Here is a 50,748-nt window from a genome sequence, read left to right on the forward strand (position 1 = left end):
TATTGAAAAATATAGCCTTGAACATCGCCAGAAAATGTAGCTTCCACTCTATGAAGGATGCGATCACAGCTTTTGCCAACAAAATAACACTGATGGCTAAATACATTAGAACTTAACGACCCTGCCCCTTTGAAGGGGGTAGGGGGATGAACAACGGTACCTATAGCACTTATATTTCTCCCGGTGGTCGTAATGACAATTTATAAACAATGATGAGAAAAATCCCCATCCTGAGACAAGAAGGGTTAAGGGTAGTTGGATGAAACGAAATATAACTCCAGCCTAATCCAACAATCCATCAAATCTTAAAAATCTTAGTCCTACTTACTCACAATCTCCGGTACACTCACCAACACATTCTGAATAAGCTGCACCAAACCCGTTGGATAAACACCCACATAAACCAGCAGCAGCGCCAGCACAGCTAATGTTCCGGCACTGGCTACGTAAACAGATGGTCGTAACCGGATAGCTGGTTCGCGTTCTGTTTCAGGTTGCTGGAACATAACGGCGATGATCTTGATGTAGTAGTACAGACCTATGACACTGTTAAGTACTAGCATCACTACCAGTAACCAAAGTTGGTCGTTTATACCTGCAGCGATGATGTAGAACTTACCAACAAAACCGGCTGTGAGCGGAATTCCGGCGAGTGAAAGCAACATCGCAGAGAATACAGCAGCTGTCCAGGGGCGACGCCAAAGCAGGCCTTTGTAGTCTTCCAATAGCTCCGCATCACTGTTCTTATCCGAAAGCATCGCCACTACACCAAAAGCCCCAACGCTGGTAATAAAATAAGCCACCAGGTAAAAAGTCACAGCTTCTACGCCCATCTGATTACCGGCCATAAAAGCCACTAAAATATAACCAAGGTGCGAGATAGATGAGTAAGCAAGGATACGTTTTACGTTCTTCTGCATAAGCGCCAGCAGGTTACCTGCGAACATGGACGCAATAGCAACTATAGTTAAGATCGTAACCAGCACCGGGTAACGGAATCCATCCACTTCCATGAAGAATCGAATCAGCAAGCCCAGTACACCACCCTTGGAAACAGTGGCAATAAAAGCTGTAACCGGAGCAGGTGCACCTTCATACACATCCGGCGTCCACATATGGAAAGGCACAACACCCAGCTTGAAACCAACCCCGATCAGCATCATGCCTATTCCTGTAAGTAACAACAGTGGCAATTCCTGCATGCCGGCTATACTTGCAGCCAGTCCAGAGAAAACCATGGTGCCTGTACTAAAGTAAACCAGCGCCATCCCGAACAGCATAAAAGCAGATGAGAAAGCTGCTAGGATCAGGTATTTAATACCGGCTTCGTCGGAGCGGGGACGGGTGCGTAGGTAAGGAATAAGCGCGTAAAGAGAAATACTCAAAATTTCCAGGCCCAGGAACAGCGATGCAAAGTGTGTACTGATGACGAGCACGCAGGCACCCAGCGTGGCAAGCACCAACAGCAGGTAGTATTCCTCTTTCCGCTCTTCGCGCTGCTCAAAATAGGCATACGACAGCATACTCACGAGTAGCGACGTCAGCAGGATCAACCCAATATAGAACACCCCAAATCCATCAATCACAAACATTGGCTCGATGATATAAGCCGTTGTGGTGCGCAGCTCGTATAGCGAACCAAATGCTGCAATAAACGACAGCGCCGTAATCACATAAATGATTTTATGGTTGCGCCACGCAGCGATTACCAGCATCGAAACAAGTACCGCAAAGGTGAGAATCAGCAGCGGCATCAGGTATATGAAATCAGTCTGGCTCATATCTTTTAATTTGATGATTGGAAGATCTGGAGATTTGAAAATGCTCGCTGATTTATAGCTAGTTGGTTGATGTCTATAGTTGCATCAGGTTGCCGGTGAAATGCAGTTTTAGGCTCGGCTATAGTTGGCTCTGGTGCTGTATAAGCCTGTAGCTGTTCGTTTATAGATGGTTTAGCTGTATTCAGGATAGGTTGCGGATACAGACCTAACCAGAGCAGGCCAAGTACCATCGGTACAGCGATCAGCATTTCCCTGAAGTTTAGGTCACGGAAGGATTCGTGCTGTGGGCCGGGCTCGTAAAATACTTTCTGCATGATTCGGAGTGAATAAGCCGTTGCCATTACGATTCCTATAGTTGCAAAAACAGTCAGCCAGTTGTTGGCCTGCCAGGAACCGACCAGTGTCAGGAACTCCGCTATAAAATTACCCAGACCCGGAAGCCCCAGCGATGCCATCACAAACACCAGCGCGATAACACCCATCTTCGGAGCTTTGGCCCAGAAGCCACCCATTTGGGTAATATCGCGGGTATGGATGCGCTCGTACAGGAAGCCGGCAAGTATAAATAGAGCACCAGTGCTCAAGCCATGCGCGATCATTTGCATCACCACACCCTGCAGTGCCCATTCGTTAAAGGCAAAAACACCCAGAATTACAAAGCCCATGTGGCTCACCGAAGTATAGGCAACCAGCCGTTTCAGGTCGGTTTGGGAGTACGCAACTACAGCCCCGTAAATGATACCGATCACACCCAGCAGCATCGCCCATGGCGCAAACTCTACAGTGGCAGTCGGGAAGAGCGGCAGCACAAAGCGCAGTAAACCATAAGCGCCGGTTTTAAGGAGCAATCCGGCAAGTATAAGACTACCAGCAGTGGGTGCCTGCGAGTGCGCATCGGGCAGCCACGAATGAAACGGCACGACCGGCAACTTTACCAGGAATGCAGCCAGGAAACCGAACATGAGCAAGCGTGCTGCAGCAGGGGCAAGCGGCGTGTTTAGTAAATCAAAATAGTTAAAAGTATAAGTGCCTGTTTCGGAGCCGTAGATGAAGTATAAACCAAGTATAGCCAGTAACATCAGCAGTCCGCTTGCCTGTGTGAACAGGAAGAATTTATAAGCTGCATAGGTCCGGTTCTCATGGCCCCAAACCCCGATCAGGAAATACATTGGTATCAGCATCACTTCCCAGAAAAAGTAGAACAGGAACAGGTCCATGGTCAGGAACACGCCGGTAATACCAGCCAATACCCAAAGCAAATTAAAATGGAAGAAGCCGGTTTTGTTTTTTATCTCTTTCCAGGAGATGAGCACGGCTAGCAAGCCCAGGAAGAAAGTCAGCACCAGCATCAGTAAACTCAATCCGTCCAGTGCCAGGCTAAAGCTTACGCCCCATTGCGGAATCCAGGGCACTTCGTAGCGCAGCAGCCAGGCTGAATCAGCAGGGGCTTTTAAAGTTATCCAAACATAAACTATAAGTATCAGGTCAAGCAACACAGCGGCCAGTGCCACCCAGCGGGGCAGTTCCGGGTTTAGTTTTTTGGAGAGCCAGGCCAGCAGTCCGCCAGCCATCAGTATCACAATCAGCCAGACGAGTATCATAGGAACAGGCTTATAGTTAGAATCATGATCGCACCGACCACAATGCCGGCCACATAGTTGCGAAGCACACCGTTCTGAGTTTCTGAGAACATCACATGGAAGCCTTCGGCCAGGCGGGCAAGTCCGGTGTAGAAGCTGTCGATAAAGTCACGTTTGTTGAGCTTGGAGATGAACACGTAAGGCTGCACGATCAGGGCATCATATAGTGTATCGAAGCCCCAGCCTGAGTGCCAGAAGCGGTGCAGTGCCATCGCAAAACCAGAGCGTTCTATACTTGCCAAAAGCTGCGGACTCTTGATGTAAAACAGGTACGCCACAAGCACACCACCCAATGAAACTACAGCCGCAATCAACTGGAACATCCATTCGTTTGCAGCCAGTCCTTCGTTGGCAGAGATACCCGGCAGCACTGGTGCCAGCAGGTCAGAGAATAAGGTAACGTGCCCAAAGTTGTGCGGTAACTCAATAAATCCACCGACCAGCGAAAGTATAGCCAAAATAATAAGCGGTATAGTTATGACCTTGCCAGGTGGATGCTCCAGGTGCGTTTTGCTTTCCCCGAAGAAGGTGATGAATACCATCCGGAACGTATAAATAGAAGTGATAAAAGCTCCGAACAGACCAGCCAGGTATAGCCACAAGTTGCCATTCTCGCCAGCCAGTGCATACCACAAAATCTGATCTTTGCTGTAGAAACCTGCGGTGATAAGTGGCAGTGCCGCCAGCGATGCTGCGCCGATCAGGAAGGTCCAGTACACGACGGGCATTTTGTGCCGCAGGCCGCCCATTTTGCGCATGTCCTGCTCGTGGTGCAGTGCCATAATAATAGCCCCGGCACACAAGAAGAGCAGCGCTTTAAAGAACCCGTGAATCATAAAGTGGAAGATACCAGCCGACCAGGCACCCACGCCAAGCGCCAAAAACATGTAGCCAATCTGGCTGATGGTGGAGTAGGCGAGTACTCGTTTCAGGTCGTATTGGGTAAGGGCAGAGAAGCCGGCTAGCAGCAAAGTAACAGCACCAACTATAGCCACTATAGTTTGTGCCATCGGAGCCAGTTCAAAGATCACATACATCCGCGCGATCAGGTACACGCCTGCTGTAACCATAGTAGCCGCGTGTATCAAAGCAGAAACAGGTGTAGGACCAGCCATGGCATCGGGTAGCCAGGTTTGCAACGGCAACTGACCGGATTTACCCACCGCACCACCCAGCAATAACAACGCAACTATAATAGCCATTTGTGAGCCAACACTCCAGACCTCAGGGGCTTCTGAAAGTATAGTTTGAATGTGCAGCGTACCGAAAGTCTGGAACAGCATGAACAAGCCAATGGCCATAGCAGTATCGCCGACGCGGGTAATAATGAAGGCCTTTCGGGCAGCGTAACCATTCTCTGGCTCTTTGTACCAGAACCCGATGAGCAGGTAAGAGCAAAGCCCAACACCTTCCCAGCCTAAGTATAAAAGCAGGAGGTTGTCAGCCATTACCAGCATCAGCATAGAGCCTACAAACAGGTTCATGCACGCAAAGAAGCGGGAATAATTCTGGTCGTCGGCCATGTAGGCGGTGGCGTAAAAATGAATGAGCGCTCCTACAAACGTGATCACGAAAACAAAAACTATAGACAATGCATCTACATGGAAAGCGATAGAAGGAGAGAAGCCCGCCACATTAAACCACTGCCATACTTCCTGGTGGTAAAACTCCGGTCGGTTACTCAGAAATTCTATACCTAACAGTATGGTTATGAACGCAGAAACCGCCACACTTCCCACACCAAGTATAGCCACCAGTGCACGCGACAGGCGGGTGCCAAAAAGGATCAGCAACAAGGCTCCCAGAAACGGTAGCGCAGGTATAAGCCAGAGTAGATTTTCCATAGTCGGTTATCCTTTCATTAAGTTAGCGGCATCACTGTCCAGGGTTTTGAGCTGGTGGTAGATCTGAAGTATAAGCGCAAGCCCCACCGATACTTCGGCGGCAGCCATAGTGAGTATAAAAATGAACATCACCTGCCCGTCGGGTTGCACCCACTTGGAGCCGGCAACTATAAAAGCGAGCCCGGCAGCGTTCAGCATGATCTCGACTGAAATGAGCATGAAAATGATGTTGCGACGAATGAGTACGCTGATCAGGCCCAGCATAAAAAGTACGCCAGCCAGCATAAGTGCAGCTTCCATGTGTGCGGGTGTCATATGGCTGCGCTCCTTTCTTCTTTTGGTTGTAAGAACCGGTGCACCACTTTTTTCTTCTGCCGGCCCAGGTGGTAAGCGCCAACTATACCAGCCATTAAAAGTATACCGCATAGCTGTACGCCCAGCATATAAGGTCCGTACAACGACATGCCCACTAATCTAGCATCCACGGCTACCAAAGCTTCTGTTGGTTGGGTATCAGGAGCTAAAATGATGTATGCCAGTTCAGCCAGCAACACCAACGAAAGTATAGCCGGACCAACCCAAACCTTTGGCGTAAGCCATTCTTTTTCTTTATCCACATCTTCGTGCGTCAGGTTCAGCATCATGATCACGAAAATGATAAGCACAACTATAGCCCCGGCGTATATGATAACTTCTAAAGCAGCCATAAATGGAGCACCCAGTGTGAAGAATACCACCGCCACAGCCAGGAAAGAAACCACCAGGTACAGCAGTGCATGGATGATGTTGTAGCGGGTTATCGTCATGATGGTAGCGAGTGTGGCAACTGCTGCCGCGAAGTAAAATGTCAGTTCCATGGCCTTAGGGGATTAAACTTTTAACATCTACAGGCGGAAGCTCATTTTCTGCTTCGCCTTTGTCTTTTCCGCCGATGGCCATGCCTGCCACTTTGTAGTAGTTGTAGCCGTGGTACTTGCCCTGGCCGTTTATCAGCAGGTCTTTTTTCTCATACACCAGGTTCTGGCGGTTGTATTCACCCATCTCAAAATCAGGGACAAGCTGGATGGCATAGGTAGGGCAGGCGTCTTCGCAGTAACCACAAAATATGCAGCGCGAAAAGTTGATGCGGAAGAACTCCGGGTAACGGCGTCCATGCTCATCTTCGGTGGCTTGCAGCGAAATACAGTCTACAGGGCAGGCCGCAGCGCACAGGTTGCAGGCAACGCAGCGTTCGCCACCGTCCGGATCGCGGGACAGCACAATGCGGCCGCGCCAACGGGTCGGAAGTATAGCTTTCTGCTCGGGGTACTGTATGGTGTCCCGCTTATGGAACGCATGCAGAAATGTGAGCCACATACTGCGCAACAAACTAAACATAGCTGCTCCTTTCTTTTAAGTGCTTTTCAAACTGTCCCCTTGAGGGGACCACAGGGGTGTTTACACCTGCGGATAATTACTTTTGGCAAAGACATTGGGGCTTCCTTTACACCCCTATAGTCCCCTCAAGGGGACAGTTTCTGCTTTTCTTCATTTTTGTCATCTCGACGAAAGGAGAGATTTATCTCAAATTCTAAATAGATTTCTCACTTTGTTCGAAATGACATTATTGAAATCATTACTCATTATTCATTACAAATCACCCTTCCAGCCACAGCACCACCGCAGCAGTTATCATCAGATTCACCAAAGTCAGTGGTAGTAAGATCTTCCAGCCGAACTCCATTAACTGGTCATATCTTGGTCTTGGCATGGATGCACGCAATAGGATGAAGATCATCAGGAAGGCGACTACTTTGATGATGAACCACACGATAGGCGGCAGGAAATCAGGGCCGAGCCAACCGCCAAAGTATAGCGTTACCAACATGCAGGAAATGAGCGTGATACCCATGTATTCCCCGATAAAGAACATCCCGAACTTCATGCCCGAATACTCCGAGTGGAAGCCCGCTATCAGCTCACTTTCTGCTTCCGGAATATCAAAAGGCAGGCGGTGTGTTTCGGCGATGCCGGCGATAAAGAAGATGACAAAACCCAGGATCTGCGGAATGAAAAACCACAAGCCACGCTGTGCTTCCACGATCTCGCGCAGGTTAAAGGAACCGGCCATCAACACCACACCCATCAACGCCAGACCCATAAAAACTTCGTAGGAGATCATCTGCGCCGCGCCGCGCATGGCACCCAGCAAACTATACTTGTTATTTGATGCCCATCCTCCCAGAATGATACTATAAGCACCCATCGACGACATGGCCAGGAAAAACAGCAAGCCGATATTCAGGTCTGCAACTATAATTCCGGGTGCAAACGGTATAACTACAAAGCTGAGCAATACACTTACTACAACTATAGCTGGCGCCAGCACAAACACCGGTTTATCCGAGAATGGAGGTACCCAATCCTGCTTGAAAAACAGTTTAATAGAGTCGGCAGCAACTATAAGCAGCCCAAACGGACCAGCACGGTTTGGGCCGTAGCGGTCCTGCCAGAGTGCCAGCATGCGGCGTTCCACCCAGATGAGGGCGGCTGCCACGTTCAGCATCACGAACAGTACGCCGCCGATGATCAGTAAGTAGTTTGGTGCTGCGGTTTCCATTGCAGTTCTCTGTTAAGTATGGCCCAGGCAGGTAATTCGGCAAAAGGTACTCCAGGCAAGCCAACAGGTAAGCCGGCGGTGCCGCTGGCTATAGTTGTACTTAGCTTTACTGGCAACTGGTAGAGTTGTCCGTCAATGGCAAATGGCATCAGCTGGCCTTCATCCAGTTTCATGCGCAATGCATCGTCGGTGTTAACAGCAATATATGGTTCTGGTATGCGCTCCTGTATCGGTGGCGACTGGTTACTTAATTCTTCAGACCCGAAAATGTGGTGCAACGGAAGTATAAATAGGTGGCCATCCATCGGTTCAAACTTCTCAGGAACAGCTACAGAGAACGACACTTTGTGTTCCGGATCAGGCTCAATCAATCTGATGCCAGGGTCTCCGCCTTTCAGGTGTCCGCCTACTTCTTCCTGGTATTTATTTACTGCCTGGTTCGAGTTCCAGCCCGGGGCCCAGAAGAACGGGATCATGGCCGATGGTGGTTGGCCGCGGTAACCTTCCATGGTATAAGATAGCGGTGAATCCGGGTCTTCGGTGGGTTTTGGTTCGCTTACGTTAATGTTGGCGCGCATGGCAGTTCGCCCGCTAAAACGATGCGGGGCACGTGGTATCTTTTGTCCTGCAATCCGGAAATCAGATGGTGGTGTTACCATTTTTATTCCTTCCATTTCCGGATGTTCTTTCACTATAGCACTCAGGATATCGTCGTAGCCATGCCACCAACTGATCTGGTCGTGGGCAACTATAGTTCCGAGCTCACCCAGCCAGCGCCAGCTTTCCTGTATGTCTTCTATAGTTGGGTGCACCTGGTAAAAGCGCTGCGCCCGTCCTTCGTTGTTGATGAGTGTTCCATCTGCTTCAGAGAATGCTCCGGCAGCCAGCAATACATCGGCATGTTCGGTAGTCTGGTTATGCAGGTAATCCAGCACGATCACTTTTTTGCAGGACTTCAGGAAGTTGGTTACAGTTCCTTCACCAGCCTGACGATATAGGTCGTTTTCAAGTATAATTACCGTATCAGCGTAACCGTTCTCAATGGCTTCGAAAGCAGACTGTAACCTGTGCCCACCAAGCATGGCTAAGCCCATGCTGTTGCTGGTTGGCAGTGTGAACACTATACCTGCGGTTTTCTCTTTAGCTACCAAGGCATTCGCAATATTGGCTGCGGCCTTCAATATAGCTTCGCTACCAGCAGATGTTCCTGAGATGATAACCGGATTTTTGGCTTTCATCAGCGCATCGGCTATCTGCTGCGCTAGGTGCATATCTTCGTTCTTCAGCCCCCTTACACCTGGTGATTCAGGGTAAATGATGTTGGCTACCGCAAAACCTAATCGTGCAATGGCATCCGGGTCTGCGAAGTATGTTTGTGTAGCCAGTTCATCTAGTTTGGTTATAGTTGGAATGGCCATGAAAAGTGGCCCCGTGTCTGATTGAACTAACTCACGTACAGCCGCATCCTGCCAAACCGGAATGTTGGCTTTGGAAACCTGCTCCAGTAATGGTTCCTGTCGTACTGCCTGCCGCACGGCCAGTGCCAGCATCGGTGCAGTGTTAGTCAGGTCTTCACCAAGTATAAATACAGCATCGGCTTTCTCTACTTCCCGCATACTTGGTGTTCGGGCACTGCTTTCCTTTAATATCTTCAGCGAAAGTTCAATCAGGTCATGCTCTGCATCCGAAACTCCGTGGTGGAAATTATCTTCTCCCACCAAGGTCTTTAGCATATAGTTAGACTCCAGCGATGCACGTGCGGAACCGATGCCAATTACCCTGCCTTGTCGCATAGCCTGTGCTGCTGCCTGCAAAGCGGTATACTTGTCGGTTGCTTCGGGTAGGTTGCTTCGGACTAAGGATTTGCGGATGCGGCTTACGCTGTTCACATGCTCATAACCAAATCGACCACGGTCACACAAAAAGTAACCATTCACTTCCCCGTTATATCGATTGGTGATGTTGCGAAGAGTACCATAGCGTTCACCTGCCGAAATGTTACAGCCCAGGCTGCAATGATGACACACCGATGGCGCCATCGTCAGGTCCCATTTGCGGGTATAGTGTTGCTTTAAGGTCTTATCTGTGAAAACTCCTGTAGGGCAAACTTCTGCCAGGTTTCCACTGAACTCGCTTTCCAGAACCCCATCTTCCGCACGGCCAAAGTATAAATGGTTGTGCGCTGCAAATACGTCCAGGTCCTTGCCGCCGGCATAATCTTTATAGTAGCGCACACAGCGGTAGCACTGTATGCAGCGGTTCATTTCGTGGTTCAGAAACGGCCCCAGGTATTGGTTTTTGTAGGTGCGTTTATCAAAAGTATAACTTCTATAATTGTGGCCGGTCATTACGGTCATATCCTGCAAATGGCAGGAGCCGCCTTCGTCGCACACAGCACAATCGTGGGGGTGGTTGGTCATGAGCCAGCCGATAATATGTGCCCTGAACTCTTTGGCTTCGGGGTCTACAATAGAAATGCGCATACCATCGCGTACCTGCTCCATACACGACATAAAGAGCTTGCCCTTGGTATCGTTCTCATCTTTATACACCTTTACCGCGCATTGCCGACAAGCCCCAATAGAGCCCATGGCTGGGTGCCAGCAGAAGTAGGGCACATCCTGGCCCAGCGTCAGGCAAGTCTCCAATAGGTTCTTTCCGGTCGGTACTTCGAAGGGGGTGTTATCTATATAGATGGTTGCCATGCTTTTGCTTTGCTCCAGGGACAGTGGTGTTCGTGAATGTGCCGTTCAAAATCTTCTCTGAAGTATTTCAGAGCGCTCTGCAGGGGTTCCATGGCGCCTGGTGCCAGTGCACAGAATGTGTTGCCGGGGCCAAGGTATTTGGTATGAAAATCAAGTGTTAGCAGGTGTTCGGGTTTGCCTTCGCCTTTATCTATAGCCAGTAAAATCTTCTCTACCCAAGGCAATCCTTCGCGGCAAGGCGTACAGAAACCACACGACTCCTGTGCAAAGAAATGCTGCAGGTTCAGGGTAAAGCCAACCGGGCAGGTCTGGTCATCCATAATGATCATGGTACCAGTACCCATACGACTACCTGCCGCCTGAATAGAAGGATAATCCATGGGCAGGTCCAGATGTTCTTCCACTAAAAAGTCGGTGGATGCGCCGCCCGGTAAAAGCCCCCGGAATAAGTAACCGTCCTGCATGCCGCCGGCATAATCTTCTAGTATCTCACGTATAGTTGTGCCCATCGGTAATTCCCAGCAACCCGGGGTTTTAACTCTTCCACTAACCCCAAAAAGTTTGGTACCAGCATCAACAGTTAAGCCTAGTTTTTTAAACCATTCAGCTCCGTTGTTTACAATGTGGGGCAGGCAGCAAAGGGTCTCGACGTTGTTAACTATGGTTGGCTTCCCAAACAAACCACTTACCTGCGGGAAAGGCGGCTTTGCTCTTGGGTTGGCCCGTTTGCCTTCCAGCGCATTTAATAAAGCAGTTTCTTCGCCACACATATAGCGACCAACCCCGGTGTGCAGGTGCATATCAAGGTTAAAGCCAGAGCCAAGTATATTCTGCCCTAAATAGCCTGCGTCGTAAGCTTCCTGTATGGCTTTGGTAATTTCCCGTGCTGCTACTTTATAAGCCCAGCGCAGGAACACGTAGCTTATACTTGCCTGTATGGCATAGGCCGCTAGGATCATGCCTTCTATCAGCTGGTGCGGATTTCCTTCCAGTAACACGCGGTCTTTAAAGGTGCCGGGCTCCATTTCGTCGGCGTTGGCTACCAGGTATTTTGGTGTGGCAGCATCCGGGCCCATCGGCACAAAGCTCCACTTCAGGCCAGTGTTAAAACCAGCTCCGCCACGGCCTTTCAGGTCCGATTCCTTTACCAGTGCCTGTACTTCCTGTGGCGTCATCTCCTTCAGAATTTTGCGCACAGACTGGTATCCGCCCACCTTCTCATACTCTTTTAAGCTGAGCGGTGCGCGACCGGGTACAATGTGTTGGGTAAGCGGCTTCTCCATAGGCCCGCTTGTTTGGGTTAAGTATACTTGTTCAGAATCTCATCCAGTTGTTCCACCGTCAGGTTACGGTACAGGTCGTTGTCGATCATAAGGGCAGGGGCACAGTCGCAGGTGCCAAGGCAGCAGTTCGGTAACAGGGTAAAGCGGCCATCTGCTGTGGTCTGGCCATACTGTATGTTTAGTTTTTTGTGAAGCGCTTCTTTTATTCCTTCATAACCCATTATATAACAGCTGATACTGTCGCAGAGCAGGATCACGTGTCGGCCCACCGGCCTGCGGAAGATCAGGTTATAAAAAGTAGCCACGCTATCAAGTTCCGCCGGAGACATTCCTACATAGTCGGCCACATCTTTCAGGCTTTCATCTGATATCCAGCCATGGTTGTGCTGCACGATCTTCAGCGCTTCGATACAGGCATTTTTAGGCGCCGGTACCAGGCTTATTTCATGGTCTATCTGATGTTTCTCTTCAGCGGTAAGCATGGGTTTAATTGTTGAATGGTTGATTGTTAAATTGTTTTATCTGCAACTGTAAACACCCCTATAGTCCCCTCAAGGGGACAGTTTATACTTGCAGCCTTTTACTTTTCTAACTTCCAAACTTTCTAACTTGTAACTTCTTAAACTTTCTAACTCTCTAACTCTTACCTGTCAATGTCTGCCAGCACGTAATCCATGGCTCCGAGTATAGAGAGCAGATCGGCTACGGTGTAGCCTTTGCTGATGTAAGGGAGCATCTGCATGTGCGGGAACGATGGAGTGCGGATGCGCACCCGATAAGGCGATGTGTTGCCATCGCTGGTCAGATAGTAGCCGTTGGCTCCTTTGGTTGCTTCTATGCAGCTCATCGCTTCGCCGGCAGGTATAACCGGTCCCCAAGTAACACCTAAAAAGTGCGTGATCAGCGTCTCGATATCGTGCATGGTGTTTTTCTTGACAGGTGGTGTGGTGAGCGGATGATCTGATTTGAACGGGCCATCCGGCATGTTTTTCAGACACTGCTCTACAATGCGAAGGCTCTGGCGCATCTCGGCTACGCGGACTACAGCGCGGTCGTAGCAGTCGCCGTTGCTGGCAGTTGGTATGTCAAAATCAAACATTTCGTAGCCGGAGTAAGGTCGCTTCTTTCGGAAGTCCCAGTCCATGCCGCAGGCGCGCAGGTTTGGCCCCGTCACACCCCATTCTATCGCTTCTTCGGCAGTAAAAATGCCTATGCCAACGGTGCGTGCTTTGAAGATGCTGTTCTTCATCACCATGGCATCGTATTCCTTCAGGCGTTTCGGGAAGTAATCTATAAAGCTTTGCACCAATGCTTCCCAGCCTTTTGGCAGATCCTGCGCTACACCGCCAATCCTGAACCAGTTCGGGTGCATGCGTCCGCCACAGATTCCTTCTATGATATCAAAAATTTTTTCACGGTCTGAGAACATGTAGAAAACGGGAGAGAGTTGGCCTACGTCCTGGGCAAAAGTGCCGTACCATACCAGGTGGCTGGCAATTCTAAAGAGTTCGCAGAGCATGACACGGATATATTTGACACGTTCCGGCACTTCTATACCTGCCAGTTTTTCAACCCCCTGTAAATAAGCGAGGTTGTTCATCACGCCGCCCAGGTAATCTACGCGGTCGGTATAAGGGATATAGGTGTGCCACGACTGCCGCTCGCCCATTTTTTCAGCGCCACGGTGATGGAAACCGATATCAGGAATAGCATCTACTATGTCTTCTCCGTCTAACTGAAGTATAATTCTTAAAACTCCGTGTGTGCCGGGGTGCTGCGGACCAATGTTCAGAAACATAAAGTCACTGTCGTCGCTCTGGCGTTGCAGTCCCCATTCTTCCGGGTTGAATTTTAGCGCTGCCTGCTCCAGGTCAACTTTATCGTCATACAGTTGGAAAGGTCCCATTTCGGTAGCGCGGGCAGGGTGCTCTTTGCGGAGCGGATGACCTACCCAGGTGCGTGGCATGAGGATGCGCGACAGGTGCGGATGCCCAGAGAAACGGATGCCAAACATGTCGTATACTTCACGTTCGTACCAGTTTGCGTTGGCCCACAGGCTGCTTATACTTGGTGCCGTCGGGAAGTCGCCTATTAAGGCTACTTTTAAGCGGATAAATTCGTTGCGAGGAAAGGAAAACAGGTGATAAACCAGCGTGAAACTGGATTTTGGAACATGGTTGGCACCACGGTTTTTGGTACGCTCATCTATAGCGGTCAGGTCGAATAGCAGCTTAAAAGGCTCTGCCACTTCTTTTTTCAGGAAGGTTAGCACATCCACAATTTTGTCCATCGGCGTCCAAAGCGTGAGCATTTCGTCTTTGGTAGCCTGTTGCGTAAAGGCATCTTCGCCGAAGCGTGCCTGTAGCTGTAATAATGTGCTGCTGTTGTTTTCCATGGCCAGGTTCTTTAATTGAGGGGACCAGTAAATTGTTAACTCATGCTAAATCTATAGTTGTTTTATTATGGTAAGTATGTTTTGTGTTTGTTAGACACTCACAGGTCTGAAAGACACTGTGAGGTCACTACTCTTTAACTTCTAAACTCTCTAACTCTTTAACTATCTACAGTTCATCAGGCGACCGGAACTCTGTCATTTCATCCCAGCGTTCGCGTTTGCGTGCTTTTACTTCTATCTTATCTGGTTTTATGACGCCTTGTTCACCAATAGTCCAGCTAAGTGGTCTTCGTTCTTTACCTACACTCTCGGCAAGCAACATCAGGCCTTCCATAAACGCATCGGGGCGGGGAGGACAACCGGGTACATACACATCTACTGGTAAAAATTTATCGACTCCCTGCACCACACTATAGATGTCGTACATGCCGCCGGAGTTGGCGCAGGATCCCATCGAGATCACCCATTTTGGTTCCATCATCTGCTCGTGCAGGCGTTTGATGATCGGGGCCATTTTGATAAAAACGGTGCCAGCAATGATCATGATATCTGCTTCGCGCGGAGTACCACGGATTACTTCTGCACCAAAACGGGCTACATCGTACTTCGGCGTCATGGAAGTAGCCATCTCTACAAAACAGCAACTCAAACCAAAGTGGAAGGGCCACATAGAGTTTTTGCGTCCCCAGGCAACCAGATCCTGCACGGTGGTGAGCATGATACTTTGTTGCACGGTTTCTTCGTAAGAGCTGGTGCCCTTTACAGCGTTGGCAGGTTCTTCCGGTTTACTTAACCACCATTTCATAGGCGTAGAGGTTTGGTGTTATGTATGTCGTATTTCGTCAGTGCATCAGGGTAGGGTGAGTGTCGTTATTCGTTGCGCGTTGTTCGTTAATCGAACTATAGATCTTATGTCTTTATCAAGTTGTCCTTTGTCAGGCAATCAGATAGCAGGCTTTTGCATGCGCTTGTAAGCTGCCAGTATTTTCTTTCCATCCGGGCCAAAGTCCAGTGCGCCCATGCGCCATTCGTAAATCAGTACCACTACCAGCATCACCATAAACACAGCCACACCAGCGTAGCCATACCAACCCAACTCACGGAAAGCAATGGCCCAGGAAAGTATAAAAACCGTCTCCACATCAAATATTACAAAAAGCATAGCCACCATGTAAAACTGCGAGGAGAAACGGATACGGGCAGAACCTTCGCTAACTATACCGCCTTCGTAGGGCTCAGTCATGGCGCGGCCTTTGCCACGTTGGCCCAGCACATACGACAAGCCAAGTATAACTCCTACCAGGCTCAGCACAATGCCGCCATAAACCAACAGGGGCCACAGGGGCACGGTATTTACTTCTGAAGCGTCCATAGCGTTTCCGGTTTAAACTATAGCAACTATAAAGGCAGTTATCTTACTCCTGGTGGCCGGTAATGTAATGTTCCAGCTCTTCTATTATAAATTTCTGCTCTTCTATCATGTACCTTACAATATCTCCGATAGAGACGATGCCAACAAGATTTTGATTATCGAAAACCGGTAAGTGCCGGATATATTTGCTTGTCATGAGGGCCATGCATTGCTCCATGGTCGTGTCGGGAGTAACGGTAACAGGGTGTTCGCTCATAATTTCCCGTACAAGCGTTTCTTTAGATGCCTTGCCCTTCAGGATCACTTTGCGGGCGTAGTCACGTTCTGTTAAAATGCCAACAAAACGGCCTTTATCTAAAACTAACAGCGAACCGATGTGGTGCTCTTCCATTTTCTCAAGCGCGCTGTAAACAGTGGTTTCCGGACTTACAGAAATCACGTCGCCACGTTTTTTCTGCAGAATGCATCTAACAGTTCCCATACTTCCCCCTTCTGTAAATAAGTTAATCTGAATATTTAAAACTATATACGATCTTAATTAAAAAAGGTAAAATAATTATGTGATAGTTTATGTTTTATACAATAAATGCAAAAGCAACTATAAGCTGCTGATTCATAATGTAAGTGGCTGACAGCGAAGGTGTAAAGCAAAATTATAGTTAAAAAATCAGCTATAATATCTCAAAAATGAATGTTTAGATTGGAGAGTGCAAAAAAACGGATAAAGGATAAGACTTATTATAAAGTATAGGTGTATTCTAAAAATTATATTTTAAAGAACCAGGTTTTCTAAAAGTTTTTATGATTGACAGGACAAAGTAGACTTAACTATTTGCCTGTTAAAAAGTATAATAGGTGCACTGGAAAACACAGCCGGATACGCCGGGACTAAAAAATATAAACTATAGTTATATGAGTATTCCAATATATCCGGGCAACCCGTATCCGCTGGGCGCCACCTGGGATGGAGAAGGAGTTAACTTTGCACTTTATGCCGACAATGCCACAGGCGTAGAGCTTTGTTTGTTTGATGATATCACCAGCGAGCAGGAATCGGTAAAGATAAAACTGGTAGAGCGCACACACCAGATATGGCATACCTATTTGCCCGAGGTAAAGCCTGGCCAATTATACGGTTACAGGGTGCAGGGCCCTTACGAACCAGAAAACGGGCACCGGTTTAATCAAAACAAATTATTGCTTGACCCCTATGCAAAAGCTATTTCGGGACCGGTAGAGTGGCATGACTCGCTGTTCGGTTACAAAGTAGGTGATTCTGCCGAAGACCTGAGCTTTAGTGAAACCGATAGTGCCCCCTTTATTCCGAAAGCGGTAGTTATTGACCCGAATTTTGACTGGCAGGGAGACAAGCCACCAAAAATACCTTATCACAAATCTGTTATTTACGAAGCACACGTAAAAGGCTTCACTTACCTTCACCCTGATATTCCGGAAGAAATTAGAGGTACCTATGCCGGCCTGGCACACCCGGTAACTATAGCTTATCTGCAGCAACTGGGTATAACAGCCATAGAGCTTATGCCGGTGCACCATTTTATAAGAGACCGTCACTTAGCAGAAAAAGGGCTTACAAACTACTGGGGTTATAACTCGATCGGATTTTTTGCGCCGGATGTACGCTATAGCAGCAGTGGTACCCTAGGGGAGCAGGTTGTAGAGTTTAAAAATATGGTGAAGGCTTTCCATAAAGCAGGCATAGAGGTGATACTGGATGTAGTGTACAACCATACCGCCGAAGGTAACCACATGGGCCCGACGCTCTCCTTTAAAGGCGTGGATAATGCATCGTATTACCGGCTTACCGAAGAGAACAAGCGCTATTACATGGACTATACCGGTACTGGCAATACCCTGAATTCGAGTTTGCCAAGCGTGTTGCGCCTGATCATGGACAGCCTGCGTTACTGGATTTTGGAAATGCACGTGGACGGCTTCCGTTTTGACCTGGCTTCTACACTGGCCCGGGAGCTGCATGGCGTTGATAAGCTGGGCTCTTTCTTTGATATCATTCACCAGGACCCGGTCATCTCGCAGGTTAAATTAATTGCTGAACCCTGGGATGTAGGGGAGGGCGGCTACCAGGTTGGGAACTTCCCGGCTGGCTGGACAGAGTGGAACGGAAAGTACCGCGACTGCATGCGCGATTACTGGCGTGGCGAACATAGTATGCTGGCAGAATTTGCCGAGCGCTTTACGGGTAGTTCTGATCTGTACCGGGATGATTACCGTCGCCCGACTGCCAGTATCAATTTTATTACGGCCCACGACGGTTTTACCTTACACGACCTGGTATCTTATAACGAAAAGCACAACGAAGCCAACGGCGAAAACAACCAGGATGGCGAAAGCCATAACCGATCCTGGAACTGTGGCGCCGAAGGTCCGACTGATGACCAGGCTATAGTTGCGCTACGGAATCAACAAAAACGCAATTTCCTGACTACGCTTTTCCTGTCGCAGGGGGTGCCGATGCTGGTGGCCGGCGACGAGATGAGCCGTACCCAAAATGGTAACAATAACGCATATTGCCAGGACAATGAAATATCGTGGCTGAACTGGGAGAAGGCCGATAAACAGCTGCTTGACTTTACCCAAAAACTGATAGCGTTACGAAAACAACACCCTGTTTTCTGTCGCCGCCGCTGGTTCCAGGGTACGCCAATTAAAGGGTTAGGAGTGGAAGATATTGCCTGGTTTTTGCCTGATGGTACCGAAATGACAGATGAGCACTGGAGCCACGACTTTGCCAAATCGCTGGCGGTTTATATGAACGGGCACGGATTACGTAGCGTAGGGCCTAAAGGAGAGCAAATGATAGATGATGACTTTTTCGTGATATTCAACGCGCACCACGAGCCCCTGAAATTTAGGCTACCGGCTGAAAAGTATGGCACCAAATGGAGCAAGGTGATTGATACCACCACCGGGCAGGTAGGTGTAAACGGAAAAGTATACAGTGCTGGAAAACTGTTGGAAGTCGGCGCCCGCGCAGTTGTGTTGCTACATTCCCAGACCCAGAAAAAACCGAAAGTGGCAGAACTAGCTCATAAAGCAAGCGAACCGATCTAAACGCATGGTTAAAAATTAGTCCTGCGCTTAAAAAAGCTGAGAACTAAACCTGAGTTTATGATTTTTGAGCTTTGTAGTGCTATCATGGATTAGAAAAGGGATGTCGTGAGAATTATTTCCGGATGATTATCTTTCTGCTGATTCGAATAGTGAACTGGCTCTACAACTATAGTTATGGCCGAAATTTCTGATTGTCGGGAGTAATCACCAATTTTGCTGCATGTACACACGCGAACAGGCTTCACAAATACGGCAGGCTTTCTGGACAGCTTTTGGACAGTACATTGCGCCGCAACTTTCGGCAGAAGGCTACCGCACCAACTGGTCTAACTATAAAACCGGTTATAAGCACGTATACTTCCGTATGCGCGCCGAAAAGAAGTCTGCCACGATTAGCATCGAGCTTACACACCCCGACCCCGACATTCAGGAACTATACTTTGAGCAGTTTGAAGAACTTAAAACCTTGCTGCACGAAACCTTAGGCGAAGAATGGGAGTGGGAACTGCATGGCGAAGATGAAGAAGGCCGCACCATAAGCAGAATTTATAAAGAGCTACCGTCTGTAAACGTGTTCAACAAAGAAGACTGGCCACAACTGATCTCGTTTTTCAAACCCCGTATCATAGCCCTGGATGAGTTCTGGAGTGATGCCAAATATAGTTTCGAAGCGCTGAAATAATTTCTATTCGTTATTTAGAAAAGCGGTCATCCTATAGTTAGGTCTATATTTTTCTTTGTTATTCCAAATTCAGTAGAAATATGGGTACTTTAGACCTCGTAGTGTGCGCAGCTCTTACGAGCGCTGCTATGCTATAGTTCTTACTCTGTCATTTCGAACACCGTGAGAAATCTAGTTTCTATAGTTGAAGTATACTTTCCCTAACTTCATTCTGAGCGTTAGCCGAGGAATCTTATATATCCTTTACCTAACTATAGTTGCGTCTTGAGCCAAGCCTTTTCTTTCAAATTTCCTGTACTCCTGGGAGCTTTACTTACCTATCGTTTCATTTTTAGCTTTGGTGCTCTCACGGCCGGGAGGCCACGTCTTTGGGCATCGCGCTGCTGCCTTCTTGCTATCCTCGTTCCTCAGATTGCCTGCGGCACCGCAACAAGTCAAAGGCGCTCAACCCAAAGACTGTGATCTTTCTATTATTGACCTATAGCTATAGTTTAGACTGATAAGCTCCGAAATTCATCGTGATTATATTTTCGTAGGGACAGGTCGCGACCTGTCCGCTCTTGGCCTTCACCAATAAGGCTATAAATCTAACTATAGCAGTAGCAGAAAAGCTCCCCTCCTTAGGCAAGTCTTGGATCCCGAACTAGTTTCGGGAGAGGGGTAGAGGTGGTTGGACCAACAGCAACTATAAAACTATACTTTCAACTTTAGCAAAGGCCAAAAACTCCCTCTCCTGGCAGGAGAGGGCTGGGGTGAGGTGAAACTATAGTTCATTCATTATAACTATAGCAAAAGACCAGGCAACCTTAGTCCTTCCACCAACCCCGTTCTTTCTTTTCGCGTTTGCGCTCTTCTTTGCGTCTTTTTCGTTCTTCTTTCCAGCCTTTAAAAGTGTCTTTTACTTTCTCCCCAACGTCATCGAGTATCCTGCCGAAGAAGGTTTCATGCGGCGGTTCGGCGCGGTAAGGTTCACAATCAACTAAAAGCTGCAGGTAAGGGGCCAGTTGGGTAAAATGACTGTTGTAGTAGCCAACATAGGCCGGATCTAAAGCAATGCGTTTGGTGAAGTCTCCCCAGATAGGTAAGGCTGTAGCAGAGCCCTGGCCCAGTGCCAGCGTCCGGAACCTAACTTTCGGGCTTTCGGCGCCAACCCACACGCCCGTTACCAGGTTAGGAGTTATGCCTATAAACCAGCCATCGGCATTGTCCTGGGTGGTTCCGGTTTTACCGGCAATATCCATCTGCAAACCAAACTGAGAGCGTAACTTGGCAGCACTGCCTTCTTCTACTACACCCTGCATCAGGTATAGCATAATAGCTGCGTTAGATTTAGAAATGGCCCGGCGTAAATGTTTGTCAGTTCTGTCTTCGCGAAGCACTTTGCCTGTTCGGTCGGTAATTTTACGGATATAGATAGGTTCTACTTTGTACCCTTCATTAGCTATAGTGGCATAGGCATTTACCATTTCAAATAACGATAGATCAGCTACGCCCAGCGCCAGAGCAGGCACTTCCGGAACTTCGCTTTCTATACCTAAGCGGTGCGCCAGGTCTACGGTTTTGTCTACCCCAGCCTTCATCATTACCTGCGCCGACACCGTATTTACCGAATGGGCCAGACCGCCACGCATTGTATATTCGCCCCCATATTGCTCGTTGGCGTTTCTCGGGGACCAGTCGTCATATTCGGGGTAAGTGATACGTTCGTTTTTAAACCAGGTGCAGGGCGCTACGCCACGCTCCAGGGCTGCAGCATACACAAAAGGTTTAAACGTAGACCCCACCTGGCGTCTGGAGCGCACATGGTCGTACTTAAACACATGATGATTGATACCGCCAACCCATGCTTTTACGTGGCCGGTATAGGGGTCCATAGACAGCAGGCCAGCGTTCAGGAATTTCTGGTAATAGGCCAGTGAGTCCATCGGCGACATGGTGCGTTGTTTACTTCCCTGCCAGCTAAAAACCTGCATGGCTCTTTCTTTCTGAAAGTCCTGTCTGATATCTGCGTCTGTTTTGCCGTTGGCTTTGGCTTTTTTATACCTGTCGGTGCGGCGCATTGCTTCCTGCAGAAAGTTTGCATCGCGGCCCCAGGGGTTGCGGCCTTTCCAGTGGTTATCAAAGGTACGCTGCAAGGCGGCCATTTTATTTTGAACAGATTTTTCGGCGTGCGCCTGCATTCCCGCATCTATAGTTGTATAAATCTTCAGGCCGTCAGTATACAGGTTGTAGGGTTCGCCATTATCCTTCTTTTTCGTTGCTGCCCATTCTACCAGTTCCAGGCGCAATTGCTCTCTAAAATAAGGGGCAATCCCATCGTTATGGTTTGTTACATGATAGTCCAGTTTCAAGGGCTTTTGTTTCAGATCATCAGCTTTGCCAGCATCCAGGTATCCGTATTTTACCATCTGATTCAGCACCACATTACGGCGCTGTTTCGAGCGTTCCGGGTTTAGGCGCGGATTATAGGTAGTTGTCGCTTTTAACATCCCGATCAGTACGGCAGCTTCTTCAGTCTTTAAATCAGAAGCCGGTTTGTTAAAGAAACGTTGTGCCGAACGCTCAATGCCATACAAATTTCCGCCCATTGGCACGGTATTCAGGTATAGCTCCAGCAACTCCTCTTTTGTATAGATACCTTCCAGTTTGCGGGCAATGATGATCTCGCGGAGCTTGTTTACCGGCATATCCCAGAACCAGTAATGCCGGCGCGGGTACAGGTTTTTGGCCAGCTGCTGGCTAAGCGTACTACCACCACCTGCACTCTGGTCCTGCATAAGTATAGACTTAACTATAACCCGGCCAAGGCTGCGCACATCCACTCCGGAGTGCTCGTAAAAGCGGGCATCTTCGGTAGCAACAAGCGCCTGGATAGCGGCAGGAGCAATGTCGTTATACTTTACATTGGTACGGTCCTGTATAAAATAGCGGCCAAGCAGCACGCCGTCAGCCGAGTAAACTTCTGAAGCGGTATTATTCTGTACAGCTTTCAGTTCGCTGCGCGAAGGCATGCTGCCCATAGCACCCAGGTACACCAACAGGTAAAAAATAGTACAGATCAGTATAAAGTATAAGCCAGAGCGGTAAGCAATTCTCATTACAGATTTGCGGTCCCGGGTCCAGTTAAAGGTGCGTAGCCTTTCCCGTTTCTGTTGCCAGTAGGCAGCGGTAAATTTTGGTTTCTGGCTCCTGAAAAAAGCAGACAGCTCCGCTTTTAAGAAGTTAAAAAGGGGCTCCAGTACGCCGTAAACTATAAGTCTGATGAATTTTAAAAGCGCTCGCTTCATGTAGTAAGTAAGTACGCCGCCGGGGCAGCGTTTCCGATTAGCTCCTTTACCTGCAATTGCAGGCACTGGTTGCACGGTAGTGGTTTTAGTTAAAGTTAAAGGTATGGCAATTGCCGGGCATTGCACAAAAATTGCGCCATTCCCCGGCCCGACCTGTAACGAAATTGACGATCGTTTGGTGCGGTTGTTCCTGTTAATTTGTTGCTGTACCTGGTGGCTATAGTTTGCGTAGGTTATAGTTTAGATTTCTGATGCGATGCTTTTCACTGCCAGTTTCCGGTTTCATTTTACCCTGAACGATTTTCTGGATCCCGGTGACCGGAATGCCTGGCTAAGCTATAGTTTCAGGGATGCGCCGGCTGTAAAAGATGCTATTGAAGCGCTGGGCGTGCCGCACCCGGAAGTAGATCTGGCGGTAGTGAACAGTGCTATAGTTGATCTGAACTATAAACTACAGGCCGGTGATAAGGTAGAAGTTTACCCTGCCAGCCTCTATGCCATGTGGCCCGAAAGGGAAAGACTTATCCCGAAAAGTACGGCGCCTTACCAATTTGTGCTGGATGTGCATTTGGGCAAGCTGGCCAGGTTGCTGCGGATGTTGGGATTTGATACCGCGTATGATGCCGGTCTTTCAGATAAAGCGATTGCTGAGATAAGTATAACCGAAAACCGCATTTTACTTACACGATCTGTCGGGTTGCTGAAACTGAAAGCGATAACCCGTGGCTACTGTCTTCGCTCGCAGCAGCCCGAAACCCAGCTACAGGAAGTAATAAGCTACTACACACTTGGCCCTGAATTTAAGTTGTTTTCGCGGTGTATGGTTTGTAACGGCAATATACTGACAGTGCCAAAAGAGCAGATCTGGGACAAGCTTCCTCCCAAAACGAGACTATACTACCACGAGTTTTACCAATGCAGTAACTGCCAGCGCGTGTACTGGAAAGGCTCCCATTACGACCGAATGCAGCAATTCATAACTCAACTAAAGTAAGTTAATGCATGATCAGTGCCAGCACACAAAAAATGTCTATAATCCAGAGGGCAGGGGTTATTTTTTTATGCTTGCCGCTCACCACCTTTAGCAACGTGTAGCTCAAAAAGCCCCATATTATACCTTGTGTAATGGAATAAGTAAACGGAATTAGCACCATAGCCAGGAATGCAGGAATAGCATCATCCAATGCAAGCCAGTTTATGCGGGTAACCGGCCTGATCATGAAAGCGCCAACCAGCACCAAAGCCGGCGCCGTAGCTATAGCCGGCACTACCGAAAGCAACGGAGCCAGGAACAGGAAAGGCAGAAAAAGCATTCCACCCACCACAGCAGTCAACCCGGTACGCCCGCCAGCATCAATCCCCACCGCCGACTCGATGTACGCCGTGCCGGGGCTTGAGCCTACCAATCCAGCCATAGTTGTAGCCACTGCGTCTGTCAGTAAAGAGCGTTGAATGTTGCGCGGTTCGCCATGCTCATCCAGTAAATCTGCTGCTTCGGCCAGACCAACCAGGGTAGAGAGGCTATCGAAAAGGTCGGTGAATACAAATGCGAAAATGACAGGCCATACCGCAAACTGCAGTGAGTTTATAAGGTCGAGCTTAAAAAGCAGGCTGAAATCAGGAGCTGAAAAAACGCCCTGCCAGGTAACTATAGTTTCGGTGCCATACCAGCGGCCCAGCGGGTAAGCCAGCAGTGTTGTTACAACTATACCTATCAATATGGCTCCTTTTACGTTGCGCACCAGCAGTATCGCCGTTAGCAATAACCCAACTATAAACGTAACTATAGTTGGCGTAAGGGCATTTACACCCACAATCGTACCCGGGGTCTGAACTATAAACTTTGCATTGGCCAATCCAATCAAGGTAATAAACAGACCTATACCAGCTGCAATGGCATAGCGCAACGGTTTCGGGATGGCTTTTACAAGGTGTGTCCGGATGTTGAAGACAGAAAGCAGCAGAAAAATAATGCCCGACCAGAAAACTGCCCCCAAAGCTACCGGCCATGGCACCTGCATACCAATAACGGCAGAGTAAGTAAAAAAGGCGTTCAGGCCCATACCAGGTGCTACCAGTATTGGGTTTCGGGCATAGAGCCCCATCATTACGCTGCTAAAAAAGCAAACCAGCACGGTGGCTGTCAGTACCCCGGAAAACGGAAGGCCGGCCTGGCTGAGTATACTGGGGTTAACCACAATAATATAGGAAGTAGCCAGAAAGGAGGAGATACCGGCAATAATTTCGGTTTGTACCGTGGTGTTATTTTTCTCCAGGTCAAAGTATGATTGCATAGGCAGCAGGCGATGAGGTTGTATAAACTATAACCCCCTTACGTGAAAAGCCGACGATATGTGAAATTTATAGTTCATCAGGTTTCAAACAGACGGTTTGTCTCTTAAAATCATACCTGAACGGCTATTCAGCGTTTAAGACTATACATTAAAAAAGAAGTAGCATATATGGAACGTAAAGAAGAACTAACCTCGCTGGTAAAAATACTGGACCGTGTCCGGAAAGAAGGCTATAAAACTGATTTCAGGATTGGTAAAGATAACCTGTTACACACTATGGATGACGAACAGAAGTTTGATCCGGAGCAGGTACAGATCGTTAATTTTTACCGCTTCGAGGGCGAAAGCAACCCCGACGACATGGCCATACTGTATGTGCTGGAAACGAACACTGGCCTGAAAGGTACCATCTCAGATGCTTACGGCACTTATGCTGACGCAAAGGTGCAGGCTTTTATGAAACAGGTAGAAGACCTGGGCAAAAAACTGGACCGACACAGTTAAGCAACCACCACACAAACTATAAAACTATGAGAACAATATGGAAAGGCTCGCTGGGCTTTGGCCTGGTGAATATCCCGATAAAAATGTATAGCGCTACCAAAGACCGCCGCCTTGACTTTGACCTGATCGACCGCCGGAACCACGCCCGTGTGCGCAACAAGCGGGTAAACGAAAAGACAGGCGAGGAAGTACCTTACCAGGAAATTGTAAAAGCTTACAAGTATAACGGCAAGTATGTAGAGCTAACCGACGAAGAACTTGACCGCGCCGAAGAAGAAAAGAATACCCTGATACAACTCGACTCTTTTGTAGAAGAAGAGGAAATAGACGAAATATACTTTAAAAAGCCATACTACCTGAGCCCCGAAAAAGGAAATAAAACCGGGTATGGTTTGCTGCGCGATGCCATGCGCAAAACAGGCAAAGTAGGCATAGCCACTATAGTGATGCGCGGCCAGGAAGAGCTGGCTGTAATAAGGCCGCTGGGCGATGCGCTGGTATTGCAAAAGCTGCGCTTTGTAGAAGAAGTAAACAAAACCGATGACCTGGAACTGCCCCACAAAGTGGATATAGGCGGCGCGCAACTGGACATGGCCGTGGAACTGATAAACCAGTTTACCACAGAATTTGACATCCGGGATTACCGAGACACTTATACCGAGAAGCTGATGAAAACCATAGAGGCAAAAGCAAAAGGCAAGAAGAAGGCTGCACCTGAAAAGGTAGAATCCATCCCGACCAAAACCAAAGACCTGATGGCCCAGCTAAAAGCCAGCCTGAGCTCAAACCAGCCTCGTATGCGGGCATCATAGTTGGGTTATCGGTTATCAGGTCTGTTTAATACTTATTGAACTGATTTCTGTGATGCAACCGGTAACGCATATTAAATTATAACCAATATACTTTCATTCGCTCATTTACCTCAAACAACCAAAATTAACAACCAGCAACCAAACCATGGGTTTACAGCAATATAATCAGAAACGTAATTTCGGAGAAACGCCCGAACCGGAAGGCAAAACGCAAAAGCACAAAGGCGCGCTGCGCTTTGTTGTGCAGCGGCACGAGGCATCTACGTTGCATTACGATTTCAGGCTGGAGATGGAAGGCGTACTCAAAAGCTGGGCTGTGCCGAAAGGCCCATCCATGAACCCTGCTGACAAGCGCCTGGCCGTGCACGTTGAAGATCATCCGTTTTCGTACCGTACTTTTGAAGGCGATATACCGGAAGGAAACTATGGCGCAGGCCACGTTGCTATCTGGGATGAAGGTTACTATAGTTCTGTTGAGACCGACGACCCGGCGGAAGGGGAGAAGTTGCTGCTGCAAGGCCTTGAAAATGGAAGTATAAGTTTTGTGCTGGAGGGTACTAAACTACAGGGAGCTTTTTCGCTGGTAAAAATGAAAGGCCGCCAAGAGGGTGCCTGGTTGCTGGTAAAGAAAAAAGACGAATACGCAGTTACAGATCACTATGATAGCGAGGAACATATGGGCAGGTTAGCGGAAACGACGGCTAAAAGGAAAACTGGAAAGGGTACATCTGCTAAAACCTCCAAAACAAAAACAACTGCAAAACCTGCTAAAATGCCGCACCACATTGTGCCGATGATGGCAAAACTGACCGATGGCCCGTTTGATGGCGATGACTGGATTTACGAGATTAAGTGGGACGGTTTCAGGGCGGTGGCTGAAGTGCAGGGCGGCAACGTAGAGCTTTACTCACGCAACGGCAAATCATATGGCGAAACCTACAAACCTATCCTCGACAGCCTGAAGCAACTGAGCCTGGATGCCGTGCTGGATGGTGAGATTGTAGTGTTAATTGATAAAGGCTATGCCACGTTTCAGCAGTTGCAGAATTACCAGAACACTCCATCCGAGCATTTGTACTTTTATGTTTTCGATCTGTTGTACCTGAACGGCGAAGATCTGCGCGACCTGCCCTTACTGGAGCGCAAAAAAAGGCTGGAAGAACTGCTTGCTGATGAATTGCCTGCTGTGCGATATTCTGACCATGTGGTAGGCAATGGGGTCGCGTTTTTTAAAGAAGCCCAGCGAAATAAAGTAGAAGGCATCATGGCTAAGAAAGCCGACAGCCCGTACCGCACTGGCAAGCGCAGCACCGAATGGCTTAAAATTAAAACACATATGCGTCAGGAAGCTGTAATTGCGGGCTTCACAGAACCAAAAGGCAAGCGTAAGCACATCGGTGCCCTTTTGTTAGGAGTTTATGAAAATGGTAAGCTAACTTACGTTGGCCAGAGTGGCAGCGGGTTTAACACCAAATCACTGGAAGCACTGAAAGCAAAACTGGATAAACTGGTGCAGCCCGAATCGCCGTTTGCCGGCAAAGTGAAACCTAATGCGCCCGCCACCTGGGTTAAGCCCGAACTGGTAGCCGAAATAACGTTTGCCGAATGGACCAAAGAAGGCATTATGCGACAGGCCATTTACGAAGGACTACGGGAAGACAAAAAAGCCACAGACGTGGTGCGCGAAAATGCCATCCATACCACCGAAGCATTAGCAGAAGCTGAACACCAGCCAAAGGCGAAAAAAACTACCACTATGAAAGAAAGCTCAACTACAAAAGATAAGAACCGCACTACGCAAACTATAGCCGGGCAGGAGGTTTCGTTTAGTAGCCTGGATAAACTATACTGGCCTGATGAGCGTGTTACCAAAGGTGACCTGATCACTTATTACCAAACTATAGCCGACATTATATTACCCTATTTAAAAGACAGGCCGCAGTCGTTGTTCCGTAATCCGGAGGGTATAGTTAAGCCGGGGTTTTTTCAGAAAGATATAACGCACGCACCAGATTGGGTACGAACTATAAAACTGAAAGCCGAAAGTACAGGTGAGGATGTAGAGTACCTGGTGTGCGACAATAAAGCTACACTGGCCTATATGAACAACCTGGGCTGCATACAGCTAAATCCGTGGAACTCGCGCATTGCCAACTTAGAAAAGCCGGACTACATGGTAATTGACCTGGATCCCGGCGAAAATACCTATGATGATGTGGTGGAGGTAGCATTGGTAACCAAAGAAATACTGGATAAAGCAGGAGCTGAAACGTATTGTAAAACATCTGGCGCTACAGGTATGCACCTGTTCGTGCCGCTTGGGGCAAAGTATAGCTTCGACCAGGCCAGAGATTTTGCCCATTTGGTAGCTCGATTGGTACATGAAAAACTTCCTAAACTCACCAGTCTGGAACGCAGCCCGAAAGAACGTCGCAAACAAGTTTACCTTGATTTTTTGCAGAACTCCATCGGTCAAACTATAGCTTCGGCTTACACCGTTCGACCTAAGCCAGGAGCTACTGTTTCTACACCACTAAGTTGGGACGAAGTAAAACCAGCCTTAACCCCGGAAGCTTTTACCATTAAAAATGTGCCGGAACGCATCAAACAAAAAGGAGATTTATTTAAGGGTGTGCTGGGCAAAGGTATAGACCTGGAGAAGTGCCTGAAGAAGCTTAAACAAGTATAGATTTAACGTATTATCAGCTGGTGCGAGCTTAATCAAGTATTGCAAAACAAACTACAAGCTTGCACCAGCTGATATACTCACAGATCTTTTAAATCCCCATTAATTCAGGTTCAGGCTTTCCGTGGTTTTGCCCTTTCGTACTGCGATGGCCAGGTGTGTTCGTAGCCAAGTTCCAAGGCAGCATGCATCGGGAAGTAAGGGTCGCGCAAAAGCTCCCGTGCCAGTAAAACAATATCGGCCTGCCCGGTTGCAACTATAGTTTCTGCTTCCTGCGCTGTAGTTATCATACCCACTGCACCGGTCATAATGCCGGCTTCCTTTTTAATACTTTCAGCGAATTGTACCTGGTATAAGGGGCCAACCGGAATTTTAGCACCGGGTACATTTCCGCCTGTAGAGCAATCGACCAGGTCTATGCCCTGTGTCTTTAATACTTTTGCTAAGTTAATAGAGTCTTCCCCTGTCCAGCCGCCTTCGGTCCAGTCGGTAGCCGAAATACGAACTATAAGCGGATACTCGGCAGGCCACACAGCTTTTATGTTTTCAGTTACTTCCAGCAACAATCGTATTCTGTTTTCGAAAGTGCCGCCATAGTTATCGGTTCGTTTATTGCTGAGCGGTGAGTAGAATTCGTGCAGTAAGTAGCCGTGCGCTGCATGTATCTCAATCACTTTAAAACCAGCTTCCAATGCCCGTTCAGCGGCCGCCCTAAAATCAGAAATTACTTTTTGGATACCTTCTAAAGTCAGTTCCTGAGGGGCAGGTTCTCCCTCTGAAAAGGGTATGGGGCTTGGCGCCACGGTTTGCCAGCCACCCTCAGCTATAGTTAGCGGTTTAGCCCCTTTCCAGGGACTGCTGTGGCTTGCCTTTCGGCCGGCATGTGCCAACTGCACGCCTGGTACTGCGCCATGTTCTTCTATAAAAGCATTAATGCGTTGCCACATAGCAATGTGTTCTTCTTTCCAAAGGCCGATATCATCCGGTGTAATTCTACCTTCCGGCGAAACTGCAGTAGCTTCGGCAATAACCAACCCAGCTCCACCAACTGCCCGACTGCCCAAATGCACCAAATGCCAGTCATTGGCAAATCCATCCTGGCTGCTATACTGGCACATAGGCGAGACAGCGATCCTATTTTTGATTGTGATGCTTTTTAAAGTTAGCGGAGAAAATAAGTTGGCCATTCTGAAAGTGTAAATTAGGGGTATAGTTCTTTCAACTATAAACGCTGCGGAATGTTTTGGTATACTTCATACTATTGGCATTTTTTGAATAGGGAGATTACTACAAATCATTAGCTATACTTTCAGGATTTAAACAAAAGATTGTGTATCAACCAAACAGAAACCCAGGCATTTACTTCACTTTAGCTTTCTCTTTTACAGAAGACTACTTATTCAGGAAAGGGAGAAGACCTTACTGTAGTTAGATTTATGGTTCTATAGCTACAGTTTTACCTCACCCCAGCCCTCTCCTAAAAACAGGAGAGGGGGCTTTTTCTGCTTATGCTATAGTTGCAAGCATAGTTTTATAGTTGCAGCATATCCACGGACAGGTCGCGACCTGTCCCTACGAAAATATTGCCACGATCAATGTCGAAGCTTATAAGTTTAAACTAGAGATAGCGGTCAATAGCAGAAAGATCACAGTCTTTGGGTTGAGCGCCTTTGTCTTGTTGCGGTGCCGCAGGCAATCCGAGCGCAGCGAGGATAGCAAGAAGGCAGCAGCGCGATGCCCAAAGACGAGGCCTCCCGGCCATGAGGGCACCAAAGCTAAAGATGAAACGATGGGTTTATTGAGCTCCCAGGAATACAGGAGGCTTGAAAGGATGGCTTGATGTAAGTTGCAACTATAGTTACGTAAAGGACATATAAGATTCCTCGGCTAACGCTCGGAATGACGTTAGGGAAAGTATACTTCAACTATAGTGCGCAGACTTTTCACGGTGTTAGAAATGACAAAAGAGGAGCTACAGAATTTACCTATAACTGGAGTTGCGCTTGTTGTTAAGTCTTTGCAGAAAAAACAAAAAGCCGCTCAAACTATAGTTCGAGCGGCTTTTAAAACTATAAAGCGTATCCTGCTATACTTACCAGATCTTGTTACGATCTTCCGGCTTAATGTAAAGCTTGTCGCCAGGTTTTACATTAAAGGCTTTGTACCAGGCATCCATGTTAACCGGAGCACCAATGGTACGGTACTGGCCAGGAGAGTGTGGATCTGTTACGATAAGCTGCGCTGCAGTTTCAGGTAGCGTGTTGGCTCTCCAAACCTGTGCCCACGACAGGAAGAAACGCTGATCAGGTGTGAAGCCGTCAATCTTCTTCTTCGACTTACCTTGCTTCGTCATTTTAAAAGCTTCGTAAGCAGCATTCAATCCACCTAAGTCACCAATGTTCTCACCAAGCGTTAATTTACCATTTACATGTACTGTATCTAACACAGTGTAAGCATCATACTGGCTGGCAAGGGCAGCAGCTTTCTCCTTAAACTTAGCTAAATCTTCAGCAGTCCACCAGTTGCGCAGGGTACCATCTTTGTCGTACTGGCTACCAGAGTCGTCGAAACCGTGAGAAATCTCGTGACCGATTACCGCACCAATACCACCATAGTTTACCGCATCATCCGCATTCGGGTCGAAGAATGGGAACTGCAGGATACCAGCCGGGAAAACGATCTCGTTCATTACCGGGCTATAGTAGGCGTTTACAGTAGGAGGTGTCATACCAAACTTGGTTCTATCCACTGGCTTACCTAGCTGGCTTACCATATCGTTGAAGCCCCATTGGCCGGCATTGCGCACATTCTGGAAGAAGGTGTTACGGTTAATCTCCAGTCCTTCGTAAGTTTTCCAGTTATCAGGGTAACCTACTTTCGGACGGAAGGCATGTAACTTGGCCAGCGCTTTTTCCTTGGTTTCAGCACTCATCCAATCCAGGCCTTTAATGCGAATCTCATATGCTTTGATCAGGTTCGCTATCATTTCATCCATACGGGCTTTCGCCTCCGGCTTAAAGTGCTTTGCCACATACAACTGGCCCAGCAGTTCGCCTATAGTTCCGTCTGTTAACGACGACATGCGCTGCCAACGTGGGGTCTGTACTTTCTGGCCAGTCAGAGCCTGGTTATAAGCAAAGTTAGCATCTACAAAATCAGTGCTCAGGTAAGGTGCCGCAGATTTCAGAACATTCCACTGCAGGTAGGTTTGCCAGTCGGCAACAGGAGTGCTGGTTAGCAGACCGTTCAGTTCGGTAAAGAATTTAGGCGAGCTAACAAGGATGGTATCCTGACCGGTTACCTTCATTTTAGCCATCAGCGATTTCCAGTCCATGTTAGGAGTGGTTTTGCTGAAATCGGCAACAGCGAATTTATTATAAGTTTTGTACGGATCACGCATTTCTACCCGCGCCATTTGCGCTTCGGCCATTTTCTTCTCCAGGTTGAAGATGGTCTCTGCATTTTTCTCTGCAGTAGCCTTATCTACACCTGTTAAAGTAAACAGTTTGGTGATGTATGTTTTATAGGCTTCCTGTATCTTGGTGTTGCGGGCATCATTTTTTAGGTAGTAGTCGCGGTCAGGCAATGTTGTACCGCCCTGGCTCAACTGCGGAACCATGTTCTCTACATTCTTGCGGTCCTGCCCAATATAAAATCCGAACATTGGAGACGCCGCCCCAACAGTACGCAGATACGTTGCCTCGTTCAGTACGCCGTTTACATCTTTTATACCTTTAATGCGCTCCAGGTCAGCTTTAATAGGCGTATAGCCCAGCTTGTCTATAGTTGCGCTGTCCATGCCGGCCGCATAAAAGTCGCCAACACGTTTCTCAACCGAGCCAGCTTTAGCATTGGTCTTAGCCGCCGCATCGTTAAGTATGGTTCTTACTGCCTTAATGTTAAAGTCGCGCAATTCATTAAAGCTGCCCCAGCGGGTTTCCTTTGCCGGAACTGGATTTGCTTTTAACCAGGCACCGTTGGCATAAGTATAAAAGTCGTCTCCTGGCTTCACGCTCAGGTCCATGTTAGCCTTATTAATAAATGGCGAAGCTTTAGATTTGCCTTTAAGATTGTGTTGTGCCGAAGCATCAAACGCACACATAAAGGCTGCACCAAGTACAAGGTATTTAAACTGAGCCTTCAGCTTAACCTTGCGCTCTCCAGCGGTTTTTGATTGCATAATAGTTGGTTAGATTGTTTTAATTTTTGAAAAAATAGTATCTAAATTTTAAAAACATAGCTAGTAGAAGCATTGCATTAAAACTTTCTAAAAATAACATTTCTGTTTTAGAAAACAGCTTTATTTTTCTTAAGTTTTTATGGATTTACTCGGGCAATTTTATCTGAGATCTACAGGCAAACGACACTTAGAATAGTTTAAAGTATACGGTAAATAGATAGTAGAAATCTATTAGCAATAATAAAAGCAATACATAAGTGGCAGCAAAAATTGTATCAATATGGAGCCACAGTTCGTTAGACCCTAACTTTACAGACTATTTCTACAAATACTGAATGTTTTACGTAACTAATATTGTAACGCAAATGACTAAGTTGTTTCTAGTAACATCCTATAGTTTGGGCTACAATAAACCCTAAACAGGTCTGGTCTGGTATTAAAATTTATTACTTTTTAGACAATTAATTAAGACATATTAATTTTTATATGTATAATTGTGAAAAATTGTATCGTCCATAAGTCAATATATTTCTTTAGATCGATGAAGTTCAGATTTACCTATCTAGCAGTTATCTTCTTATTTTCTATAGGTACAGCGTTTACAGCGCAGGCCCAGCGTGGTAGCAGCAGTCCTAAATTCAGGAGCGCCTACAAACGTAAGTTCAAGCCTTCGTGGAGTGTGTTTGGTGCGCCAGGTATAGCTGTTATTAATAGTGAAAACACGGGTTACTCCACTGGTACAGATGAAGTAGGAATTGTTAAAAATAATGGAATAGGTCCGGCTTTCAATGTTGGTGCTTTATATCAATTCTCTCAGAATCTTGGTATTCAGGGTAATATAGGATATGTTGGTTTTAAAGGTACTGGTGACGCTGTCGGGAATAAATATCCTGAAGTTGATTTTAAAACGAGTGGTGTAGAAGCTTCTACTTCATTAATTGTAAATCTTATCAGCCCTTATGTGGGTCCAACTTCCAGAAACCTTAGGCTCGTTGTGCCTTACGCCAAAGTCGGAATAGGTGTATTAGCTTATAGTTCAGAATCTGAGATCACGGATTCAGGTGTTAAGCAGCCAGACGCTACGAATTACCCAGATTTTACGTTTTTTGCTCCTATAGGTGGAGGTCTGAAATTTCAGTATTCAAAGCAGTTATCTTTTGCTCCTGAATTAAACCTGAATCTTGCATCTACAGACTATCTAGATAATACAAGTTATAACTATACAGGTAAATTAGGCCTTAAAAAGGATGCTTACTTAACTGGTACCGTAAAAGTAATGTATAACCTGACATTCCATCGTAAGAGCCCATTCCGCATTAAGAGGAGATAAATCTTTCGAGAAAATCATTTAAAAGTCCTTCCTAATTAATAGGTAGGACTTTTTTATTAAACAAAACCTAAGATAATCTATTTAAGTTAGGTTAAAGTTAGTCTAATTGATGGCTAGAGTTTTTTTAAATCTTTACTCATATTAGATCATTTTTTGTATAGTTCTCTTGTGTTTTTATACATTTATTTAAATGAACTCTTGACTGCAATTGCCTGTTGGTCTTTCTAAATCTATTAATTCAAGTGAGGTTTTATCTTAGTTAATAAATTTGTACTCTTTTGGATTAAAAGCATCGAGATTTTTCTTTTGCGTAAAGTTTTGTGCATTTTTGCAAATCGGATCATGCTATGACACTTTATGAAATTAGTTAGCAGAATTCACCTCTATTGTGATCCAGAATTTATATAGCCCGATGAAGACAAAAATAGGTTACATAATTGCACTCTTACTTTTAGCTTCATGCTCTCAGCGCAACCTGGTATATTTTAGTGATCTGAAAGAGCAAGATGTTTATTCTGAGAAAATTATTAACAACGCAGAGCCGCAAATACAGCCTGGAGATATTTTAAGTATTACAGTCAACAGCCTAAGCCCAGAATCCAATATATTATTTAATAAAGGAGGAGCAGTTTCCCCAACTGCTGATGCAAGCATCCTTAATGCTTCTAATAAAATTAAAGATGAAGGTTACTTGGTAGACGAAAGTGGAGCAGTAGATTTTCCTGTTCTTGGTAAAGTGATGGTAACTGGTTTAACGGCAAAAGAAGCAAAAGATAAGTTTGTAACCCAATTAAGCAAATATCTTAAGGATCCAATCGTTAATGTAAGGTTCCTAAATTTTAAAGTAACTGTTATTGGGGAAGTGAACAGGCCATCCACATTTGAGGTGCCTAATGGTAAAGTGAGCGTTCTCGAGGCGTTAGGAATGGCCGGTGACATGACCGTTTACGGAAAGCGTGAAAACGTACTGATTGTGCGGGAGAAAGAAGGGCAGCGTAGTATGACCCGCATTAATCTTAATAATAAAGAGTTTTTAGCTTCTCCTTACTTTTATCTTCAGCAGAACGATATAGTTTATGTAGAGCCAGATAAAGCAAAGGCCGCTCAAGCCAACCCTAACAACCGTTTCATCCCGATCATGGTAGCAGCTATATCGGCACTTGCTATAATATTAACCCGCTTTATTTAATTTCCGGTATCATGACCGAAAAAGATTTTTTTCAATTTGAGGCGGAAGCCGAAGAAATAGATATTAAAGCCATTGCTGCAAAGTACCTGCGTTACTGGTACCTTTTTGTACTAGGAGTAATCGTATTCGGATTAGTAGCGTTCCTTTACCTGCGTTATTCTACACCACAGTATAGTATTTCGGCAACTCTTCTTATCAAAGATGATAAAAAAGGTCCCGATCTGGCCGACAATGCAATCTTTAGTGACCTAGATATATTCAATTCTAAAAAGAACATTGACAATGAGATAGAGGTGTTGAAGTCTAAGTCACTGATGCAGCGTGTGCTGTCAGAGCTTTCCATGCATACTAGCTTCTATAGAGAGGGGCATATTAAGAAAACGGAGATCTACGGACGTGAGGTTCCTGTAAAACTTATCATCAGTAAGCTTGATTCATCTGCTTTTAGTAAATCCGTTATTTTAAGATTACAAGGGAATAATAATTTTGAATTGGAAGACGAAGAGGGAAATACTTCCAAACACCAGTTTGGTAAGGAAATAAACAACTCCTATGGTATTTTTACAGTAGTGGCTTCTACAGAAGCTAATTCGACATCTCTTAATGAGATTATTGTTCACTTCCATGATATTCGTAAGCTTGCAGATGGGTATAATGCAAACTTAAAAGTAGAACCAGTAAACAAGAATGCAAGTGTACTTACGCTTACCCTAGTAAGCCCTGTACCTGAAAAGGGTAAAGCCATTATTAATAAATTAATTGAGGTTTATAATAAAGAAGCTGTTGAGGATAAGAACCTGATAGCAGGCAATACGATTGTGTTTATTGATGAACGCCTCAACTTCTTGACCACTGAGCTTTCAGATGTAGAGAAGGATGTGGAGCAATACAAGCGTAAGAATGAACTGACAGATGTAAGCTCCGAAGCAAAGCTCTATATGGAGCGTGCCAGCGAGTATAACAAACAATTAGCTGAATTTGAAATACAAATTGATGTACTTAATTCTTTAGAAGCCTATTTAAAGAAAAGCAATACTCAATTTGAATTGGTACCTAGCACCCTGAATATACAGGATCCAACCTTGCTAGGCTTAACTGCACGTTTTAACGAATTTCAACTGGAACGTGAACGCATGTTGCGCACCACTACTCCAAATAACCCTTTAGTGTTAAATATTAATGATCAGTTAGCAAACCTACGGGTAAATATTCTGGAGAATTTGGGGAATATTAAAAGAGGGCTTACTATAACAAAGAATAATCTACAGGCTAGCTCTTCCCAGTTTCAGTCACGTATTAATCAGGTCCCGTCCATTGAACGTGAACTATTAGAAATTAACAGACAACAAGGCATTAAAGAAGGTTTATACTTATACCTGTTGCAGAAGCGCGAAGAGTCGGCTTTATCGTTAGCAGCATCTGTATCCAATTCACGTGTGATCGATCCTGCAATAGCAACTGATAACCCGATCAGCCCTAAAAAGTCTATCACTTACCTTGTTGCGTTATTACTTGGTTTGGGTATACCTTTTGCAGGGATTTATATTAAGGACCTTTTAAATGACAAGGTTCAGGAACAAAAGGATGTGGAGCGTGCGACTAAAACTCCAATATTAGGAGAAATAGCCCATGCTACAACGGCTGAGCCAATTGTGGTAACAAAGGATAACCGCAGTTCTGTTGCAGAAATGTTCCGGTTGGTACGCACAAATCTACAATTTGCTACGGCAGGAAAAGAAAATAAGATTTTACTCATTACATCTAGTATGAGCGGAGAAGGAAAAACCTTTTTTAGTATCAACCTTGCGGCAAGTCTGGTATTAACTGGTAAAAAAGTAGTAATACTAGGTTTTGATTTGCGCAAACCACGGTTAATGCAAGAACTGAACTTGCCCGATGGTATAGGAATTTCAAATTACCTGATCTCTGATACAGTAAATGTAGATGGTATTATTATACCAGTTGAAAACGTACCCGGGCTCTATGCTATCGGTTCAGGTCCGATACCGCCAAATCCTGCTGAATTAATGTTAAGCAGTAAAGTAAAGCAATTACTTGATGTTCTGAAGGAAAGCTTTGACCATATTATTGTAGATACAGCACCGGTTGGGCAAGTTGCAGATGCATATACACTTGCACAATATGTAGATTCTACCTTATACCTCGTAAGATATGATTATACCCATAAATCACAATTAGAAATTGTTAACAGCATCTATACTTCCAGCAAACTGAAACACCCTATGATTGTGCTGAATGATGCTATAATAGAAAGCAGGTATAGTTATGGGTATGGTTACGGGTATGAGGAAGAGCCTAAAAACAAATGGAGGTTGAAACGGAATAAAATTGAAGTTTAGAAAGTTGTGTAATCTTTTTTTGTGGAAAGTAACAAGCCATACTTCCCGCTTAGGATAGCATAGTATAATTAAATGAAGTTGCTTATTAGGTAATTAATTAAGTAATATGGATATAATAAACTCAAAAATAGCAGTTATTGGATTAGGTTATGTAGGCTTACCATTGGCTATAGAGTTTGGTAAAAAATACAATGTGCTTGGCTTTGACATAAATAAAGAGCGGGTATCAGAGTTAAATAAAGCTAAAGACAGGACGTTGGAAGCTAATATGAACGACCTGCTAGAGGTTATCAAAACAAAAAAAACAGATAACATAGGACTAAGTTTTTCAGCTAATAAAGAAAAACTAAGAGAATTTAATATATTTATTGTAACGGTTCCGACACCAATTGACCATTTTAAAGCCCCGGACCTTCGACCTCTTCTGAAGGCATCAGAGATGCTAGGTTCTGTTCTTAAAGTAGGGGATATCGTTATCTATGAATCTACAGTTTACCCAGGTTGTACAGAAGAAGATTGTGTACCTGTTTTAGAGAGAGTGTCCGGTCTAACGTTTAATAAAGATTTTTTTGCAGGCTATTCTCCTGAGCGTATCAATCCTGGTGATAAGATAAATACACTTACTAAAATCAAGAAAGTAACAAGCGGTTCAACTCCTGAAATTGCAACACTGATAGATGAGCTTTATTGCTCTATCATAACAGCAGGTACACATAAAGCACCAAGTATAAAAGTTGCGGAAGCGGCAAAAGCTATCGAGAATGCTCAGCGTGATGTTAATATATCCTTTGTGAATGAACTTGCCTTGATTTTTGATCGGGTAGGGATTGACACCAGTGATGTAATAGAAGCTGCGAGTACGAAGTGGAATTTTTTAAAGTATAAACCAGGTTTAGTAGGAGGGCATTGTATTGGTGTTGACCCGTATTACCTGGCGCACAAAGCCGAAGCCTTAGGTTACCACCCACAGGTTATCTTGTCTGGGCGCAGGGTAAATGATAACATGGGGCAGTTTGTGGCAAATAAAGTGGTAAAGCTCATGATCAATAAAGATATTAAAATTAAAGGGGCAAGGGCACTAATAATGGGTTTTACTTTTAAGGAGAATTGCCCGGATGTGCGAAACACCCGTGTTATAGATATTTATCAGGAACTGGTACAATTTGGTTTACATGTTGACATTGTCGACCCATGGGCTGACGGTACTGAAGTTAAGGAGGAATATGGGATTTGTATACAAAAAACGGTTAATGAAAATGTGCAGTATAATGCCATTGTAGTGGCTGTAGCACATAACGAGTTTCTTAACTATAACTTTCAGAAGTTAAAACACAACTGTACAGTAATATTTGATACGAAAGCCTGTCTGGATAGAAGTCTGGTGGACGCGAGATTATAGTTCACTCAGGCGCTTGTTTCCTTATTAATTTAAAAACTCCTATAGCTTATAACATTTAGAACAGAAATGTGAAAAGCTAAATGGTTCTATTACTTCCTGATGAATGAAGGTAAAAAAGGGTTGTTAAAAAATATTACATCAGTTGGTTTTGTACAAATAGCCAACTATGTTTTCCCGATGATAACAATTCCTATAGTTTCTCGCATAGTGGGGCCGGATAAGCTTGGTGTTATAAACTTTACAGCATCTTTCATCGCTTATTTTACTCTGCTTATAGGCTTTGGATTTGATTTAACAGCCACACGCAAAATAGCTGCTGATCCTGGAAATGAAAATAATCGGAACAAAGTATTTAGCGAAGTATTTACTTCGCAGAGCCTACTCTTTATATTTTCTTTAGTGGTCTTTATCATTTCTCTTTATACTATACCAGAGCTTAAACAGGAGAAGATGGTTGCGATATATACTTTTCTAACTTGTTTAGCAACACTTTTTACTCAGAACTGGCTGTTTCAGGCCATGCAGGATTTACCAAAAGTTGCTATACTTAATTTGTTATCAAAAGTAATTTTTACCATTATTATTTTGATAATGGTAAAGGCTAAAGAAGACTATATCTGGCAGCCGTTAGCATTGAGTTTGTCACAGGTTTTAATAGCCATTATATCTTTTGCATGGGCAATCAAGAAATATAGGTTAAAATTCCACTTTATAAAGGTTTCCCGAAGTCTTAGGTTATTATGGGATGAAAAGACTTTCTTTTTTTCTCTATGCATAATTAGCTTATACACAACTACTAATATTGTAGTTTTAGGTATTCTTCAAGATTCAACACAGGTAGCTTATTACACATCTGCTCAGAAATTAATTGCTATCATGCAGGCTGTAATCACTATTCCCCTGGCTCAGGCATTTTACCCCTATATTGGTAAAGCCTTTGGCGAAAGTTATGAAAGAGGAATTGAAATTGCTCAAAAATTAATCCCTATAGTTTTTGTATTCACTTTTATAGCAGGAGTAATAATTTTTGCAGGAGCCCCAATATTTATAAAATTTTTTTATGGTGAAGCCTTTAAGCCTGCGATAGAGGTATGTAGAATATTAGCCTTTGTGCCGATGTGTATAGCTCTTGGAACGATTGCTGGAATTCATGTAATGCTAAATTTAAAAAAGGATAAATTATTTTTTAAAGTGATATGTGTAGGTGCAACAGTAAGTATATTTCTTAATATATTTTTAGTTAAGCACTTTGGATATATAGGGTCAGCTTATACATGGGCTATTACAGAGTGTTTTAACCTTGTTCTGTTAGTAGTGATGTTAAAAATACATGGTATTAGTATTTTAAATTTAACCTACTTTAAGTTTATCTCTTATAGGGGGAAGTTAATTCTTTTGAAAAAGCTTATAATAAAAACATAAATAAGATGGGATTGTTAAAATTAGTTGCTGATACCTTCAAAATGCCTAAAGCAGTAAGAGCTTCATTGTATCCTATCAATCATAGTAAATTTAGAGGTATTTGTTATAAATTTAAATTAAAACATTGTGGATGGGGAACTACTATAGATAAATATGTAAACATTAAATTAGGACACAATCTTTCTGTAGGTGAATACTGTACTCTAAATTCTTTTATACATATATGGGCTGGCAAAGCTGGTGTTGTTATAGGTGACCGAGTAATGATAGCGTCTCATGTAGCAATAACATCATTAACTCATGATTATACATTATTAGATATGCGCTTTGCACCGGCTATAGACAAACCTGTTTTTATTGCGGATGATGTGTGGGTAGGAGCGCATGCGGTCATAATGCCTGGAGTGAGTATCGGTAAAGGTGCTGTAATTGGTTCTGGTTCTGTGGTAACAAAGGATGTCCCAGAAAATGCTATTGCCGTTGGTGTACCAGCTAAGATTGTAAAATTTAGGAATTATAATTAATAAAATAACTTAGTGCTGGGTGCTCTACTTATTATAATAGCTATAGTCTTTTTTCTAAAAAGAAACTATTACCCTTCTTTAATAATTTTCTTTTTGTTCATGACAAGTGGCTTTCAGGTAATACCTGTGAGTTGGCTGATGACTGGTTTACCATTAGATAAGGGATCTGACTTAGCTATTATCTTCACAATATTTATCGTTTGCTCACGGTTTAAAGATGTTGTGAGAATAGTTAAAAATTATTTCTTGATTAAATGGTGTGTTTACCTTGTTGGGTTTTTATCAATAGTTGCTATATATAGTTTATTAGTTTTAGAATATCCACTTGTTAATGTTCTGCAGGTTTATCGGCCTTATTTATTATTATTTAGTTTTGCTGTTTTTTTTGCTGTACCGCTACGAATTTTAATGAGAGTGTTTCATACGATTGCTCTCATCACTGTTTTTCAAAGTATATTGTTCCTGTTACAAATAATAACAGGTCAGACATTTCTTCTTTCAGCAGCAGGATCAGAAAGCTTTGCTTCTGGCTTAGTTGCAGGATCAGATTATATAAGATTCTATAACACACCAGTTTTTCTTACTCCTGTTTTATTTTACTTTTTTTTCGTTTTCAAGTTTAAATCAAAGTTTAAGCATTATTTTATTTTACTAGTTTTGATTTTAACAGTATTAGGGCCAATGCATAGGTCATATATGCTAGTAATGGTAGCTGTATTATTTATATATGTTTTGCTGCAAAAGTCTTCTAAAAAGAAATTTGTCTATAGTTCTCTAATTAGTATAACTATTTTTGCTGTATCCTTTGTGCCAATTATAAACAGTAGACTAACTGAAGGGATTAACGACTTAGAAACGACCTGGACAGGCAAGCTAAGTCTTAATTCTATTGATGCAAATGAAAACACAACAACTTACCGTATTGCTCATTTTATGGAGCGTTTAGATTATGTATTAAATAAACCTTTGGGCTTGGTATTTGGAATAGGGCTTATAAGCGATAATTCTCCACTAGCTAGTAAGTTGAATTTTAGTGTTGGTCTTGTTTCAGAAGAAACTGGTCAAACATCGCAGGTCGATACGGGAGACCTTGTGTGGTCTCCACTAATTTTAACCATAGGAGTGTTTGGTACAATTATGTATTTCTTATTCTACTGGAAACTAATGTTGTACTATTATAAGCACATAAATATAAGCTCTTATGCTATTGTAGGTTTTCTAACGATACTTGTAGCTTTCTTCATTTCAATGATGGGCACTGAAATGATAAGTAATACATTCAGAGTAATGATGTTATTATTAATAGTATTAGTAATTAAGCAACAAGAGCTTACTAAGCTTATTTTAGAAAAGAATAAGCTTAGTAAGATTCAGTCTTAATGATTCATTAAAACTAAAAAGCCTCCCTTAAACTATTATGCTCTCTCCTGTGTTGAACCAGGACCATGTAATTATATGAAACTATCCATACTTTCTCCTTCTTTTAATCAAGGAAAATATCTTGAAAAAAATATTAAAAGTGTTTTAAAACAGGATTATATAAATGTAGAGCATATAGTAATAGATGGGGGATCAACTGATGAAACAGTTGATATTTTAAAAAAATATTCACATTTAAGATGGGTCTCCGAGAAAGATGAAGGGCAGGCTGATGCGTTAAACAAAGGCCTAGAGATGGCTAAAGGAGATATTATTGGTTGGCTTAATTCTGACGATTATTATGAAGAAAATATTTTTACAGAAGTAATAGAGCACTTCAAAGATCCTTCCTGCTTTTGGGTTATCGGAAACCTAAGTTACTATTTTGAGGAAGGAAATTTTATAAAGAAAGGAAAAAGCCCACTGATAACATATAAGAGGCTATTGGAAAATGTTGACATTGTACGTCAGCAGCCAGCTTTTTTCAGAAGGAGTATAATTGAGCAAGTTGGTAAATGGAACAAAGAATTCCATATGTTAATGGATTATGATTTGTGGCTTCGAGTAGCTAAGCTTCATGATCCAAAAATGGTTGATTCCAACTATGCATATTTTACAATTCAGCCGGACCAGAAAACAAACACAAGCCGCAATGTTAACATTCAACTACACGAGCTTAAGCAGTTGTTAACAAGGGAGCAAGGTAGTATGACTTATTATTATAGGCCATTGATTAAAAAAAAATGGTATCTCCTAAAGAGCCTAGTTAAACAACTACTCATAAGAGCTAGCTTAGCTAAAAAAACTGTACCCTTTTTTCTTAAGAAATAAAGAAAATGAAAGTTTTGTATATGTTGGATACCCTTAATAGGGGAGGAACGGAAACATTGGTATTAGACATATGTAAGTTTAAAGCAAAGCCTTTTGATTTAACCGTTTGTTCAGCGAAGGGTGGAGCTCTCGAAAATGATATTATAGCTTCAGGCGTTAACTATTTACAATACGGAAGAAAATTTTCCTTTGATATTAATTCTATTCTGAAAGTAAGAAATATTCTTAAGAAGGGTAAGTTCGACTTAGTTCACACACATTTGTGGATAGACGCTTTGTTCGTTACTATTGCTAAAGTTGGATTAAAAATTAAACTAGCTCATTCCTTTCATGCTTTTGATACTTACCGCAATAGAAAGTACTTAGCAACCATTCGCTTCATTATGAAACGAACAGATATAAACTTTTTTGTATCAGGATTTGTAAAGGACCACTATCTTAAAAATTACAAGTCTCATTCAAATAATTATGTTTTATATAATGGTGTTAATGAGAGTAAGTTTCTGGTTGAACAGAAAGATATAAGAGATGAACTGGGCTTAAGTATAACTACTAAGGTATTTGGCATGGTTGGTAATTTCATTAATACTGGTCGAGATCAAATTACCATTTGTAGAGCGCTGCCACAAGTAATAGAAAAATATCCTGATTTTCATTTTCTTTTTATTGGTAGAAAGTCTGAAGAAAAGCCCTGGATTTTTGATGAGTGTGTAAATTATTGTAAAGAGTATGGGATACAGGGTAATGTTCATTTCTTAGGGGCAAGAACTGATGTTCCTAGCTTAATAATGTCTTTAGATGCTTTTGTGTATGCTACAAATCATGATACTTTTGGAATAGCAATAGTAGAGGCTATGATGGTAGGATTACCAGTGCTGGCAAATGACTATTCTGTTATAAAAGAGGTTACCAAAGATGGGAAATACTGTACTTTGTACAGAACAAAAGACGTTCAAGACTTAGCAAAAAAACTAGAATATTTAATTTTAGGTCTTGAGAGCTACAAAAATGTAGCAAAAAGAAACATATCAGAAGTACGGAAGAAATATAGTATTGTTGCTCACATAAAAGAGTTAGAGAAGCAGTATAAAAGAATTGTATGCTAAAAAATATTATTGAAGATCTTGATATATATGCTTATCGAAAGGGCTGGCCTAAGTGGTCTGTACTTTTTATTCCTATTTTTTACTGGACTACTTGGCCCATTATCTCTTACAGGTTTAGCCATTGGGTGCATTATAGGGTAAATATCTTATTTTTTCGTCAAGTTTTAAAGTGCTTTTCATTCATGTCGCAGCGTTTTTTTGAAACTTTTACTAGTGTTGAAATTTCAGAAAAAGCTTTTATAGGGAAGGGAATTTTCATTGCACATTATGGTAGTATTGTGATCAGCGAAAGAACAAGAATAGGGGATTATGTTTCTTTGCATCAAGGAGTAACATTAGGTGGAGCCGGTAGAGGTGAAGATTATGGTGACCCTGTTTTAGGCGATAGAGTGTATATTGGAGCAGGTGCTAAAGTAGTTGGTAAAGTTAATTTAGGGTCAGACATAATGATTGGGTGTAATTCTGTTGTAACTAAAAACTTCCCTGATAGCACTACTTTAGGAGGTGTACCAGCTAAAATCCTGAATTACGATGGGAGCGTAGGATTTATTCATTACCGTAATCAAAAGAATCATAACTTAGATTTGTGCAAAATACAGTAGTAATTTTATCGTTTGAACATACACACAAGAATATTCCGCTTCAGCCATGGAAATATATTCATGAAATGGCGAAGACATTTCAAAAGAGAGACTATAAAGTAGTTATAGTCACTAATGGAGGGGATATTGGTGAATCTGAAATAGGGGGAGTGAAAGTAGTCACTTTAAGTAGTGTTTCACCTTTTTCTAAAGAATTAGAAGACTACTTAAATAATAGTAAACCGAAAGCTTTGTATTGGTGGGCATCTTCTCGCACATTTATGTATAAAAAGCTTTTTTCTAAAATGGCCTGTCCTGTTAATCTTCTTTTTACAGGTTCTATATATTATAATTCAGAAATACTACCAGTTATTCACAAAATTGGGCGTAATAATTTAAAGACATATGTCCCTGAATTATTAACTCCCTATAACTTTACCGTTTCACTAGTGAATTCGACATATATTAGTAAAGTAATAACATTATCTGAACGAAATAAAAGGCGGTTAAAGTTAATGGGTTGTGATGAAAGCAAAGTAGTTGTGACAGGAATTGGTAAAGAAGTAAGTGGTTATGAAGATCAGCTACCTAAAGTTAAACGAAATCCTAGACAATTACTATATATTACATCTGCAACAAAGATAAGAGGAATTGAATTTCTTCTGGATACCTTTTCTTCGCTCTTAAAGAATAATCCTACTTTAAGGTTGCGTATATTAGCTCGTCCATCTTCAGGGAATAATTCCGAACGGGTAAGATATCTATCGAGAAAGTTAAAAATAGAAGAGAACGTAGACCTTATAGAGGGATGGTTATCTCGGGCAGAGATATTTAAGGAACTTGCTTCCTGTAGAGCCTTAATTATGCCATTCCTACTTGTGCATTCCGAGATGCCAATTTCTATATTAGAAGCATTTTCTGTTGGTACTCCCGTGGTGGCCCCAGATCTTGATGGAATAACAGAGTTGGTAGAAAACAGAGGAATTGTTTACAGACATTATAAAAAATCAGCTTTATTATCAGCGCTAGAAACTATCGTTACCGATGATGAAAAGTATAAGATTTGGTCTCAGAATGCTTCATGTTTCTGGACTAACAGGCCTGACTGGTCTAAGCTATTTGAGGATCTTGAAATATGAAGAGCTTGCAGGTGTTAATGATTGGCGAGAATATACACCAATCGAAAGGTGGGATTGTAACAGTAATGAAGCAATTGCTTCATGATAGAAGTGACAGTAAACAAATAAATTATAAGCCCATTTTTACAACTGGAGACGGTTTTACTACACCAAAAAAAGTAAGAGGTTGGCTTGTTGCTTACCTAAAATATCTTTTGTATTTACCGTCCTACAAACTTATTCATGTGCATCATGCAGCTAACCTTAACTTCTGGCTAACAGCATTTTTTGTATATGTGGCTAAATTTTTAAGAAGAAAGGTTATTCTTCATAACCATGGTGCGGATTTTAAAGACTTTTATAACAATTGTTCAAAAAAGAGACAGCTTAAGATTAAGGAAATATTTGAAAAGGCTTCAGCTAATATTGTTTTGTCAAACAGCTGGTTAGAATGGTACACAAACATTGCTCCAAATGCTAATTGGATCTTATTGCCAAATGCGATATCAATACCTTGTGATGTAAATGTTAAAAAGCTTATAAAAGACGAAGTTATATTAGTTTATCTTGCGAGAATAGAAGAAAGAAAAGGCTTCTATGACATGCTGGAGGTAATGCCAAAGTTCTTTAGTGCGTATCCAAATGCCCAGCTTTTTATTGCAGGTCAAGGAGACCTTATTAAGGTTAATAAACTGCTTAATGAATATAAAATATCTGATAACATTGAAGTCTTAGGTTACATTAATCAAAAGCAAAAGGACGAACTTTTAAGAAAGGCTCATCTGTTATTACTACCAAGTTATGATGAAGGATTACCTATGGCTTTACTTGAGGCTATGTCCTATGCTGTTGTGCCAATAACAACCCCGGTTGGAGGCATACCGGATGTTATTTGCAATGGAACAAATGGTCTGATGCATGAACCTGGAGATAAAGAAGGCTTGCTAAGAAGTATTGAGCAATTGCTTACTAATCCTAATGGATATTCACTTATGTCAGGCTGTGCATACAAGACAGTTGCCGACAATTTTAATCTTAAAATTTATGATGAAAGATTAAAGGATATATATCATACATGCTTAAATCAATGAAGTTAAAAAGTCGATTTATTTGCTTTATAGGTATTGATGGATCTGGAAAATCAACCCTAGCTGAAATGCTTTGTGAAGATTTAAGAACAAATGGGTATAGTGTTGATTACTTGTGGCTAAGGATGAATTACCTTTTCACAAAACCCGTGCTACTCTTGTGCCGGATATTAGGCTTGACACGTCGTCCAATTGTAAATGGGAGGAAAATAAGTGTGCACGAATTTCACCGGTCAAAATTTATAGCTAATGTTGTTCAGGTGCTTCATTCTTTTGATACCTTTCTGCACTTTGTAGTAAGAATTTATTTCCCATTAAAGTTTACCAAAAAAGTTATAGTGTGTGACAGGTTTATCTACGATGTGTTCGCAGATTTTGCAATAGAAGCAAAGAACAAAAATGTTTTTTCCAAACGGGTTTTTAAGATGGCAAATAAGATGACGAAGAACGCAACCCTATTAATAATAAAAGTGCCAAAAGAAGAAATCTTAAAACGGAAGCCAGATGTGATAGACTATGACCTAGACTATGATTTGCGCTATAATCTTTATGAAGATATAGCAAGTTTTAAAGAAATGAATGTAGTTGATAACACTATAGAACTAGCAGAAGTTTACCAAAAAGTTAAAAGGGTAGTAGTTGCATGAAAAGAAGTGAATTTGTAGAAAAAGGAACAAAAATTAAGATTAGATACAAACCTCTAAACGGATTAATTAATAATACTTTTACTGTAATATTAAAAAATTGGGTATTTCAAGGTTTCTTTGACCTTTCAATAAATGAAAAGATCTATAAAATACTTTTTGATATAATAGGCGTTACGATAGCATATTATTTTGGAATTCAAGATGCTATGAATTTGATAATTGTTTTCCTGTTTGTACATACCGTCAATTGGGTTACAAATGATCATTTTGTAGATAACCTTTACCATCTTCAGGTGTGTAAAACGACTCCTGAAAAGATGGAAGCAGCTATTAAATATTTAATAAACTTTACCCATAAGTATGACAGCATAGTTTATGCTGGTATATATGGAAGGATTGCAAGAGGCGATGAAGTGCATAGTGGAACAGATATAGACATTCGTTTATTGAAGAATAAAGGGTTGGTCAACAGTATTTTTGTTTGTTTTATTGGCCATTACTTAAGGTTTATGGGATTAGTAAAATTAATCCCAATTGACCTTAACATCTGGAACTCACCTACTGATCTGCTAAGAATGAGGAAAGATGAGAATCCTCTTATTATAAAGGATGAAGATCAAATATCGAAGATGTATGCACATTTGCCAAATAACATGTTGGTTAAATACAAGCGCTATGATAAAAGACATATAAAATGAAAGTGTGCATTACTTTTTCAGGGGGGGGGCATTATGTAGAAGCCATGAATGCTTGTTCTAAACTTCTTGAAAACCCTGAGATTAAATATTTTTTTGTTACTTATAAGTCAGAGCATACGAAAAAGAGCTTAAATAAGTGCAACGTTCGCTATGTGGTTCATCCCAAACATAGCTTTCTAATCAAACGCCTGATTTTGTTCTTAGGGAATTTTATATCTTCCTTTCACGTATTTGTTAGAGAAATGCCAGATGTAGTTATTTCAACAGGTGCAGATGTTACTGTAGGGATGATGCTTATTGCTAAAATTTTCAGAAAGAAAGTTGTGTTTATAGAAACAGGAGCTAGTGTAAATGGAAGTTCTTTAACTGGAAGGATAGCTTATCGCTTTTCTGATTTGTTTATAGTTCAATGGCAAGGACAACTATCAATTTATCCTAAGGCAATTTTTGGAGGGCCCTTGCTATGATATTTGTTACTTCTGGAAGTTCTCCACTTGGATATAATGCTTTGTTTAAGGCTTGTGATAAACTTGCATCTCGTCGTGATGATTTAAATTTTATTTGCCAGATCGGAGGCTCCTCATACCTACCACAATATATGAAGTGGGAACGATGGTTCTCTCATGAAAAGATGCTTCATCAGTTAGAAACTGCTGATCTCATTGTTTCTCATGCTGGTTTTGGTATCATTAGTGAATGCTTAAGGTTGAACAAAAAATTGATTGTTGTTCCAAGACAATCAAGAACTGATTCTTATCATTCTCAATCTTCCTTGTCAGAGTATCTTCACGAGCAGAATCATCTTATGTGCTTGAAAGAGATAGATAAGTTAGAAAGTGCAATAGACTCAATTAAAAGTTTTCAACTAAGACCTTATATCGTTAAATCAGAAATTCCACAAATATTAAATAATTATATTAGTAAGTTGATAATAAGATGAAAGTATCTATAGTAATAGTGACAATGAACCACTTATCTAAGCTAAAGAATTTACTTGATTCTCTGTTTGGTAAAGAACAAACGAAACTTAAACATGAAGTCATTGTGGTAGATAATTGTTCTGAGGATGGCACAGTTGATTTTGTTCGGGCAGAATACCCTAACGTTATTGTACATGAGAATGAACAAATTAAAGGTTTTGCAGCAAATAATAATAAAGGGGTAAGTCTGGCTAAAGGGGAATATGTCTTTATATGCAATCCTGATATAATTGTTTTTCCAGGTTCTATTGATACTTTGATTAGGTACCACGATAGGAATCCTTCGGTTGGTATCGTATGTCCTCAACTTTTAAATAGTGATAAAACTTATCAAGCTTCTGTAAGGCGATTTATGAATGCAAAAATCATTGCATTACGTGTTTTACTTAAAGGTAATGATGCAACAAATAATAAGATTGTAAGAAAGTACTTATTAGATGACTTTGACAAAAGTAAAATACAACCTGTTGATTGGGCAATGGGGGCAGCCTTAGTTTTAAAAAGAGATTTTTATTTGAAGCTTAAAGGTTTTGATGAGAGATTCTTTTTATATGTGGAAGATGTTGATTTATGTCTTCGCTCTTGGAAACTTGGATTTAGCGTAGTTTATAATCCCGAGGCTAGGATGATTCATGACCACCAGCGTGCTAGTTTTAATGGAATTAATAGAAAAAGCATTATGCACTTGAGAAGCATGATTTACTTTTTGAAAAAACATAAACTATTTTTTAGCTCACCTTCTTATGTCCACTGAGTATAAGCCATGAAAATACTGATAACAGGCGGAGCAGGCTTTATCGGCTCGCATGTGGTGCAGTTATTTGTGAACAAATACCCGGGCTACCAGATCTATAACCTGGACAAACTGACTTATGCCGGCAACCTGGAGAACCTCTCGGATA

General features: G+C 43.3%; 42 protein-coding genes. 24 read left to right on the forward strand and 18 right to left on the reverse strand.

Annotation, left to right across the window (positions count from 1 at the left end; translation table 11 throughout):
- Positions 1 to 320: 320 nt before the first annotated feature.
- The 14 genes from GWO68_RS16295 to GWO68_RS16360 all read right to left on the reverse strand — a co-directional run bounded on the left by GWO68_RS16295 (position 321) and on the right by GWO68_RS16360 (position 16,100).
- A complete protein-coding gene (locus GWO68_RS16295; protein ID WP_162347538.1) occupies positions 321 to 1,781 on the reverse strand; it encodes an NADH-quinone oxidoreductase subunit N in 1,461 nt (486 codons plus the stop codon).
- Positions 1,782 to 1,786: 5 nt separating this feature from the next.
- A complete protein-coding gene (gene nuoM, locus GWO68_RS16300; protein ID WP_162347539.1) occupies positions 1,787 to 3,382 on the reverse strand; it encodes an NADH-quinone oxidoreductase subunit M in 1,596 nt (531 codons plus the stop codon).
- Positions 3,379 to 5,265: an NADH-quinone oxidoreductase subunit L gene (gene nuoL, locus GWO68_RS16305; protein ID WP_162347540.1), complete on the reverse strand. Its 1,887-nt coding sequence runs from the start codon at positions 5,263 to 5,265 to the stop codon at positions 3,379 to 3,381. Before nuoL ends, nuoM begins: the two co-directional genes overlap by 4 nt.
- A 6-nt stretch (positions 5,266 to 5,271) precedes the next feature.
- Positions 5,272 to 5,565, reverse strand: coding sequence for an NADH-quinone oxidoreductase subunit NuoK (gene nuoK, locus GWO68_RS16310; RefSeq protein WP_162347576.1), 294 nt, complete (start codon positions 5,563 to 5,565; stop codon positions 5,272 to 5,274).
- 11 nt (positions 5,566 to 5,576) lie between these two features.
- Entirely contained in the window at positions 5,577 to 6,122 is a 546-nt protein-coding gene (nuoJ, locus tag GWO68_RS16315; RefSeq protein WP_162347541.1) for an NADH-quinone oxidoreductase subunit J, read from the reverse strand.
- 4 nt (positions 6,123 to 6,126) lie between these two features.
- Positions 6,127 to 6,642 (reverse strand): NADH-quinone oxidoreductase subunit NuoI, encoded by a 516-nt coding sequence (gene nuoI, locus GWO68_RS16320; protein ID WP_162347542.1) that lies wholly within the window; start codon positions 6,640 to 6,642, stop codon positions 6,127 to 6,129.
- A gap of 259 nt (positions 6,643 to 6,901) precedes the next feature.
- The gene (nuoH, locus tag GWO68_RS16325; protein ID WP_162347543.1) at positions 6,902 to 7,864 is read right to left on the reverse strand and encodes an NADH-quinone oxidoreductase subunit NuoH; all 963 of its coding nucleotides are present in this window, start codon (positions 7,862 to 7,864) and stop codon (positions 6,902 to 6,904) included.
- The gene (gene nuoG, locus GWO68_RS16330) at positions 7,834 to 10,569 is read right to left on the reverse strand and encodes an NADH-quinone oxidoreductase subunit NuoG (protein WP_162347544.1); all 2,736 of its coding nucleotides are present in this window, start codon (positions 10,567 to 10,569) and stop codon (positions 7,834 to 7,836) included. Before nuoG ends, nuoH begins: the two co-directional genes overlap by 31 nt.
- The gene (nuoF, locus tag GWO68_RS16335) at positions 10,551 to 11,852 is read right to left on the reverse strand and encodes an NADH-quinone oxidoreductase subunit NuoF (protein WP_162347545.1); all 1,302 of its coding nucleotides are present in this window, start codon (positions 11,850 to 11,852) and stop codon (positions 10,551 to 10,553) included. The genes nuoG and nuoF overlap by 19 nt, the downstream gene beginning before the upstream one ends.
- Positions 11,853 to 11,869: 17 nt before the next feature.
- Entirely contained in the window at positions 11,870 to 12,334 is a 465-nt protein-coding gene (nuoE, locus tag GWO68_RS16340) for an NADH-quinone oxidoreductase subunit NuoE (protein WP_162347546.1), read from the reverse strand.
- A gap of 161 nt (positions 12,335 to 12,495) precedes the next feature.
- Positions 12,496 to 14,247 carry an NADH-quinone oxidoreductase subunit C/D gene (nuoC, locus tag GWO68_RS16345; RefSeq protein WP_162347547.1) on the reverse strand — a complete coding sequence of 584 codons (1,752 nt, stop codon included), beginning with the start codon at positions 14,245 to 14,247 and terminating at the stop codon, positions 12,496 to 12,498.
- Positions 14,248 to 14,413: 166 nt separating this feature from the next.
- Positions 14,414 to 15,052, reverse strand: a complete 639-nt coding sequence (locus GWO68_RS16350; RefSeq protein WP_162347548.1) for an NADH-quinone oxidoreductase subunit B — start codon at positions 15,050 to 15,052, stop codon at positions 14,414 to 14,416.
- A 138-nt stretch (positions 15,053 to 15,190) separates the two neighbouring features.
- Positions 15,191 to 15,619 (reverse strand): NADH-quinone oxidoreductase subunit A, encoded by a 429-nt coding sequence (locus GWO68_RS16355; protein ID WP_162347549.1) that lies wholly within the window; start codon positions 15,617 to 15,619, stop codon positions 15,191 to 15,193.
- A gap of 43 nt (positions 15,620 to 15,662) precedes the next feature.
- Positions 15,663 to 16,100 (reverse strand): CBS domain-containing protein, encoded by a 438-nt coding sequence (locus GWO68_RS16360; RefSeq protein ID WP_162347550.1) that lies wholly within the window; start codon positions 16,098 to 16,100, stop codon positions 15,663 to 15,665.
- Positions 16,101 to 16,531: 431 nt separating this feature from the next.
- Here GWO68_RS16360 and glgX point away from each other — a divergent pair, with 431 nt between their 5' ends.
- Together glgX and GWO68_RS16370 are read left to right on the forward strand one after the other, a co-directional pair.
- Positions 16,532 to 18,709, forward strand: coding sequence for a glycogen debranching protein GlgX (glgX, locus tag GWO68_RS16365; RefSeq protein WP_162347551.1), 2,178 nt, complete (start codon positions 16,532 to 16,534; stop codon positions 18,707 to 18,709).
- Positions 18,710 to 18,929: 220 nt separating this feature from the next.
- The gene (locus tag GWO68_RS16370; RefSeq protein WP_162347552.1) at positions 18,930 to 19,391 is read left to right on the forward strand and encodes a DUF4268 domain-containing protein; all 462 of its coding nucleotides are present in this window, start codon (positions 18,930 to 18,932) and stop codon (positions 19,389 to 19,391) included.
- Between the two features lie 806 nt (positions 19,392 to 20,197).
- Here the strand turns inward: GWO68_RS16370 and GWO68_RS16375 are convergent.
- Positions 20,198 to 22,678, reverse strand: coding sequence for a penicillin-binding protein 1A (locus GWO68_RS16375; RefSeq protein WP_162347577.1), 2,481 nt, complete (start codon positions 22,676 to 22,678; stop codon positions 20,198 to 20,200).
- 256 nt (positions 22,679 to 22,934) lie between these two features.
- Here GWO68_RS16375 and GWO68_RS16380 point away from each other — a divergent pair, with 256 nt between their 5' ends.
- The gene (locus GWO68_RS16380; RefSeq protein WP_162347553.1) at positions 22,935 to 23,672 is read left to right on the forward strand and encodes a Mut7-C RNAse domain-containing protein; all 738 of its coding nucleotides are present in this window, start codon (positions 22,935 to 22,937) and stop codon (positions 23,670 to 23,672) included.
- 1 nt (position 23,673) lies between these two features.
- Here the strand turns inward: GWO68_RS16380 and GWO68_RS16385 are convergent, their stop codons facing one another.
- On the reverse strand, positions 23,674 to 24,972 hold the full coding sequence (locus GWO68_RS16385; protein ID WP_162347554.1) for an NCS2 family permease: 1,299 nt from the start codon (positions 24,970 to 24,972) through the stop codon (positions 23,674 to 23,676).
- A gap of 168 nt (positions 24,973 to 25,140) precedes the next feature.
- Here GWO68_RS16385 and GWO68_RS16390 point away from each other — a divergent pair, with 168 nt between their 5' ends.
- The 3 genes from GWO68_RS16390 (at position 25,141) to ligD (ending at position 28,977) form a co-directional block, all read left to right on the forward strand.
- Entirely contained in the window at positions 25,141 to 25,476 is a 336-nt protein-coding gene (locus GWO68_RS16390; RefSeq protein ID WP_162347555.1) for a hypothetical protein, read from the forward strand.
- Positions 25,477 to 25,502: 26 nt separating this feature from the next.
- Positions 25,503 to 26,288 carry a non-homologous end joining protein Ku gene (ku, locus tag GWO68_RS16395; protein ID WP_162347556.1) on the forward strand — a complete coding sequence of 262 codons (786 nt, stop codon included), beginning with the start codon at positions 25,503 to 25,505 and terminating at the stop codon, positions 26,286 to 26,288.
- A 145-nt stretch (positions 26,289 to 26,433) separates the two neighbouring features.
- On the forward strand, positions 26,434 to 28,977 hold the full coding sequence (gene ligD, locus GWO68_RS16400; protein ID WP_162347557.1) for a DNA ligase D: 2,544 nt from the start codon (positions 26,434 to 26,436) through the stop codon (positions 28,975 to 28,977).
- A gap of 110 nt (positions 28,978 to 29,087) precedes the next feature.
- Here the strand turns inward: ligD and GWO68_RS16405 are convergent, their stop codons facing one another.
- A complete protein-coding gene (locus tag GWO68_RS16405) occupies positions 29,088 to 30,161 on the reverse strand; it encodes an NADH:flavin oxidoreductase/NADH oxidase (RefSeq protein ID WP_162347558.1) in 1,074 nt (357 codons plus the stop codon).
- 905 nt (positions 30,162 to 31,066) lie between these two features.
- Positions 31,067 to 32,998, reverse strand: a complete 1,932-nt coding sequence (locus tag GWO68_RS16410; protein ID WP_235942107.1) for a M13 family metallopeptidase — start codon at positions 32,996 to 32,998, stop codon at positions 31,067 to 31,069.
- Between the two features lie 697 nt (positions 32,999 to 33,695).
- Between GWO68_RS16410 and GWO68_RS16415 the strand changes: the two genes are divergently transcribed.
- The 18 genes from GWO68_RS16415 to GWO68_RS16500 form a co-directional block, all read left to right on the forward strand.
- The gene (locus tag GWO68_RS16415) at positions 33,696 to 34,484 is read left to right on the forward strand and encodes an outer membrane beta-barrel protein (RefSeq protein ID WP_162347559.1); all 789 of its coding nucleotides are present in this window, start codon (positions 33,696 to 33,698) and stop codon (positions 34,482 to 34,484) included.
- Between the two features lie 412 nt (positions 34,485 to 34,896).
- Entirely contained in the window at positions 34,897 to 35,673 is a 777-nt protein-coding gene (locus GWO68_RS16420; protein WP_162347560.1) for a polysaccharide biosynthesis/export family protein, read from the forward strand.
- A gap of 11 nt (positions 35,674 to 35,684) precedes the next feature.
- Positions 35,685 to 38,033, forward strand: a complete 2,349-nt coding sequence (locus GWO68_RS16425; RefSeq protein ID WP_162347561.1) for a GumC family protein — start codon at positions 35,685 to 35,687, stop codon at positions 38,031 to 38,033.
- A 106-nt stretch (positions 38,034 to 38,139) separates the two neighbouring features.
- The gene (locus tag GWO68_RS16430) at positions 38,140 to 39,432 is read left to right on the forward strand and encodes a nucleotide sugar dehydrogenase (protein WP_162347562.1); all 1,293 of its coding nucleotides are present in this window, start codon (positions 38,140 to 38,142) and stop codon (positions 39,430 to 39,432) included.
- Positions 39,433 to 39,531: 99 nt separating this feature from the next.
- On the forward strand, positions 39,532 to 40,854 hold the full coding sequence (locus GWO68_RS16435) for a flippase (RefSeq protein WP_162347563.1): 1,323 nt from the start codon (positions 39,532 to 39,534) through the stop codon (positions 40,852 to 40,854).
- Positions 40,855 to 40,859: 5 nt separating this feature from the next.
- Positions 40,860 to 41,378: an acyltransferase gene (locus GWO68_RS18040; RefSeq protein WP_162347564.1), complete on the forward strand. Its 519-nt coding sequence runs from the start codon at positions 40,860 to 40,862 to the stop codon at positions 41,376 to 41,378.
- A gap of 138 nt (positions 41,379 to 41,516) precedes the next feature.
- Positions 41,517 to 42,758, forward strand: a complete 1,242-nt coding sequence (locus tag GWO68_RS16445; RefSeq protein WP_162347565.1) for a hypothetical protein — start codon at positions 41,517 to 41,519, stop codon at positions 42,756 to 42,758.
- 75 nt (positions 42,759 to 42,833) lie between these two features.
- Positions 42,834 to 43,628 carry a glycosyltransferase family 2 protein gene (locus tag GWO68_RS16450; protein ID WP_162347566.1) on the forward strand — a complete coding sequence of 265 codons (795 nt, stop codon included), beginning with the start codon at positions 42,834 to 42,836 and terminating at the stop codon, positions 43,626 to 43,628.
- Positions 43,629 to 43,633: 5 nt separating this feature from the next.
- Positions 43,634 to 44,734, forward strand: a complete 1,101-nt coding sequence (locus GWO68_RS16455) for a glycosyltransferase family 4 protein (protein WP_162347567.1) — start codon at positions 43,634 to 43,636, stop codon at positions 44,732 to 44,734.
- A complete protein-coding gene (locus GWO68_RS16460; protein WP_162347568.1) occupies positions 44,728 to 45,336 on the forward strand; it encodes a serine O-acetyltransferase in 609 nt (202 codons plus the stop codon). The genes GWO68_RS16455 and GWO68_RS16460 overlap by 7 nt, the downstream gene beginning before the upstream one ends.
- Positions 45,321 to 46,454: a glycosyltransferase family 4 protein gene (locus GWO68_RS18045; RefSeq protein WP_162347569.1), complete on the forward strand. Its 1,134-nt coding sequence runs from the start codon at positions 45,321 to 45,323 to the stop codon at positions 46,452 to 46,454. Before GWO68_RS16460 ends, GWO68_RS18045 begins: the two co-directional genes overlap by 16 nt.
- Entirely contained in the window at positions 46,451 to 47,524 is a 1,074-nt protein-coding gene (locus GWO68_RS16470) for a glycosyltransferase family 4 protein (RefSeq protein WP_162347570.1), read from the forward strand. Before GWO68_RS18045 ends, GWO68_RS16470 begins: the two co-directional genes overlap by 4 nt.
- Positions 47,509 to 48,168 (forward strand): nucleoside/nucleotide kinase family protein, encoded by a 660-nt coding sequence (locus GWO68_RS16475; protein WP_162347571.1) that lies wholly within the window; start codon positions 47,509 to 47,511, stop codon positions 48,166 to 48,168. The genes GWO68_RS16470 and GWO68_RS16475 overlap by 16 nt, the downstream gene beginning before the upstream one ends.
- Positions 48,165 to 48,866 carry a hypothetical protein gene (locus GWO68_RS16480; protein WP_162347572.1) on the forward strand — a complete coding sequence of 234 codons (702 nt, stop codon included), beginning with the start codon at positions 48,165 to 48,167 and terminating at the stop codon, positions 48,864 to 48,866. The genes GWO68_RS16475 and GWO68_RS16480 overlap by 4 nt, the downstream gene beginning before the upstream one ends.
- Entirely contained in the window at positions 48,863 to 49,333 is a 471-nt protein-coding gene (pssD, locus tag GWO68_RS16485) for a PssD/Cps14F family polysaccharide biosynthesis glycosyltransferase (protein WP_162347573.1), read from the forward strand. Before GWO68_RS16480 ends, pssD begins: the two co-directional genes overlap by 4 nt.
- Positions 49,330 to 49,806 carry a glycosyltransferase gene (locus GWO68_RS16490; RefSeq protein WP_162347574.1) on the forward strand — a complete coding sequence of 159 codons (477 nt, stop codon included), beginning with the start codon at positions 49,330 to 49,332 and terminating at the stop codon, positions 49,804 to 49,806. The genes pssD and GWO68_RS16490 overlap by 4 nt, the downstream gene beginning before the upstream one ends.
- Positions 49,803 to 50,600: a glycosyltransferase family 2 protein gene (locus GWO68_RS16495; protein ID WP_162347575.1), complete on the forward strand. Its 798-nt coding sequence runs from the start codon at positions 49,803 to 49,805 to the stop codon at positions 50,598 to 50,600. Before GWO68_RS16490 ends, GWO68_RS16495 begins: the two co-directional genes overlap by 4 nt.
- Before the next feature lie 9 nt (positions 50,601 to 50,609).
- A partial coding sequence (locus tag GWO68_RS16500) for a GDP-mannose 4,6-dehydratase (RefSeq protein ID WP_162347356.1) occupies positions 50,610 to 50,748 on the forward strand: 139 nt, incomplete at its 3' end.

It is taken from the genome of Pontibacter fetidus, assembly GCF_010119545.1.
GTDB classification, from domain to species: Bacteria; Bacteroidota; Bacteroidia; order Cytophagales; family Hymenobacteraceae; genus Pontibacter; species Pontibacter fetidus.

Coding starts and splice junctions, on each gene's coding strand:
- GWO68_RS16295 (WP_162347538.1), bottom strand. CDS start 1,781: ATGAGCCAGACTGATTTCATATACCTGATGCCGCTGCTGATTCTCACC.
- nuoM (WP_162347539.1), bottom strand. CDS start 3,382: ATGATACTCGTCTGGCTGATTGTGATACTGATGGCTGGCGGACTGCTG.
- nuoL (WP_162347540.1), bottom strand. CDS start 5,265: ATGGAAAATCTACTCTGGCTTATACCTGCGCTACCGTTTCTGGGAGCC.
- nuoK (WP_162347576.1), bottom strand. CDS start 5,565: ATGGAAGCTGCACTTATGCTGGCTGGCGTACTTTTTATGCTGGGCCTG.
- nuoJ (WP_162347541.1), bottom strand. CDS start 6,122: ATGGAACTGACATTTTACTTCGCGGCAGCAGTTGCCACACTCGCTACC.
- nuoI (WP_162347542.1), bottom strand. CDS start 6,642: ATGTTTAGTTTGTTGCGCAGTATGTGGCTCACATTTCTGCATGCGTTC.
- nuoH (WP_162347543.1), bottom strand. CDS start 7,864: ATGGAAACCGCAGCACCAAACTACTTACTGATCATCGGCGGCGTACTG.
- nuoG (WP_162347544.1), bottom strand. CDS start 10,569: ATGGCAACCATCTATATAGATAACACCCCCTTCGAAGTACCGACCGGA.
- nuoF (WP_162347545.1), bottom strand. CDS start 11,852: ATGGAGAAGCCGCTTACCCAACACATTGTACCCGGTCGCGCACCGCTC.
- nuoE (WP_162347546.1), bottom strand. CDS start 12,334: ATGCTTACCGCTGAAGAGAAACATCAGATAGACCATGAAATAAGCCTG.
- nuoC (WP_162347547.1), bottom strand. CDS start 14,247: ATGGAAAACAACAGCAGCACATTATTACAGCTACAGGCACGCTTCGGC.
- GWO68_RS16350 (WP_162347548.1), bottom strand. CDS start 15,052: ATGAAATGGTGGTTAAGTAAACCGGAAGAACCTGCCAACGCTGTAAAG.
- GWO68_RS16355 (WP_162347549.1), bottom strand. CDS start 15,619: ATGGACGCTTCAGAAGTAAATACCGTGCCCCTGTGGCCCCTGTTGGTT.
- GWO68_RS16360 (WP_162347550.1), bottom strand. CDS start 16,100: ATGGGAACTGTTAGATGCATTCTGCAGAAAAAACGTGGCGACGTGATT.
- glgX (WP_162347551.1), top strand. CDS start 16,532: ATGAGTATTCCAATATATCCGGGCAACCCGTATCCGCTGGGCGCCACC.
- GWO68_RS16370 (WP_162347552.1), top strand. CDS start 18,930: ATGTACACACGCGAACAGGCTTCACAAATACGGCAGGCTTTCTGGACA.
- GWO68_RS16375 (WP_162347577.1), bottom strand. CDS start 22,678: ATGAAGCGAGCGCTTTTAAAATTCATCAGACTTATAGTTTACGGCGTA.
- GWO68_RS16380 (WP_162347553.1), top strand. CDS start 22,935: ATGCTTTTCACTGCCAGTTTCCGGTTTCATTTTACCCTGAACGATTTT.
- GWO68_RS16385 (WP_162347554.1), bottom strand. CDS start 24,972: ATGCAATCATACTTTGACCTGGAGAAAAATAACACCACGGTACAAACC.
- GWO68_RS16390 (WP_162347555.1), top strand. CDS start 25,141: ATGGAACGTAAAGAAGAACTAACCTCGCTGGTAAAAATACTGGACCGT.
- ku (WP_162347556.1), top strand. CDS start 25,503: ATGAGAACAATATGGAAAGGCTCGCTGGGCTTTGGCCTGGTGAATATC.
- ligD (WP_162347557.1), top strand. CDS start 26,434: ATGGGTTTACAGCAATATAATCAGAAACGTAATTTCGGAGAAACGCCC.
- GWO68_RS16405 (WP_162347558.1), bottom strand. CDS start 30,161: ATGGCCAACTTATTTTCTCCGCTAACTTTAAAAAGCATCACAATCAAA.
- GWO68_RS16410 (WP_235942107.1), bottom strand. CDS start 32,998: ATGGACCTGAGCGTGAAGCCAGGAGACGACTTTTATACTTATGCCAAC.
- GWO68_RS16415 (WP_162347559.1), top strand. CDS start 33,696: ATGAAGTTCAGATTTACCTATCTAGCAGTTATCTTCTTATTTTCTATA.
- GWO68_RS16420 (WP_162347560.1), top strand. CDS start 34,897: ATGAAGACAAAAATAGGTTACATAATTGCACTCTTACTTTTAGCTTCA.
- GWO68_RS16425 (WP_162347561.1), top strand. CDS start 35,685: ATGACCGAAAAAGATTTTTTTCAATTTGAGGCGGAAGCCGAAGAAATA.
- GWO68_RS16430 (WP_162347562.1), top strand. CDS start 38,140: ATGGATATAATAAACTCAAAAATAGCAGTTATTGGATTAGGTTATGTA.
- GWO68_RS16435 (WP_162347563.1), top strand. CDS start 39,532: ATGAATGAAGGTAAAAAAGGGTTGTTAAAAAATATTACATCAGTTGGT.
- GWO68_RS18040 (WP_162347564.1), top strand. CDS start 40,860: ATGGGATTGTTAAAATTAGTTGCTGATACCTTCAAAATGCCTAAAGCA.
- GWO68_RS16445 (WP_162347565.1), top strand. CDS start 41,517: ATGACTGGTTTACCATTAGATAAGGGATCTGACTTAGCTATTATCTTC.
- GWO68_RS16450 (WP_162347566.1), top strand. CDS start 42,834: ATGAAACTATCCATACTTTCTCCTTCTTTTAATCAAGGAAAATATCTT.
- GWO68_RS16455 (WP_162347567.1), top strand. CDS start 43,634: ATGAAAGTTTTGTATATGTTGGATACCCTTAATAGGGGAGGAACGGAA.
- GWO68_RS16460 (WP_162347568.1), top strand. CDS start 44,728: ATGCTAAAAAATATTATTGAAGATCTTGATATATATGCTTATCGAAAG.
- GWO68_RS16470 (WP_162347570.1), top strand. CDS start 46,451: ATGAAGAGCTTGCAGGTGTTAATGATTGGCGAGAATATACACCAATCG.
- GWO68_RS16475 (WP_162347571.1), top strand. CDS start 47,509: ATGCTTAAATCAATGAAGTTAAAAAGTCGATTTATTTGCTTTATAGGT.
- GWO68_RS16480 (WP_162347572.1), top strand. CDS start 48,165: ATGAAAAGAAGTGAATTTGTAGAAAAAGGAACAAAAATTAAGATTAGA.
- pssD (WP_162347573.1), top strand. CDS start 48,863: ATGAAAGTGTGCATTACTTTTTCAGGGGGGGGGCATTATGTAGAAGCC.
- GWO68_RS16490 (WP_162347574.1), top strand. CDS start 49,330: ATGATATTTGTTACTTCTGGAAGTTCTCCACTTGGATATAATGCTTTG.
- GWO68_RS16495 (WP_162347575.1), top strand. CDS start 49,803: ATGAAAGTATCTATAGTAATAGTGACAATGAACCACTTATCTAAGCTA.